This window comes from Acinetobacter entericus (genome assembly GCF_026168575.1).
Classification (GTDB): Bacteria; Pseudomonadota; Gammaproteobacteria; order Pseudomonadales; family Moraxellaceae; genus Acinetobacter; species Acinetobacter bouvetii.
Map to the genome: position 1 here is coordinate 1 of NZ_JAPEQW010000017.1, position 57671 is coordinate 57671.

The 57671-nt window shown below is 39.3% G+C and carries 45 protein-coding genes, 1 other RNA gene and 3 pseudogenes (1 of these 49 running past the window's edge); 12 read left to right on the forward strand and 37 right to left on the reverse strand.

What is annotated here, in order from left to right; genetic code table 11:
• Both OKC24_RS13050 and OKC24_RS13055 read left to right on the forward strand, forming a co-directional pair.
• A pseudogene (locus tag OKC24_RS13050) lies at positions 1-325 on the forward strand (cryptochrome/photolyase family protein); the annotation flags it as partial.
• Between the two features lie 3 nt (positions 326-328).
• A complete protein-coding gene (locus tag OKC24_RS13055; RefSeq protein WP_081408287.1) occupies positions 329-463 on the forward strand; it encodes a DUF2256 domain-containing protein in 135 nt (44 codons plus the stop codon).
• 14 nt (positions 464-477) lie between these two features.
• On the opposite strand, the gene OKC24_RS20060 is transcribed toward OKC24_RS13055, so the two are convergent.
• The 3 genes from OKC24_RS20060 to OKC24_RS13075 form a co-directional block, all read right to left on the reverse strand.
• Complete coding sequence (locus OKC24_RS20060) at positions 478-852, reverse strand: TIGR03643 family protein (RefSeq protein ID WP_368859740.1); 375 nt, start codon at positions 850-852, stop codon at positions 478-480.
• A gap of 134 nt (positions 853-986) precedes the next feature.
• Positions 987-1388 carry a hydroxyisourate hydrolase gene (gene uraH, locus OKC24_RS13070; protein ID WP_130144987.1) on the reverse strand — a complete coding sequence of 134 codons (402 nt, stop codon included), beginning with the start codon at positions 1386-1388 and terminating at the stop codon, positions 987-989.
• Between the two features lie 10 nt (positions 1389-1398).
• The gene (locus tag OKC24_RS13075) at positions 1399-1887 is read right to left on the reverse strand and encodes a GlcG/HbpS family heme-binding protein (RefSeq protein WP_067670080.1); all 489 of its coding nucleotides are present in this window, start codon (positions 1885-1887) and stop codon (positions 1399-1401) included.
• A 105-nt stretch (positions 1888-1992) separates the two neighbouring features.
• On the opposite strand from OKC24_RS13075, the gene OKC24_RS13080 reads away from it, so the two are divergent.
• Together OKC24_RS13080 and OKC24_RS13085 are read left to right on the forward strand one after the other, a co-directional pair.
• Positions 1993-2664: a heavy metal response regulator transcription factor gene (locus OKC24_RS13080; RefSeq protein WP_067670015.1), complete on the forward strand. Its 672-nt coding sequence runs from the start codon at positions 1993-1995 to the stop codon at positions 2662-2664.
• Positions 2664-4040 carry a heavy metal sensor histidine kinase gene (locus tag OKC24_RS13085; RefSeq protein WP_130144989.1) on the forward strand — a complete coding sequence of 459 codons (1377 nt, stop codon included), beginning with the start codon at positions 2664-2666 and terminating at the stop codon, positions 4038-4040. Before OKC24_RS13080 ends, OKC24_RS13085 begins: the two co-directional genes overlap by 1 nt.
• Before the next feature lie 55 nt (positions 4041-4095).
• On the opposite strand, the gene OKC24_RS13090 is transcribed toward OKC24_RS13085, so the two are convergent.
• Positions 4096-5043: a sensor domain-containing diguanylate cyclase gene (locus OKC24_RS13090; protein WP_130144991.1), complete on the reverse strand. Its 948-nt coding sequence runs from the start codon at positions 5041-5043 to the stop codon at positions 4096-4098.
• 246 nt (positions 5044-5289) lie between these two features.
• On the opposite strand from OKC24_RS13090, the gene OKC24_RS13095 reads away from it, so the two are divergent.
• Both OKC24_RS13095 and OKC24_RS13100 read left to right on the forward strand, forming a co-directional pair.
• Positions 5290-7860 carry a bifunctional diguanylate cyclase/phosphodiesterase gene (locus OKC24_RS13095; RefSeq protein ID WP_130144993.1) on the forward strand — a complete coding sequence of 857 codons (2571 nt, stop codon included), beginning with the start codon at positions 5290-5292 and terminating at the stop codon, positions 7858-7860.
• 399 nt (positions 7861-8259) lie between these two features.
• Complete coding sequence (locus tag OKC24_RS13100; protein WP_265465548.1) at positions 8260-8991, forward strand: Fic family protein; 732 nt, start codon at positions 8260-8262, stop codon at positions 8989-8991.
• A 264-nt stretch (positions 8992-9255) separates the two neighbouring features.
• On the opposite strand, the pseudogene OKC24_RS13105 reads toward OKC24_RS13100, so the two are convergent.
• From OKC24_RS13105 to ssrA, 23 genes and pseudogenes are all read right to left on the reverse strand, one after another.
• Positions 9256-9579 (reverse strand): annotated as a pseudogene (locus OKC24_RS13105) (FKBP-type peptidyl-prolyl cis-trans isomerase); the annotation flags it as partial.
• 804 nt (positions 9580-10383) lie between these two features.
• Positions 10384-10725 (reverse strand): annotated as a pseudogene (locus OKC24_RS13110) (DUF805 domain-containing protein); the annotation flags it as partial.
• A 9-nt stretch (positions 10726-10734) separates the two neighbouring features.
• A complete protein-coding gene (locus OKC24_RS13115; RefSeq protein WP_265465550.1) occupies positions 10735-12480 on the reverse strand; it encodes a LeoA/HP0731 family dynamin-like GTPase in 1746 nt (581 codons plus the stop codon).
• On the reverse strand, positions 12467-14464 hold the full coding sequence (locus OKC24_RS13120) for a GTPase (protein WP_265465552.1): 1998 nt from the start codon (positions 14462-14464) through the stop codon (positions 12467-12469). The genes OKC24_RS13115 and OKC24_RS13120 overlap by 14 nt, the downstream gene beginning before the upstream one ends.
• Positions 14465-14478: 14 nt before the next feature.
• Complete coding sequence (locus tag OKC24_RS13125; protein ID WP_265465554.1) at positions 14479-15090, reverse strand: hypothetical protein; 612 nt, start codon at positions 15088-15090, stop codon at positions 14479-14481.
• 136 nt (positions 15091-15226) lie between these two features.
• Complete coding sequence (locus OKC24_RS13130) at positions 15227-16126, reverse strand: helix-turn-helix transcriptional regulator (protein ID WP_180160562.1); 900 nt, start codon at positions 16124-16126, stop codon at positions 15227-15229.
• 568 nt (positions 16127-16694) lie between these two features.
• Positions 16695-18497, reverse strand: coding sequence for a GmrSD restriction endonuclease domain-containing protein (locus OKC24_RS13135; protein WP_265465557.1), 1803 nt, complete (start codon positions 18495-18497; stop codon positions 16695-16697).
• Positions 18498-18654: 157 nt separating this feature from the next.
• Positions 18655-19479: a hypothetical protein gene (locus OKC24_RS13140; RefSeq protein WP_265465559.1), complete on the reverse strand. Its 825-nt coding sequence runs from the start codon at positions 19477-19479 to the stop codon at positions 18655-18657.
• Positions 19480-19488: 9 nt separating this feature from the next.
• The gene (locus OKC24_RS13145) at positions 19489-20115 is read right to left on the reverse strand and encodes a KwaA family protein (RefSeq protein ID WP_265465561.1); all 627 of its coding nucleotides are present in this window, start codon (positions 20113-20115) and stop codon (positions 19489-19491) included.
• Between the two features lie 90 nt (positions 20116-20205).
• Complete coding sequence (locus OKC24_RS13150) at positions 20206-21438, reverse strand: restriction endonuclease subunit S (RefSeq protein ID WP_265465563.1); 1233 nt, start codon at positions 21436-21438, stop codon at positions 20206-20208.
• Positions 21435-23066, reverse strand: coding sequence for an HsdM family class I SAM-dependent methyltransferase (locus OKC24_RS13155; protein ID WP_265465565.1), 1632 nt, complete (start codon positions 23064-23066; stop codon positions 21435-21437). Before OKC24_RS13155 ends, OKC24_RS13150 begins: the two co-directional genes overlap by 4 nt.
• Positions 23060-26119: a type I restriction endonuclease subunit R gene (locus OKC24_RS13160; protein ID WP_265465567.1), complete on the reverse strand. Its 3060-nt coding sequence runs from the start codon at positions 26117-26119 to the stop codon at positions 23060-23062. Before OKC24_RS13160 ends, OKC24_RS13155 begins: the two co-directional genes overlap by 7 nt.
• Positions 26120-26236: 117 nt before the next feature.
• Positions 26237-27244 carry a DUF8808 domain-containing protein gene (locus OKC24_RS13165; protein WP_265465569.1) on the reverse strand — a complete coding sequence of 336 codons (1008 nt, stop codon included), beginning with the start codon at positions 27242-27244 and terminating at the stop codon, positions 26237-26239.
• Complete coding sequence (locus OKC24_RS13170) at positions 27237-27821, reverse strand: class I SAM-dependent DNA methyltransferase (RefSeq protein WP_265465571.1); 585 nt, start codon at positions 27819-27821, stop codon at positions 27237-27239. The genes OKC24_RS13165 and OKC24_RS13170 overlap by 8 nt, the downstream gene beginning before the upstream one ends.
• Before the next feature lie 72 nt (positions 27822-27893).
• Positions 27894-28124 carry a helix-turn-helix transcriptional regulator gene (locus OKC24_RS13175; RefSeq protein WP_265465573.1) on the reverse strand — a complete coding sequence of 77 codons (231 nt, stop codon included), beginning with the start codon at positions 28122-28124 and terminating at the stop codon, positions 27894-27896.
• 76 nt (positions 28125-28200) lie between these two features.
• On the reverse strand, positions 28201-29085 hold the full coding sequence (locus tag OKC24_RS13180; protein WP_265465619.1) for a recombination directionality factor: 885 nt from the start codon (positions 29083-29085) through the stop codon (positions 28201-28203).
• A gap of 229 nt (positions 29086-29314) precedes the next feature.
• Complete coding sequence (locus tag OKC24_RS13185) at positions 29315-30376, reverse strand: YqaJ viral recombinase family nuclease (RefSeq protein WP_265465576.1); 1062 nt, start codon at positions 30374-30376, stop codon at positions 29315-29317.
• Positions 30377-30507: 131 nt separating this feature from the next.
• Complete coding sequence (locus tag OKC24_RS13190; RefSeq protein ID WP_265465578.1) at positions 30508-31542, reverse strand: DUF932 domain-containing protein; 1035 nt, start codon at positions 31540-31542, stop codon at positions 30508-30510.
• A 22-nt stretch (positions 31543-31564) separates the two neighbouring features.
• Positions 31565-31843 carry a hypothetical protein gene (locus OKC24_RS13195; protein WP_265465580.1) on the reverse strand — a complete coding sequence of 93 codons (279 nt, stop codon included), beginning with the start codon at positions 31841-31843 and terminating at the stop codon, positions 31565-31567.
• Between the two features lie 103 nt (positions 31844-31946).
• Entirely contained in the window at positions 31947-32822 is an 876-nt protein-coding gene (locus tag OKC24_RS13200) for a YagK/YfjJ domain-containing protein (RefSeq protein ID WP_307735400.1), read from the reverse strand.
• Positions 32823-33110: 288 nt separating this feature from the next.
• Positions 33111-35708: a hypothetical protein gene (locus OKC24_RS13205; protein WP_265465582.1), complete on the reverse strand. Its 2598-nt coding sequence runs from the start codon at positions 35706-35708 to the stop codon at positions 33111-33113.
• Positions 35709-35943: 235 nt separating this feature from the next.
• On the reverse strand, positions 35944-37080 hold the full coding sequence (locus tag OKC24_RS13210; RefSeq protein WP_265465584.1) for a tyrosine-type recombinase/integrase: 1137 nt from the start codon (positions 37078-37080) through the stop codon (positions 35944-35946).
• Positions 37081-37263: 183 nt separating this feature from the next.
• Positions 37264-37622, reverse strand: a transfer-messenger RNA (tmRNA) gene (ssrA, locus tag OKC24_RS13215).
• Positions 37623-37752: 130 nt separating this feature from the next.
• Here ssrA and glpK point away from each other — a divergent pair.
• A complete protein-coding gene (gene glpK, locus OKC24_RS13220; RefSeq protein ID WP_130147265.1) occupies positions 37753-39237 on the forward strand; it encodes a glycerol kinase GlpK in 1485 nt (494 codons plus the stop codon).
• Positions 39238-39313: 76 nt separating this feature from the next.
• On the opposite strand, the gene OKC24_RS13225 is transcribed toward glpK, so the two are convergent.
• The 3 genes from OKC24_RS13225 to OKC24_RS13235 all read right to left on the reverse strand — a co-directional run bounded on the left by OKC24_RS13225 (position 39314) and on the right by OKC24_RS13235 (position 42756).
• Positions 39314-40840 (reverse strand): DHA2 family efflux MFS transporter permease subunit, encoded by a 1527-nt coding sequence (locus tag OKC24_RS13225; RefSeq protein WP_130147263.1) that lies wholly within the window; start codon positions 40838-40840, stop codon positions 39314-39316.
• A gap of 6 nt (positions 40841-40846) precedes the next feature.
• The gene (locus tag OKC24_RS13230) at positions 40847-41998 is read right to left on the reverse strand and encodes an HlyD family secretion protein (protein ID WP_130147261.1); all 1152 of its coding nucleotides are present in this window, start codon (positions 41996-41998) and stop codon (positions 40847-40849) included.
• Between the two features lie 242 nt (positions 41999-42240).
• Complete coding sequence (locus tag OKC24_RS13235) at positions 42241-42756, reverse strand: thioesterase family protein (protein ID WP_130147259.1); 516 nt, start codon at positions 42754-42756, stop codon at positions 42241-42243.
• A 99-nt stretch (positions 42757-42855) separates the two neighbouring features.
• Between OKC24_RS13235 and hemB the strand changes: the two genes are divergently transcribed.
• Positions 42856-43869 carry a porphobilinogen synthase gene (gene hemB / locus OKC24_RS13240; RefSeq protein WP_130147257.1) on the forward strand — a complete coding sequence of 338 codons (1014 nt, stop codon included), beginning with the start codon at positions 42856-42858 and terminating at the stop codon, positions 43867-43869.
• Positions 43870-43972: 103 nt separating this feature from the next.
• On the opposite strand, the gene OKC24_RS13245 is transcribed toward hemB, so the two are convergent.
• Positions 43973-45232 (reverse strand): OmpP1/FadL family transporter, encoded by a 1260-nt coding sequence (locus OKC24_RS13245; RefSeq protein ID WP_228257620.1) that lies wholly within the window; start codon positions 45230-45232, stop codon positions 43973-43975.
• 192 nt (positions 45233-45424) lie between these two features.
• Between OKC24_RS13245 and thiO the strand changes: the two genes are divergently transcribed.
• Positions 45425-46570, forward strand: a complete 1146-nt coding sequence (gene thiO, locus OKC24_RS13250) for a glycine oxidase ThiO (RefSeq protein ID WP_130147255.1) — start codon at positions 45425-45427, stop codon at positions 46568-46570.
• Positions 46571-46688: 118 nt separating this feature from the next.
• Here the strand turns inward: thiO and OKC24_RS13255 are convergent, their stop codons facing one another.
• From OKC24_RS13255 to OKC24_RS13265, 3 genes are all read right to left on the reverse strand, one after another.
• Entirely contained in the window at positions 46689-47591 is a 903-nt protein-coding gene (locus tag OKC24_RS13255) for a TIGR01777 family oxidoreductase (RefSeq protein WP_130147253.1), read from the reverse strand.
• A 66-nt stretch (positions 47592-47657) separates the two neighbouring features.
• Positions 47658-48107 carry an ABZJ_00895 family protein gene (locus OKC24_RS13260; protein ID WP_005011717.1) on the reverse strand — a complete coding sequence of 150 codons (450 nt, stop codon included), beginning with the start codon at positions 48105-48107 and terminating at the stop codon, positions 47658-47660.
• Between the two features lie 359 nt (positions 48108-48466).
• Positions 48467-49417: a sensor domain-containing diguanylate cyclase gene (locus OKC24_RS13265; protein WP_130147251.1), complete on the reverse strand. Its 951-nt coding sequence runs from the start codon at positions 49415-49417 to the stop codon at positions 48467-48469.
• A gap of 371 nt (positions 49418-49788) precedes the next feature.
• Here OKC24_RS13265 and OKC24_RS13270 point away from each other — a divergent pair, with 371 nt between their 5' ends.
• The 3 genes from OKC24_RS13270 (at position 49789) to OKC24_RS13280 (ending at position 55134) form a co-directional block, all read left to right on the forward strand.
• On the forward strand, positions 49789-50115 hold the full coding sequence (locus tag OKC24_RS13270) for a VOC family protein (protein ID WP_252151923.1): 327 nt from the start codon (positions 49789-49791) through the stop codon (positions 50113-50115).
• Between the two features lie 159 nt (positions 50116-50274).
• Positions 50275-51528 carry an exonuclease SbcCD subunit D gene (locus OKC24_RS13275; RefSeq protein WP_130147249.1) on the forward strand — a complete coding sequence of 418 codons (1254 nt, stop codon included), beginning with the start codon at positions 50275-50277 and terminating at the stop codon, positions 51526-51528.
• Between the two features lie 9 nt (positions 51529-51537).
• A complete protein-coding gene (locus tag OKC24_RS13280) occupies positions 51538-55134 on the forward strand; it encodes an AAA family ATPase (protein WP_131277280.1) in 3597 nt (1198 codons plus the stop codon).
• Positions 55135-55176: 42 nt separating this feature from the next.
• Here the strand turns inward: OKC24_RS13280 and OKC24_RS13285 are convergent, their stop codons facing one another.
• The 3 genes from OKC24_RS13285 to OKC24_RS13295 form a co-directional block, all read right to left on the reverse strand.
• Positions 55177-55983, reverse strand: a complete 807-nt coding sequence (locus OKC24_RS13285; RefSeq protein ID WP_131277283.1) for a hypothetical protein — start codon at positions 55981-55983, stop codon at positions 55177-55179.
• A 166-nt stretch (positions 55984-56149) separates the two neighbouring features.
• Positions 56150-56947, reverse strand: coding sequence for a thioesterase family protein (locus OKC24_RS13290; protein WP_131277286.1), 798 nt, complete (start codon positions 56945-56947; stop codon positions 56150-56152).
• Positions 56948-57230: 283 nt separating this feature from the next.
• On the reverse strand, positions 57231-57671 hold the 3' portion of the coding sequence (locus OKC24_RS13295; protein WP_130147241.1) for a YggS family pyridoxal phosphate-dependent enzyme. 252 nt of this gene lie beyond the right edge of the window; only the last 441 of its 693 coding nucleotides appear in the window; the start codon falls outside the window, past its right edge; it ends in the stop codon at positions 57231-57233.

Sequence of the window (57671 nt, forward strand, 5' to 3'; positions counted from 1 at the left end):
ATGGGTAGAACTACCGAACACGCTGGGTATGGTGATGCATGCCGATAGCGGCTTGATGGCCAGCAAACCCTATGCGGCCTCGGGCAATTACATCCATAAGATGTCCGATTACTGTAAGTACTGTAGCTACAATGTCAAAACTCGGACCGAGCTAGATAGCTGTCCGTTCAATAGCCTGTACTGGTATTTTATGATCCGGAATGAGGCGAAATTTCGTACTCATCCACGTATGGGCATGATCTATCGACAGCTAGATAAACTTAAAGATCGGCATCAGATTATCCGCCATGCCCAGCAACTTCTTAGCCAGATCAATGAGTTATAAACGATGAAAAAACAGCATCTCCCTGAAAAAATCTGTATCCACTGTTTGCGCCCTTTTACTTGGCGCAAGAAATGGCACCGCTGCTGGGAGGAAGTACAATATTGTTCTGAACGATGTAAACGTGAGTCCAGACGGTAATCAAAATCAAACACTTAGAAACGCTTGTATTGGCGTGAACAATAGGCCCGTATCACATCAGGTGAACGCAACTGCAAATGCTTGGTTTTTCGGCCAGTCACGCGTGCACGCCACATTTTAAAGCTACTGGGTTTCATATTTTGCCGCATCAAGCGAATCACCGCCGCTTCATTTAAACCATACTCACATAAAATAGCTTCAAAAGGAGTTCGATCTTCCCAAGCCATTTCTATAATTNGCCGCATCAAGCGAATCACCGCCGCTTCATTTAAACCATACTCACATAAAATAGCTTCAAAAGGAGTTCGATCTTCCCAAGCCATTTCTATAATTCTGGATAAGTCTTCTTCAGAAAATTGATTCATACCATTCTCGTTTTTAATCATCATGAAGCGTCAATAAGCTTTATCGACTTTAATCTGACTAAAAGAATAACAATACAATCATGAATTTTTTGTGATTTTTCTCTAGTTTACGGACTCAGCACAAATAACAGGGCTAGTTAAACTAGCCCTTTTAAATCTTAGTTACCTCTATAAGTCGAATATCCATAAGGACTTAGAAGTAGAGGAATATGATAATGGCTGACACTTCCATCTACCTTAAAAATTACAGGAACTTCAGGAAAGAAAGTATCTTGCTTATTTTTTTTAAACCAGTCCTCGATTTTAAAGGTAACTTTATAAATACCGGCTTCAAGCTTCTGATTTTCAGGAAACAATCCAGTAATACGGCCATTAGGGCCAGTATATTGCTGATTTAACTTCACCCATTTATTCCCAGTACTTTTTTCGAGTACCACCTCGACTTGAGCTGAAGGTAGACCATTTTCTAGATTCAACACATGTACACTTAAGGGGTTAGTTTGTGCAAAAGTCATTGAGGTCAACAATAGTGTTGAAAGTGGCAATAATTTTTTAAACATGATGGATTCCTTAAGGATTGAAAATAGACTTAACAGCTGTTTCAGCGCAGTAATGGTCATTTTTTGCGCCCCCTGCTCCGGCAACGCCAATGGCGCCGACCACTTGACTCTCATAACGCACAGGTACGCCGCCACCTAACAAAAGTAAATTTGATAGGGTGGTTAAATTTTTTGTATCCTTGTTTTCATGGGCATTTTGACTTAACAACATGGTCGCCGTTTTAGTGGATAAAGCGGTATAGGCTTTCTTTTCAGCTGCGCCCAAATTATGCGGTCCGACAGTTTCATGCCTATTTGATATCAAGGTATTTCCTCCCCGATCCACCACTACTACGGCAATGTTATGCTGTATTTTTTGACATGCGATCACAGCAGCATCAATAAGAGTTTGTGCTGCCTGAGAATCAAGTGAATAAACTTGATTCAATTGAACGGATTGTGCAAAAGTACTGCTACTCACCAGCATTACTGTTGCAATAAGCCCTTTGAGTTTGTTCATCATGATTGCCCTGAATTAAGTTTTAAAAATCTTATACAATCTGAATGATTTAGATCATGACAATCACATTACAAAGTTGTCATCTTCAAAATGAGCCTGAACAAAATGTGTATTCTAATTATCGAAGATGAAGTGAAAATCGCCTCATATCTGGTTAAAGGGTTAAATGAATCTGGCTATGAGGCGCAATGTGTCCATTCAGGGCTAGAAGGCTTGGAAAAGTTAAAAATGCATGCATATAGTCTGGTCATATTAGATGTGATGTTGCCCGATATCGATGGCTGGGCAGTCCTGAAAGTATTGCGACAATTTTCTAAGATTCCAGTAATTTTTCTTACCGCAAAAGACCAGGTGATTGATCGGGTCAAAGGTTTGGAACTAGGCGCCGATGATTATCTAGCCAAACCTTTTTCTTATATTGAATTACTGGCCCGAATTAAAAGTCTACTTAGACGTCAGCAGTATGTAGAGGAAAATCAATTAGAAATTGCAAATTTAAAATTGGATTTAATCCATCATAAAGTCTGGCGTAACCAGCAGCCTATAGAGCTCAGTAAAAAAGAATTCAATCTTTTGCACTTCTTACTGCGCCATCCGAATGAAATTATTACGCGCAGGCAAATAGCATCTGAAGTCTGGCAAATCAATTTTGATACCGATACTAATTTTATTGATGTGGCTGTGCGACGTTTACGCAGTAAAATTGATGAGGGACATGAGATAAAGTTAATTCATACTGTTCGCGGTTTGGGCTATAAAATTTCGGCAGACAAATAATGTTTAACCCCATTCGCTCTTTAGAACTACGATTAACACTACTGGCTACCACTTGTGCTGCGATGGTTCTGTGTACTGTGGCGTTGATGACTTATCTTGGCATCAACCAGATTCTAATTGCACAGCAAGATCGGGCTTTGGTTGAACGTATTGAACGTCTGGAAATTTTATTGCAGGACAGTCGCAATATTGAGCAGATTATCGCGCAGCCGAAGCTGTATCAAAATATGCTCGGCAATCAGGACAATCTATTTGTATTGCTTAAAGGGAATCAGGCTCTGATCAATATTAATCCTCTTGGCATTCCACTGCCTGAATTTATCCACCAGCCTCAGATTCAATTCCGTGATTTATCAGCTTATGCTTATCCCACCCGTATTGCATGGAAAACTATTCAAATTAATCGACAACCCTATCTATTAATTGCAGGCAAGCAGTGGTCGGAACGTTTAGCGATTATCTCGCCTTTTAAAAAACGTCTTTTTATCTATGTGTTTAGCGGCATTCTAGCCATTTTCATACTTTGCGCGATTGCCAGCCGTTTCGGATTGAACGCATTAAGAACACTACGCAAACAAACTCATGCTATTAGTATTCACAAACTTGAACAGAGACTTAATCTGAATCATCCTCCTCAAGAGATCGAACAATTAGCTTCCGATATTAACGCCATGCTTGGCCGTATTGAACTAGGATATAGCCAACTGAATCGTTTTTCCGAAGACATTGCTCATGAATTCAGAACACCTTTGAATAATTTAATCGGGCAAACCGAAATTTTACTCATGAGTGAACGTAGTCCCGCACAGTATCAGGAACTCTTGATTTCCAACTTAGAGGACTATCAACGTTTAAAACGGATGATTGACAGCATGTTATTTCTAGCACGCGCAGATGCGCACAAAGTTTGCTTAAACAAACAGAAGATTCAACTTCAATCATTTATAGAAGATATATTCAGTATTTTCGAGTATCAAGCCGAAGAACAACACTGCAATTTTGTTTTAAGTCTTGAAGCGACTGAGTTATCGGCAGATCCTGAACTGTTACAACAAGCGCTGTATAATCTGATATCAAATGCGCTCGTTCACGGCGGCAATCACCGAACTATTTATGTACTTAGCCACCGAAAGATCATTAATAATATGCAGATGATTACATTATCTGTAATCACCAGTGGTTTGGAAGTTGCCCCTGAGCATTTGCCTCATCTCTTTGAGCGTTTTTATCAGTGCAATTCCAGCAGACAAAGTCCTCATCAAACGGGTGGTTTAGGCCTATCGATTGTTGCATCCATTTTAACGCTCCATCAGGGAATGTATCAGGCAGTCAATAGCGCAAAAGGTATATGCTTTGAATTGTGTTTTCCTAAATAGTCTTAAATTTAAATGTATGTATTACGACATCAGTAAATTAAATATTTACGTTATATTAAAAAATTAATTTAGACTTTAATTTTTTCTTATGCATATACATTTTTTTATCAGCTTGTTCTGCTGCAAATAGTAAACCTTTATTTGGAACTCTCATTGAAAAACCAATAGCTATACTAATATCAACCTCACAAAAAGCATCTAGAATTCTTTTTAAAAGAATTTCAGCCCCTACTGAGTTATTTTCCATACTTAAAATTACAAATTCATCTCCACCTAATCTAGCAATAATATCATTACTGCGCACTGTATTCACAAGCACATTTGCAGCACACTGTATTAAATGATCACCAGCCGAATGCCCCAAACTATCATTAACTTGTTTCAAATCATTTATATCAATAAAAAAAATTGCTGCTGGATGACCATACCGTTTACATCGCTCTTCTTCCTTTTCTAAGAATTCTTCCCAAGCTCTTCTATTGTATAAACCAGTCAAATCATCTTTAAATACTTTTTTTCTTAAACTTTTAAACTCATTAATTTGCTTGAATTGACGTAATTCAGCTTGAAGTATTCTACTAAGTAAATCTCCTAATAATTCTATTATAGCTATATCTTGACTTATATTTTCAGATTTTGTTTTAGGATGAATAGCACATAATGTTCCAAATAAGCTACCATCCTCATTGGTTATAGGTTGGCCAATATAAGATTTAATACTTACCTGATTATTAATTGGTGCACTTGCATATAGTTCAATTTTTTCTGAGGCAGGAGCAATTTTTGGACCATTTCCTTTAACCATATGGCAACAAAATGAATCAGCCCATTTGAAAACTTGACCTGGTTTAATATGGTATCCATGGTCTTCTGTTTGCAATACTATCCAATCATCACCTTCTACCCGGGTAATCATACATAAGTCAAATCCAAACCTCTGATGTAAAAAATTTAAAATTTCTCTTCCTGCACCTTCAAAATTTTTAAACTTTTGTTTATTCATTAAAGTAGTCCTTGGTTGTATATTAGCCATCTCTCGGTGAAACTTTTGATCCTAAACATACATTCTTATATCAAAATTAAAAAAAATATAAAAGCAACTAAATCAATATACACAAAAAAAACATATTTTTCATAAAGTTGTTTTTACTTTTCAATGTTTTTCAATATAGACTATTGATACTTAAATTAAATAAAAAATTAATTTAATTTCGCATAAAATGTATTGAAGCCAAGGAGGTTCTGAAAAGTGAAGAGTGATCTTAGAAAGCTAAATATTGAGTATGTTTTAAATTCTATTGATAAAAGTACAGATCTTCAACTTATACTTAACTCGATATGTTCTTGGCTTGAATCAAATATTACAGATGCGTTAGTTACAATTATGCTTTATTCAGAAGCAGAGCAAACATTAACACTTGTAAATGGGGAACATCACTTTTCTTCTAAATATTGTCGTTCAATCAGTCCTTTAAAAGTTAAGGATAAGAATGGATCTTGTGGTACAGCTGCTTTTTCTAGAAAAACTATTATTAGTCGTAATTTGATACTTGATCCTAATTGGAAAAATTATTTAGAGTTTGTTAGAGAAGAAAATATTATTAGTTGTTGGTCTGTGCCTATTATAAGTGCTAAAGGTATCTTATATGGAACTTTTGGCACCTACTATCGTGAAGAGAAGACGCCCAGATCAGAGCACTTTGAATTTATAAATCAAGCGGTATCATTAATTGCGTTAGCAATTGAAAGAGAAAATGAATACAAACAGAGACTAGCTATTAATGAAAAATATAGCTCTTTTTATACGCATCATCCTGATTTAATTATTGAAATTGACCTTAATGGTTATATTTTAAATTCAAATATTACTTGTAATAAAATTCTTGGATTCTCAGAAAAACAGATATTAGGAAAACATTTTTGGACTTTTATACCAACTAAATATCATAAACTTATTAACTTAGCATTTAAAGATGCATTAAAAGGTATTGCTAAACATTATAAAATTCCTGCATATCATTCTTCTGGCAAACTCATTTGGCTTGATCTTACAAATTTACCCATTATTCAAAATCAAAAAGTCACTGGTGTATTTGCCATCGCACGTGATATTTCTACACGTTTAAAAAATGAAGAAAGCCTGCGCTTATTAAAGCGCGGGGTAGATGCGAGTCCAAATGGGATCTTCATAACTGACATCTCTGATAATTTAGAAATAGTTTTTGTTAACCCCTCATTTACATCTATAACTGGATATAGCCCAGAAGAAATTTTAGGCAAAAGTTATAACTTCTTGTCAGGACCTGAAACTGATTTAATTCAGGTAGAAAAAATCAAAACAGGAATAAGGGAACTAAAAGAAACAACAGTTAAATTAAAAAAGTACCGTAGAAATGGAACTTGGTTTTGGTGTCGTTTAATGTTTGGACCTGTATTCGATCAAAATAATATTTGTACTCACTTCTTAGGTAATATTGAAGATATAACTGAGGATGAAAAGAACAGAAGTTATATTAAGTATCAACATACCCGTGACTCAATCACTGGTTTGCCAAATCAGAGAACATTTGATAAATTTTTAGAAAAAGAATTTGAACAACAAAATAAATCTCCAGCTAGTCTGGCATTATTTTACATTGATCTTGATGATTTTAGATCTATGAATGAAAGTCTAGGCTATTTGATCGGTGATAAAATAATTAGAGATATCGGCTCACGTTTACAGGACTTATTAAAAAAAGATGGTTTACTGAGTCGATATATTGAAGATAAGTTTATTTTATTAGTAAAAAATTCTAAAAATCATAACCAATTAGTTACTTTGGCAGAAAGTATACTTGACCTTATTTCTCAAAACTTTCAGATTGAAAATAAAGCTCTACATTTAACAGCTAGCATTGGAATTGCCGTAAGAAACTCTAATACTCGATATGCTTCAGAGCTGTTATATGAATCCATGAATGCCCTGAAAGAAGCAAAAAAACAAGGAAGAAACACGTGGTATTTATATAAAAGAGATCCAAACAAATTTTTCCCAGAGAAAGATTATGCTTTTTTGCGATTAGAACTTATGACTGCACTAAAGGAAAAACAATTTAGATTATTCTATCAACCTTTGGTGGATCCACGAACAGGCAAAGTTCACAGTGTAGAAGCACTGATTCGCTGGCATCATCCTCAAAAAGGCTTTATTTTTCCTGATACTTTCATTCCATTAGCCGAAAGAACTGGTCAAATTGTCGCAATTGGCCAGTGGGTTCTTGAACAAGCGTGCTTTGATATTGCCCATATAAATGAAAAAAATAACACAACAATTTCGGTCTCTGTCAATATTTCTCCCCTACAATTCGGTCGCAGTAATTTCCTTAGTTGCTTGGAAAGTGTACTGATTAAAAGTAAACTACCAGCTAATCTTCTTAAAATCGAAATTACAGAAGGCGTGATTATTAATGGTGCAGATAGAGCAATAGAGATATTAAAGTCAGTTCGTGAGCTAGGAGTAAAAGTTTCAATTGATGATTTTGGAACAGGTTATTCAAGTCTTAGCTATTTACGTCGACTACCAATTAATCAAATTAAATTAGATCGTGAGTTTATAGATAATTTGACAAATAATTCTCAAGATTCATCTATAGTTCAATCTATAATTTATTTAGCTCATCAGCTTAATCTTGAGGTTGTTGCAGAAGGAGTAGAAACACTAGAACAAGCAAAAATACTTCATTATCAAAATTGTGATCTCTTGCAAGGATATTTTTACACGAAGCCAGTTGAACTGAATAACGTAATTTTTAAATACTACTCACTAGAAGAATGTTAAATTGAATAGCCACCACTCTCCTAGACAAATATCGTCTATTCTTTTTGCATAGGAGAGAACCTTATGAGTGGACAACGATATACACCAGAATCTAAAGATGAAGCAGCTTAATCGGTTTTATTTAAAAGATGGAGATGGCGTCAATTTAGCTCAAAACCTAAACATTTAATTTTAATAAAATTTTCTACTATTTAAAAAATTATTTACCCATTTTGTACCCAAATTAGATTTAGTGCATTGAATACGAGAACTAATTTTGTTCAAATCCATATTTAGGATTAGAACTTGTGTACGCATTTTAACATATTTCACAGAAATAAAATGTAATGATATATCATTACATTTTGTGCTATTTCTTTTTCATATATCATTCATTCCAACACACTCAGGGATAAGGTCATGTTTGAAACTATTGACGATTTGAAGACAAAGTTAGATCAGCATCGTCCTCTTTCCCCTACAATTATAAAAAATCTACAAGAAGACCTTATTGTCCGTTGGACATATCACTCGAATGCGATCGAAGGCAATACACTTACCTTGCTTGAAACAAAAGTTGTTCTAGAAGGTATTACCGTTGGTGGCAAAGCATTACGAGAACATTTCGAGGCAATCAACCATAGAAATGCCATTTACTATGTTGAAGATATTATTCGTAAAGAAGAACCATTCTCTGAATGGCAGATTCGAAACATCCACCAACTCATTCTAAAAAATATTGATGATGAAAATGCAGGTCGCTATCGTCAACAAAATGTTTTAATTTCGGGTGCTACAACTACTGCACCCGACTACACACTGCTAAATGACAAAATGGCTCAGCTAATCAATTGGTATAATACAGAAGCACATAAGCTTCATCCAATCGAACGTGCTGCTAAAGTACATGCAGATTTTGTAGGTATCCATCCATTCATTGACGGCAATGGACGTACATCACGTCTATTGATGAATCTCGAATTACTTAAAGCTGGTTACCCGCCATGCGTTATCACTGTTGAAAATCGCTTAGCCTACTACGAAGCTTTAGATCAATGGATGGCTTATGGCAGAACTGAAGCTTTTATTCAATTGGTTACCGAATCTGTTTTGGAAGGGTTTAAACCATATCAAACTGTTCTAGGAATATAAACAGCTTGAGCGGTATCTTGATCGGTGGTATCTAAGCTGAGAATCGCATCTAGAATCATCTGCAAAATAAACTTAATAACAGTGCTGAATGTGACTTGATTTATCCAACTAGTTTCCGATGCTGTACTGGAAGGATTTAAACTATATAGTACTTTTAGCGGTGTAAAAATAAAGGGAACATTATGATGTTATAATATTCCCTAACATTGTTCACAAAATAAAAAATATATAATTTTCAATTAATTAAAACATAAGATCGAAGTATTATTTAACTTTAATCAGCTCGACTTCAAAAATCAATTCACTATTTGGTGGAATCGTCCCTGGTACTCCTTGTTTACCATAAGCTAAATTCGGTGGAATATACAAAGTAGCTTTACCTCCTTCTTTCATTAACTGAAGGCCTTCTGTCCACCCTGGAATAACTTGATTAAGAGGAAATTCTATATATTCACCACGTTGATATGAGCTATCAAACACCGTACCATCAATCAATTTACCCTCGTAATGTACAACCACAGTAGAATGTTCTGTAGGTGACCTACCTGAACCTTCTACAATTAGCTCATATCCTAATCCAGAATCCGTAACTATTTTATCTGTATCTTTATTCATCTCCAAAGATGTACAGATATTTTTCTCTGCAATTTCTTTTAACTCTTGTTTATAGCTATGAGGATAATAAATATCATGAATTTTACATTTTCCATTAACACATTGAATATCAAAATCTCTTTTGATAATTTCATTCTCAATTTTAAAAAGAGCACGGACAAGACCATTACTTAATAAGGAAACTTGAATATCATTGATACTTAAAGTTATATCTCCATTACCAGGTACTAAAACACGACTAACCCAATCACACATATCTCCTTGATTTCTCTCAGAGATAGCATTACGCTGATTGAACAGTTCACGTAACTCTAAAGAGGAATTCTCCTCTATGACATAATCTGAATTCTCTGAAAGTTCCTTTATATATAGCTTTTTAACAAAATTTATTTTTTCTTCTTCTAAATCTATTTCACTTTCTACATTAGACCACTGCAATATACCGTCTAGACTATAATGTTCAATTACACCATTCGCCTTGGTCACAATATAATAAGCATCAACTTTATCTGTAGCTTCAACTTTTTTATATCTGTCACCTGGCTCTAATACAAATGGTAAAATGTTTTCTGCTATATCAGTTTCTTTTGTGGATATCTGAGAATTATTAGTTAAACCTGCTACGACCAAACCTGGAATAGGCAACAACATCATCAAACATAAAACTACTTTACTAACAGGATTATCTAATGGTGGTGGTGGTGGTGGAATATTTTTTCCTTGATTGATAAATAATCTGTCTCTTTCATATTCAACTGAATTAGCTCCATGTTTATTCTCACCCGATTTACCTACTATAAGCCCAACAATCAACCAAAGAATACCAGTTAACATACAAGGAATTGCCAACCAACCAGACCAGTTAATATCATGTAATCGTTTTACTGTAAGTACAAATACTACATACCAATAAAAAACCATTATGATTAATCCACCAAATCCTAGTTGCTCACTAGTTATAACCAAAGCCTGTTCAGCTATAACAAAAATAAGAAATAGAGAAAAATATACTAACAATAATAATAGATTAGCTTTCCAGAACAATCCTCTTGAAATTCGACCTTTGGGTGAGAAAAATAAAGGAATAACCTGCTGCTGAAATAATTTTGTGGACAACATAATTTACTCCTAAACCTCTCTAAAAGTCGTGTCAAGAATCAAACCTTGCTGCTGTACAGATTTAAAGTCTCTACTCACTTGCTCAAGGATTTGTTTATTTTTCTTGAGATTTTCCAGTTCTTGTTTTTGCATTTCCAAAATATCTCGATATTGAATATATTCTGGTGCAAAATTAACGAGTGCTGTTTGATCATCAGATAGACGTTCATAGACAGCACTAAAATGCCCTTGAATTAAATCTTTGAGTTGTCCTCTAATAACAGGAAACTCTTGCTCTGCTTTTTGTCGTTGAGCGTGTTCATTCCACATGCTATATAGGCTCAAGGCTACTCCAGCTACTCCAGCCCATTTGGCAATACCACCTGCTAAATTCGTTGCCCCCCAAGGCTTAAACTTTAGAGATGCACCTGTTAAACCTGAAATCGCATCTCTTGCAGCAATCACCCCCACCTTAATTGTACCTGTGGGTAATTTAGCAACTCTATTCAATGCTGATGTGGAAAATTTAAGTGTCATTTTCTCAAGAGAATTTGCATAGTCTTCAGAAATACTTAATTGATGTTCAATTTTTGAACCAACATTTTTCATAATACCTGTTGTATAACTTAAATGTCTTAAACAGATATTTTCAATCTGTTGTTTTAATTTAGAACCTGTATCATTACCAGAACCACCTATTTGTGATTCAATAAAAGAACCCAAGGTTTCTACACTTAATGTATTCAAATATCCTAATACATCATTTTCAGCAGCTTGTAACTCACTCAACAAATTCTGTTTTGTTGCACTAAACTTTCGCCCCACTTGCTCTAAATCATAAGTGATGGTCTGTATATTATCAGCAGTATCTTTGATATATAGGTCTATACCGTTATACTGTTGTTCAGCCAACGTTAAGTTTTCTAAAATTACATCTCTCACCACATCCAAGCCAGTCTTTCTAATTAGACTATCTCTAGCAGTTGAGCTTAGAATTTGATTCGTTACTGCTTTCAGCTTATTAATTCTGGAACGCTCTCCATAAAGTTCTTTTTTCTCAAGCCAAAAATCCAGTCCTCGACCATTCGGGTTTGAGGCAATACAAACGATATTCAGAGCTTTCTTTTCCTGATCTGTTAGCTGGATAAAGCGGTCTAATTTTCCAAGCAAGTTATCTTTTTTGATCTTCGAGCGTTCTTCAAATTCATCTTCATCCCGTAAGTCAGCAACCTCGTCCATCTTATTAATAATAAAGATCGTTGAAGATAACTTATTCAAATCTCGCAATACCCATTGCACAGTATCTTTATGGCTTTCCTTTAAGGGATTAACTGCATCAACCACGTAAAATATTAAATGAGCTTCTGAGATATATTTACGGGTAATATCACTATATTGGATAGTATTACCCCGATCATCTAACCTTTCTTTATCACCAAATAATCCTGGCGTATCTACAATCTCACATTTCTCGGGTAGATTGTCAGGTTTATAAATTGCCAACTCATTAGAAGATTCATTACTGTCAATAATCATATTATTCATGACTTGACCTAACCAACCTGCAATTACACTGGTCTTACCATCAGAAAATGCACCTAATAATGCGATTCTTAGCGTATCATCATTTACGTTGACAATCGCATTTTCAATTTTCTGTAATACATCTACTGAGTCAATACCAACGTCATTAAGTTTGGAAACAATACCTTTTAACCAATCCAGCTGTTTAATGACATCACTTTTATATACTGTAAATTGATTAAACTGCTCCATATTCTTTTTCCTTAATACGTTGTTTGAGACTAGAGATAGTCTGGATTTCAGAGCTTAAAATACGTTCAATATCCCGCATCTTTTGATATTCTGCCTCTATTACTGGGCTTATTGTTTTTCTAATTTCTGTCTGTAAACCCAACTTCATTGATGCTACTTCTGTATTTAAATCATAAATAACACTGCTTTGCTTTGATCTCAACATATCTCTATAATTACTTTGTCTCCTAGCAATTCTTTTCTCTTTACCACTTATAGAGTTAATGACTTCTACTACTGCACCAATAACTGCACCAGCAATTCCACCTACGATATTACCAACCACAGGAATAAAACTACCCAAAGTAGCACCCAAGGCTACCATTCCACCAATATTAGCTAATGTTCCCATCATCCCTTTTACATCAAAAGAGGAATCAAAAGATACATTTAAATTAGTATTAGAAGCTTTATTAGCAATCCTCATAGAATGAATAACTTTTCCAACATTTTTACTCATCATGGAAAGCTCTCGCTTGAGATTATCCTTATACTTATTTAACTCATTATCAGCAGTATTAGTTAGCTTTCTTTTAAAATCATTACCATTGTTTCTAATAAAAACTCCTACACCACTATTAATCTTTTCATTTTCAGTTTTTCCAAATACTCTGTAATCATTCTGGGTAATTAGTTTATCTGATTCCTCAGCGATTTTAGAAAAGAACTCTCTTGATATATTCTCAAACTCCATTTTCAAACTATACTCGAACTCATTAGTTAGTTCATTAATAGCCGCTAAACCAAAATCCAACTCTTTTTTTACTTTAGATTGTAAAATTTGGTGTTTTTCTAGTTCTGTTTGTAGAATCTCAATCGTTTCTTCCACACGCCGAGAAATTTTATGTTTGTTACTTTCCACAATATCTTGTTTAAAAGTATCAAATTTAGAAACAATATATTCCTGCAACTGACCAATCTTACTAAAATCAGCCATTTTTTCTGTATCTTTAAACAGTTGTAAAAATTTCTTTTGATCTCGACCTAAATCATGATTTCGACCAAAAAATATAGTTGTTTCCTTTTTCTCTGGGTTATAGGCAAGGGCAGAAAATGCCATCAAACCTTGCATATATTGACCACCCTGGATCAGGTCTTCACCAATGCTTTCCTTTAATACATCAAGTGTTTCATCAAACAGTTTACTTGCACCACCATGTGCCTGTTCTAAAGTTGCATACGGTTCATCACTATCTTCATCTGCATAGTACGATGTCGCTGGACCTCGCAAATTTAGAATAGGATAAACTTTTGCATAATCATTAAGATAGCTTTTTATCTTTTGTGCCGTCTTCTTTTCTGGCTTTTTCCCAGCTCCATTGACATAAAACACCAAATGAGCCTTTGCAACTGCCTTATGAACTAAATGCTCATATTTACTCTCATCACCCTCAATACCTGGCACATCGATCAGTTGGAAAGTCTTATCCTTATATGTAAACTCATAGCTCACATTGTCTTTAGTAAAGTCTGCTTCACCTGTACCGATAATCTGTCCATCTACACGGTTAGGGTAAATACGAAGCCCTTCTAGTTTTTTTTGCTCATTTAATACATGAATCAAATCCTGCATTAAATCAATATTATTTTCACGATGTGGTTGAGAAGCCCAGGAAATCGCATAAGGTTCACTATATTTTTTCTTAAAATTTTCTACGGCATTTGCCTGAGTAGACTCAACTTCATCGAAATCAACAGAATCCTGAAAATAATCTTCAGTCTGATATTCATTACTATTTAAATTTCCTGAAATCTGCAAAGTACCTGCTTGCAGTTCAGGTAATAACTTTTGGAATCTTTCCCAATCTTCTAAACCGTTACGCCAAACATAACTCTGCGATTTAATAACCTGGCCATTGTATAAATCTAATAATTCCTTGCTACTAGAAACAATATGCTGCTGATGCTGTTGATCCAAATAAAACCATTTTTGTTCTTGGTTCATTATTATTTTCCTTATTAATTACCTAATAATTTCATCAGAACAGCACCAAAAATGGCTCCAAATACGGCAATAGCAACATAGAAAAAATATATTTTTTTATATTTTTCAATAGTCTGATTACAGACTTTCTGTGCTTCAATAAAATTATCTTTTTCTTTATTATAGTCTGTCACTATTTCAGTAAAGCCTTGAATTTGTCCTTTTAGATCCCTTGTTTCATTTTCAAACTTCTTGGCAGACTCTCCTAATGCTTTTATAAGATTATTAGAGTTCTCCGCAAATGATTTTTCCAAATCTTCTGCGATTGCTTTACCATTTTTTATTTGTTCTTGCCGTTCTTTTTCATTAAAAACAATTCTTAACGCTTCAAGAATGGTGCTTTTCCCTGCCCCTGTTTCACCAAAGAAAGCAATGGTAAATTTATCCCATTCAGAATTATTTTCCAAAAATTTAATATCTTCCCCAAACTTTTCACTAATATCTTGCAATCTAGCTTTGATATTTTTTAAATGTTCCATACCCTGTTCATCTGCCAGTTGAATTGAACTAATATCGGTTAATGCTTGTTGAACATTATTCTTAGCTTCACTATATAAGCCCTGAAAGGCTAATTTTTCATTTGACATTATTAACTCCAGTTAAATTTATTACGTGAGTAGACTTCTTGCACAAGTAGTTATTTAGACATTTGGGTTTTATGTAATACCTTATAAATTAAAATTTATTTTCTCAAATTTTGAATTATGCGAGAGATCTAATAATTTATAGATTTAAATACTCTTTCAATTCCACTTCCATCTCGTGTTGCAACCTTTCAGGGCTGACTATCTTCAAATGAGGAATCCAGAATCGAATCAAAGGCAACAACTGCATATCATGATTAATCGTAGAAGATACGAGTAAACTACCATCCCCCAACTCTCTTACAATTTGCTGTTCAGGTAGTATTGATCTCTGTTTAAAATAAAAAGCAACCTGACTATCAATAGTTAAAATAATTTCCTGTTTATCCTGTCCAAACCAGATGCTTTCATCATTTTCTACAAGTTTTACAATATTCGGATCTGGAACAAATTTTAAATACTCATGTGGAGAGTGTGTAAGCTGAATATGTGAAAACCGATATGTACGCAATTGATTTTTTCTCACTGCAGCCAAATACCAACTACCGTGATGATGAATTAAACGATAAGGTTGAACCAGTCTAGGCTCGCCTTTATATACAAAACTAATTTGACTATATTCTTGAATTGCTTTTCCAAGTGCTTTAAATAATTCTTTAAACTGACTTGCATCTTCGAAAGAGTAACCTTTAACACTATAGATATGATGTGCTCTACTATCTAAAATTTCGCGTAAAAAAGTCATATCCAATGACGGATATAAATGACTAATTCCCGAAAGTTGAGCAAAATTACGGATATCTTTTGGTGCAATTTTCCCTAGATAATTCGATTCTAAGTAATATTTTTTAGTTTCTTCATCTTGTAGCAATGGCAAATAAGTATTCAGACGATCAAAATCTCGCAAAATAGTACGGGTACTTACCCCAAACTCTGATGCAAGCTCTTTTATACTTAACTGATAACCCATATTTAATTTTGTTAAAATATTCGCCAATCGGTCAGCTAAACGCTCATGAGTAGAATCATCACGCTGCATAAATTTTCTCTAATTATTTAAAACATATACCAAACTTTTAAAGCTTAGATATGTTTAAAATATAACACATTAGATAAACAAAAAATTACACTCAATCACAAAAAAATTAATGTAATTTCAATTTAAATAGAATTTAGTCTTTCTAAATAACGTTCGAAGTGTAGCATTGCTAAATAGAATTTCTTTAGTTCAACCCATTTTATTTTCCCAAGTATTAATGCTTTAAAAATACGCGATAAAGCATTCTTCTTATGCTTATTGGTAAATGGATCAGGGCGTATCACCATGCTAGTGTCCTTTCAACGTTCCTTTTAAATTTAAACTTTTGATCAAAATGACTAATCAATCGAATAAAGTGAAGATAGGACATAAAAATGACAGGAGATGTCACCATGGATAAAAAATTATTATTTAAACCTTATTTTTTTCTTTAAGTGTCAGAGGTGGTAGGTGTTTAACCCAGTTGGTAAAACCCTCTCCTACCTATACTTAGTACATCGTCTATTACCTATATTTACCCAAATATAGAAAAAGAGTCTGGGCATAAGCCCAGACTCTTTTTTGAACATTATAATTGCTTATAAAACATTTTAATTTTCTGTGCCATTAGCTTACGGCGTTGAGTTAGAAAATCAATATATCGATCTGAGTCTAATGAACCAATGTTTTCTGGTACACAATGATTGATTAAGTTCTGTTCCAAATCATTTAGATTTCTCAAAGAGGTTATTTCATTATTCTGCGTCTTTATATCTTGAATAACTGTAGCCATATAGACACTTGGAGAAACATTTCTGAGCTTAATATTCACCGACTGCTCAGTGTAAACATAGTTTGCAACCTGATTATATTCACTTTTTTTAAAACCATTTTTCGCCAAATAATCTTTAGGGAATACATGATGTACATCACCTCTTTGCTCAATCAAACTACGTACAGTTAAACTATCGGATAAGAAAGACTGCTCATTCGACTTACATTGAGCTGCTAAGTAGCAGAGGTAGGCATTGTTAACAGTACTAGACGAATCGAGTTCATTGACTAATCTATAATCCCAGAATCCGTCATCCAGATCTGCCTGCTCAATTTGTGCCAAGTATGCTTCTATACCTTTTTCTAAAATTTGCTTACTATCTCGTTCAATCGCAGTTTCTGAAGATCCAGAATATCGACCAGTCAGTAATGAAACCACATACCAACGTTTCACAAGATTCTGTATCTGAGGCTCTGGCATTTTTAAAGCACGTAATTGTAAGTAAAGCGCATATGCGAAATTCAAACTGGTTTGCGAACTAATTAATTTTTTATTGATAAAACCAGCAGACTGAATAATCGTGATAAATCTTTGGTAATTGGTTTGGTTAAAAAAGTCCTCTAAACCTTGTCTTAACTTCTTATAACTTTCTTCAGCAATGCTTTGAACATTCCGTCTATTTTCAAAATCTCGACCTGAAAGTAACGCTACTAAATCACTAAATTTCCCACGATTAAATTGACACGTATACGCCACGCGCAAAACATCTATATAGTTTGGTTGGTACAAGTCATCTTTAATTCCAGCAATCCAACTAATCTTTTTATAATCATCACTGCTTGCAAATACTTTGTCATTTTGTTGAATAGTTTTATTGAAGCTATTGTCTTTAAGCAAGTGACAAAAATAATCAATCATCTTACGTAGTCGATTGCCACCAAAATGCTCATCGGATGCAATCTTCGACATAACAAAGTCAGCATTACTTAGTACAACGCCTTTCTGATTAATTCGAATAAAAATTTCCGTCACCGTATCAATATCAAGAGATGAATCTAGCTCAATGATACCGATCTGACGGTTCTTAATTGCTTTTAATTTTTCGAGTTTATCTTCAATAAAATCTTCATTCGCTTCAGGATTTAATGCCATATAAGCACGTCGTGCCTGAGATATTGAAACATCTCCATTTAATATTGGAGCAATGTTATTGACCCAAATCGGATTACGTTCGATTGCAGTATTGCACACTTCAAACAGAGGCTCATCATCCTGAGCTGTTGGGTTATAGGCAATACGAATATTTGTTTCTTTATAATCTTTATCTAATACAGCCTGCCCTACAACTGCAGCTGTTAAAGCTGTAATTCGTTGCTGACCATCAATAAGGACTTTCTTACCTGCTGATAGCGTACCATCCTTTAAACGTATATCTGGATTACGCCATGTAATGATATAACCCACGGGATAACCTTTATAAAGTGAATCCATCAAATCACGGACTTTACTGCTCGACCAAACAAATGGTCGTTGAATTTCTGGAATTGCTATTTCGCTAGATTTAATCCATGAAAGTAATGTATCAATTGGATGCTGATGTACTGAATACTTAGCCATGAATACCCCTCAATTGTAACAACTATAAATTATCAAAAAGATAAAAATTAATACTAATCAATTATTTTCATTTAAATAACCGTTATTAAATTAATCAAAAAATATTTGAATAATAATGATTTCTTCATTGATCCTTAATTTTAAGCATTAGCAAAAATTAGACTGGTACATAAGCTTGCGCTAATCGCTTTTCTGTAGATGCCTGTGTTGTATAGAAACGCTCTTGAATGGCATACACAAAATTCTTTAAAGACTCTTCATCTTTAATCGTATATTTACCATTTGCATCAGTCGGCAACCCTAGTGTTTGAATATAAGTATGCAAATTTTGCTTTACCTGTGAATCATAAGAGTTATAAGTATCTAATGCTTTAGCAATATTCTTACGATTTGGAATGCCTACTTTATCCACAGTGTACGAAGGATCAACAGCTAATAGACCACCCAATTGAAAGAATTGTTTTACTTCTGCGGTTGTCGCTGCTCTATAAAGGGTATTTAATCCTTTAAAAATACTATTCATGGCACTTAAGCTTTTAAAATACAAATGCCCCGTATTTTTATCAAAAATCGCATCTGGAGAATCAGCCAAAATGACAATAGGATTATCCAACACCTCAGGCTGATTTGAAAAACTTAAAGTCTTTCTATAAATTTTTGCACTAGGTAAAACTTTTTGGATATAGTAAAAATCATCACTCTGACGCTTAAAAATTAAATACTTAATATCTTTATACTGAGCAGCACTGATGGTAGGAAATGAAGTACTTACTTTTTTCTCTAATTCTAGAATAGGATTCGTTACATCAGTCAATGAGCTTAGATCCACTTTAAACCAATCACCATTTTGAGCAATAGCTGTAGGTGTATACGTAATAGTGTTTACAGTAGTCGGTAATAAACCAGCATAAAAATCAGGACAATTCTGCCCTGACAAAACGACATGAAACTTTGCATTATTTCGTGAATACAAAAAATTCATTACCACCCCTTAGTCTAAAATTAAAAATGTATATTCATTCACTTTTGTAAGAGCAATATAACTTTGCATCTCACCATTACCATCTTCAAAAAGCTCATCAATAGTTTTTATTTCTTTCTTAGAAATCACCAAAACTTTTGAATCATCTGTCTGTTTTATAAAATAAAATTTATATCCTAATACTAAAAATATTGGATTAAAGTAAAAAAAGCGGGTTCTAGCTAATACAATTAGCATCAATACAAAGAAAAGAAGGAATGACTTCAATGTAGGTAAACTAATGGCAACAAATGCATAACCTAAATAAATTGGAAGATAAAAGTCATTCGCCTGCTCAAATTCTTTGACTTTTTTTCTCTCTATAACATCCTGATCTAAATACTTAAAACTAAACTTAATAGACAACAAAGAAAGCGCAAATAATGTGATCAGATAAATCACATAAACCGCATACGTGACTGATTCAGTTATAACGTTTTCAGTAGATTTAATATTTTCACTGCTGATTAAAAGTGCGATTAGGTTCTTTACCCAATCCCACTTCAACCAGACAGTCTCTTCATGAGAGATAAGAAAAATTAAGCCTGCTAAGGCGATGGAAATAGCAGTCAAAACTATATGTAATAGATGTTTCATGCTAATTCTCCATCTGCAATCAAAGTCTATTGTGCTTAATTTTCATCCCATTTCATAGCATGAAGAGACATAACTTGACGCATTAACACTTTATTCGTTTTGCTCAAAAGTTTTAGCTAGATGCTCTTCCGCATCTCGAATAGAAATCATACCATTCATTAACATAGGTAATAACCAATTATATAAAGTAGTTAACTGGTTGTTTTCCTCTATAGCATTCCTTATTCTTTCATTTAAAATAAATGCAAAATTAGAAAATTTTTCTAAAATTTCATTAGGTGGAATTAAGATCTTTAGATTATAAAGATCATTAGAATAGACATGTGGCTGAGCTGATCCTCTAGCCTGGCTAAAAATATAATTCTGGACTGTTTTTAGATACTCATAGATGTAAAAGGTTAAAGCATCTGTATTTCCACGAATTGTTATACAATCGCTCGCAAAAATTCTTTCTCTCCAAAAATTAACATATCCAGCACTCGCACCCGACGCACTAACTGTAATAGTATAAACTTCTCTATTAAATTCACTATGCATATAAGAGTTAGATATACCCGCAGATATTACTTTATAACACCCACTTGTATCCGCAGTTTTTTCAGTTATTAAATCTCCTTTCCGAATATCACAGATCTCAGAAAGAGAAAAGACATTCCAACCACTCGGTATATCTCTATTTAAAACATTATTAAAAGTTAATTTTTTATTTTTATCAGAATCAAAACAATTAAAATTAATAAAATAAAAACTATATATAGTAGATACAAAGTTTTCAAATTTTAATTTTAGTGACTTATCTACTTCTATTTTCTCGTAAATAGAATATAAAAAATCACCTATTTTTACTTGATCATTATAACTAGGCAGATTTACATATAGATAGGAAAATATTGCTTCATTAAAACTTGCACGCAATGTCATAACTGCATTATTTGTGATTGTTTTTCTAAAAATAGGTGATCTTAAATAAAATGCAATAAATTTTGGGTAAACTTTCTCACTATCAATAGGTCTTAATCTTTTAACAAATCCACTAAAAGTAGCACATGGATAGTCTTTTAAGGCTACACAAGACATAGCTAGCTCATCTAACGTTTCACTAGTACGAGTTAAAAAAATATCTCCTGCTCTGATAGAAAAAGTTTTTTGTTCTTTTTCATCTGTATTCATTAAATCTGGTAATTCCTGAGGAATAAAAATATTATTAAATACTGTCGAAAAAGATAGAAAAGGATGACCATGTCCTGCTTGGTCAGGAGATGTGTTTATTCCTGAACTCATAGAATACAGCTCATCAAACTTATATTTACGAATTTCAATCATAATTCAAAATCCGTAATCTTGTTTTTAATTTGATTACTTAACATGTTAGATTTCTTAAGCAGCTCTTCAATAGCTTGTGAAAAATCATCCACTCTAAGTTTAAACTCTTCAGGTGTTAGATTTTCGTATTCCATTTTCACCTCGAAATACTGACCAGCACTTAAGCTATAATTTTTATTAGATATATCCTCATAATTAACAACAACAGATAATTCATCTTCAGCAATTTTTTTATTGAAGATATTAATAATTTTCTCTTCTTCTTGAAGAGTTAGCAAGGTCTTCTGATTTTTACCTTCCTTTATTTTCTGCCCTAAATTCGAGGCATCAATTAAAACTACCTTATCTTTGTTTTTTTTATCTATAAATATAATTGAAACACTTGTACCAGTATTGGCAAAAATATTAGACGGCATTGAAATAACACCAGCTAACATTTTATCGTCAATTAATTTTTGTCTAATTTTTTTATCAATACCAGATTGAGCTGTAATAAAGCCCGTTGGTAAAACTACTGCTGCTTTACCATCATCTTTCAATGAATAGATAATATGTTGTAAGAACAATTGGTAAATTTCCATTTTGTCCTTATCTTTTACTTTAATTTTAGGGATTCCAGCAAAGAAGCGCTCTTTATTTGCCTTATTGTCTAAATCATTCCTAAAGTCACTAAAATCCAACTTAAAAGGAGGGTTTGAAACAATATAGTCAAACTTTTTAAGTTCAGTCCCATCCTTATGGTATGGATGAAGCATTGTATTACCTTGTACTACATTGGGAATAGAGTGAACTAAGTTATTTAGAATTAAATTCAAACGTAATAAATTTGAAGACTTTTGAGAAATATCTTGTGTATATATGGCACAACGAGATTCACCAATAACGTGAGCCACGTTCATTAGCAATGTGCCTGAACCTGCTGCTGGGTCATAGCAAGTCACATTTTTTACTTGTCCTTGCTGATCCTTGGGAACAAGAATTTCAGCCATGATACGTGCCACTGCATGTGGCGTATAATATTCTGCATACTTACCACCACTATTCGAGTTATAGTCTTTAATTAAATATTCAAAAATAGAGGCATAGAAATCAAACTTCTGATCGAAGATACGTTCGAAACTGAACTCTACTAATTCATTAATGATCGCTTTACAAAATTCATCACGCTTGGAAGGATCACTAATATACTGACTAAGTTCATCAAATAACTTAACTTTTGCACCACCATCAGTTTGAACCGCAAAAATCTCATTATTCTGAATAGAAATATCTCTTAATGTATCATCAAAAAGTTTTGAAAAATTAGGTTCATTTTGCTGGCTGAATAGGTAGCTAATAAAGTGCTGTGGTTTGAGAGTTGCTGTATCTGCTGGCATTTGTAACGCAAGCATCTCTAACTCATCATCCGACATGTTAGAGAGCACATCTTCCCATTTTTCAGCTTCAGCTAAACTTGGTTCCACTTTTTTTGCTTCATAAGCAAATTTATCATTCAAAAATTTATATAAAAAAGCCTGCGTGATAATTTTAAATTCATTACCATCATTACCAAGTCCATAGTTAGCACAGATAGCTTTTAAACCATCAATAAGCTCTCTAACTTTTTGCTGAAACTGAATTTCTACCATTGCCCTGAACCACCATTGAACTCTTTGAGGTACTCATTTACCACAAGCTGGTTAATATACCGTGTTGTCGTAGGATTTAATGCAATGTTCTGTTCATTTTTAAAGCGTTTGATGATGTTTGGCATCATCACTCGAGCAAAGTATGCTTCGTTATCCAGTACATTTTCACTGTCTAAAACTCGCTCATCTGCATCCTGTTTGAGTCCGATCAAAGCTTCATAAATCTGTCTTTCAGACATTGAAATATCTCCTTGTTCATGCAGTCTTTTATGAACCCGTGTGAACTTAATGTCGCCTTTGTATTTATCACTGAGTTGCTTATTCGCACGATTCAGCTCTTTTATTCGCTCATGAATTTGTTGCAAAGTACCAATATTAGCAACCATTTCTTGCTGGGTGACTTCACTCAATTTTTTCTTTTTGAACAGACGTTCGAGTTCTTCTTTTAAGCTGATAAATTTCTCATCTTGCTGGTCAAAATTACTTGCTAAAGCCTCTCTCGTTTTACGCAATGTATCTTTTAACTGATCTGCTAAGACCAACTCCTCTTCAGCAATTTTCTTAAACTTAAAAATCACATCTTCGAGTGCTAAATTGAGTAAATTGGTAGTGTCTTCACCACTTTCAATACTCTCTTTTAAATTCAGCATATCTAAATGGTTGCTTGTCTCTCGGAACATGATATTGATCTTTTCAAAGTCTAAAGATCGAAGTTGCTCATAGTCCCCCTGTAACCTCATGAGGTTATATAAGCTTTTTGCATCAGCTAAGCTCTTTTTAAGTTCTAATACTTGTTTACGTTCAGCAATTTGTTGGATTTGATCAGCAAAAGATTCCATGTTGTCAGTATCAAAACGGAATAATAAATCTTTTAATTGATTAATTTCCTGATCAATTTCTTCTTTGGATTTGAAGAGATGCGAGTAGCTATCCATCTCATCACCTAACTCTGCTTGCAATTCCTCAAAATAGGCTTTGTTTGTTGCATCAAATTCTTTTCGAATATCTGCAAAGTCAACAACGTAACCATACCTAAAATCCTTGTAAGTACGGTTCACACGAGTTAATGCCTGAAGTAAGTTATGCTCTCGAATCACACGACCAATATAAAGTTTCTTTAATCGAGGGGCATCAAAACCAGTTAACAACATGTTATACACAAAGAGAAAATCAATTTTCCCTGCTTTAAAAGCATCAATCCAATCTTTGCGCTCTTGTTTATCACCCACATCATGTAAAATGAGTGCAGCAGATTTAACCTTGTTTTTTTCTTTTAGATGCTCTGTATAAGATGTATCTGTCTTAATAGCATCATTGTCTTTTTTATATTTTGCATTAAAAATTTCAAACATCTGTTTCGCTTGTTCTGAGCTATCACAGATGACCATTCCACCTATAGTCGAATCATTGCAAGCACCACGACTATTTTCAAAATCTTGAACAATGTAATCCAACATTGGTTCTACAAAAGTTGGATGCGCATAGATAATTTTTTTATCGACATCTCCCTGCTTAACTTCTGCTTGCGCTAATGCCTCTTGTAAAGCAATTTTATAGTTGGTTTGGATATCTTCTCGGATCAAACGTAATGTATAGCCATCAGCAATTGAAGCATTGTAGTAATACTTATGAATGTAATCTCCAAACAGTGATCTTGAATTGTAATCTGTTCCTAATAGCGGAGTTCCTGTCAGACCAATTTTGATTGCATTACGATCAGAAACATCTAAATTTGCTAGAAAGCTACCTTTAGGGTTATAGCTACGATGTACCTCATCTAAGAAGTAAACACGCTGTATCTCAACACTGTAATCCTTTGTAGACACAATCGTTGGATCATCTGCAAACTTCTGGATATTGATGACAGTAATTTCTGGTTTACCACTGTTATTGTGGATGACCTTAGTTGCCTTAATATCTTTAGTAAATTCATCTCTAGAGTTAATCGTATGTACAACTAACCCACGACTTGCAAATTCACTCTGTGCTTGCTGTAATAAATCAAGTCGATCCACAATGAAATAAAACTTAGGAATTACATTCGTTTTTTGATAATAATCCGTCAAAAATTTGACGTTATAGTAAGTTAGTGCTGTCTTGCCACTACCTTGCGTATGCCAAATAATTCCTTTACGGATGCCTTCATCAAGTTTTCTTTCAATTGCTTTAGTTGCAAACAGTTGTGGATAGCGCATGATATGTTTTTGCACACCATTTTCTGTTTCCACATAAGCTATTGAATACCGCAACATAAATGCTAAACGCTCTCGGCTTAGCAACGAAGTACAAATTCGGTTGGTAGGTCTATTAGGATCTTTATTGGTAATAAATTCAGGGCTATTTCTAATCACCTCAAAATTATTGTCTTTAAGAATACGAATTTCTTCTGATTCAGATAAAGGACTCAATAAATGCGTAAGATTAAAAATTTCTTCTTCTCGGAAGTAATTAAAACTTGGCTTGTGATACGACGGAGTAGCATAAAAAGCTCCCATGATTGGCTGAATAGCCTCATCGTCGTATTCCATATTGTTTGAGAAGATCATGAATTGAGTGATGTTAACAAATCTTTTAAATTTAGGATTTTGAAATCTCTTATTTATTCGGTCTCTTTCCGCTAAGACACCATCTTTATTATTTGGTTTCTTCACCTCAATAAAGACTAAAGGCATACCATTGACTAGGATCGTAATATCAGGACGGAATTCATCATCTCCGTTTTGACAAGTAAACTCCGTAACAACATTGAATGTATTGTTATTGATATTTTCAAAATCAATGAGTTTGATACCAGAACGATTGACTAACTTACTGAAGAATACTTTCCCTAAATCATCATTGTCTAAAGTTAGCTTTAAATCTTGTAATTCTCTTTGAATATCATCTTTTTCAAATGAAGGATTAATGCGGCTTACTGATTCCAAGAAAATTTCTGGGAAAATATTAGACTCCATATCCCATGTATGTTCTTTTAAAGAAAGATACTTATAACCAAGCCTTGTTAAATGAAGAATGGTTGGAATTTTTACGCGAGCATCTTCATTAAACTTCATGGAACCCTCAAACTAAAATTTTATTTATCAAATACTAAGCTAACAACAATAAAGATAAAATTCTACTAATGGGTAAAAGAAAATTCTAATATTCTACTCTTTGATTAATTCTTAGATTTATGAGCTCCAAAAGCCGTAGCCATTTTCTTTCCCCTGTGCATACGCCCACTCTGCCACTTTATGCGACCGTTCTTTGTCTGTTAGAAAGCCAAGTACAGAAATTCGGTCGACAATGATGAGATCCTGCTCTTCATTGCGCTCACGCCACTTATGCAAAAACTCATCTGAGGCAAGCAGATTACTTTTTTTAGCGTTACAACTTGAATCTGCCAATACAAAGTTATGCCCTGTATCCGATGGATACATCGACCATGGAATAAAGTGATCCACAGCATAATTACCTTTTCTCATCGGTTTGTTGCAGTAGAAGCACTTACAGTCTTGTAACTCTACCAAAACATTCGCTACTGCATTGAGCTGATTACGGTTTGGCTCAAACATGAATTGCTCAAGGTTCGGGAGCTTATTTAAGATAGGTTCATTGCTACTATTCTTTCGAATGTAATCAATCCAACGCTTTTGACATAACTCTTCAATAATCTCGCTAAACTGCCGTAAGCAAAACATCACTTGTGGTAATAAGGTCAGCTGTTGTTTGGCTTGCGCATGCTTATAAATAAACTCAAAGTTCTGACCATTGATGTTTTGCAAATAGCGGACAGGCATGTCTTTTACGGTACGAGCCACATCTTTAACCAGCTTCGACCAAATAGCGACATCTCGCCTTAATAGTCCAAGAGATGAATAAATCTGCCTTAGCTCAATGATTCGATTTACAATCGCTGCTTGCTTACCGTTGTTCTGATTTAAAATAAGCTGCCCTTCGTCATTAAAGTTATAGGGCACAGCCTGCTTCCAATACAGCTCAATAAACTTCTCAGCAATTCCGCTGTACTCAAGTGCTAATGGCTCACCACTATCTTCGCCCTTTTCAATCGCCAAGCGACTGAGACTAATGAGTAGTGCAAACTTATAGGTACTGCTAAAACTACCTGACTGCAAAATCAGTTGGATATTTTTCAGAAATTTTAGCTGCTCTTTAGCTGTGGGAATGCAATTAATCATTTTTCTTCCAAAGCAGATTTAACCACCGCTCTTCCCGATCCGGTCTCTTATCCACTGTAATCCACTGATCAACCAAACCGAGCTGTTCAAACTGAGCTAATAGTTCTTGTGCTTGGTCTTCATTTAGATCGGTAAATTCTCGACCATCTTTAACTCGATCTGAATCCCCATATTTAAATGACATGTAGATCACACCTTCAGACTTCAACGCTCGAAACATCTTTTCAAGGACTTCAGCTAATCGATCACGCTCACAATGAAGCAAAGATGCACAAGCCCAAATCCCATCGTAAACAGTGGCTTTATCAAGCTCATAGAAGCTTTGATATTTCACTTGAATGCCTGTCAGCTCCTTTGCCTTTTTAACAAGCGCCTCAGAGTAATCGATTGCATCAACCAGATATCCTTTGTTTTTAAAAGCTAGAGTATCGCGACCCGACCCGCAACCAAGATCCAAGATACGAGCATTGGTTGGTAATAAATCTAGAAATGGTTGGTACAAGCTTTCCATATCAACATAGAGCGTTGAGTGGGTAAATTCTTCTGCATGATGGTTGTAATAATCTATTGTTTTCACTCAGAACACTTAGGCTAAATTTTAAGATCAGTCTACAAGAAAACAAAAAATAAGGGAGCCGAAGCTCCCGTTTTATTCACGGCTCGCCAGTTTACTTTCAATCCATTGATGGATTTCCAATGCAGACCAAGCAATACGATTTTGTGATATTTTTACGCTTTTAGGAAAACTTGGGTCGTAGTAAGGGGAATACTGATCCATCATGGCATAAATTGTTGATCGGCTCAGTACAGTTAGCTGAATAACATCCTTAATACCAATTAATTGATTGATCTGAAATGTTTGACCTATTAATGCGTTCATTTTATTTTCCTTATCTCATGGTTACGAGCAAATCACTCATGAGATACGGCCATTCAGTAAGTTTTTACCTGTACACTCAATTCAATGCAGTTACAGACCCTTTCAACCCCTGTTGAATATCAAAAGCTTCGCCCTGCTGCTCAGACTGCGATAAATCTTCCAGCTGATAAAATTCATCAGCCACTTCCCATCCTTCCTCCCTATCCAGTTCAAACTTCGCATTGGCAAAGCCTTGCCTTGCTGTATGGTCTAATGCTTCCTGATAAAATCCGGCAAATTTACTTTGCTCGTCAATCTGTTTGGCAGCAGTAATTGCATCATTCAAACTGATACCCTCCCGTAATGTCAGATCCACGTAATACACTGGCTGGCGGTAACTTTGCACTGTGCTCTTGCCTCTTAATGTTAGCTGTAGCGGCAAACAGGAAAGTAGCCCATTCGATGCAGCATGGTAATAACTGAGTCGTGCAGCCAAAGTACGAATACTATTGAATCCAGTAGTCCTGAAAATGAATGTACCAAACTCATCCGACTCATCGAGATTGACATGCAGTCGAGCATAAGGTTTACAGTTCCCTCCCTGAGCCAATGAGCATAGATCAGGTGAAGGACATGGATGTTGTTCTACCCCTTGTTGAGTCAGTCGCTGACACGTTTCACCATTACCCACACAAACTGGACGCCCTGTTTGACGGTCAAACATACTGTACTCAGCTCGTAAATTTAGATCAGGATCATTAAAAATCAAGCGAACTGGAATAGTACGTAGTTTTAGGTTGGGCGCATTCGCCCGAAGTTGCTCATCTAGCGGATGCTTTACCCAGCCCTCTTTGTTTTGGATTTGAGACGTAATCGTAAATTGATCATCTTTTTCAGGCAGACGCTTACCATTCTTTTCCACAACTCGCCCAATACTAATACGCCCTAGGATTGGTGGTGTAATTGCTAAACCTTTAATCATGTTTTCATTCCTCTTTGCATTTTTATACGAATTGGCCTTTTCTATAGAAGCACCCGCTCCTTCGCCAATTTCTCTTTCATTCATCTAATCAAAAACACATCCATGGCTACAGGAGATCATGTTGTGCATCGGTCAATCGATCTGGCAAAGCTGTCCAATGCCCTATCCTTATTTGAGGATGGGGCGAAGGGGCTGCTTTGCCGATTTTTTTATGCGGGCATGAATGTAATCAGTCATCCAGATAAATATTGAAGCGCCGACTTCCTGTTTTATGCAGCGGATAGAGCTCAAGCAAGTCCGGCTGATGCTTCAACAGTGTCTTGGTATCTAGGCCAACGCTGTCTTTGGCTTTTTTCCACACGACTGAACCACGATTGAATACAGCACGCTCGGCATCTTTCATCATCATTTGAATTTGGTGCTTGAGCTGATCGAAGTGTTCTTGCTTATGCTGAATCTGTTCTTTGAGTTTGATCAGCTTTGCAAAGGTGTGATTGGCGTTTTCATTTTGAGATAGATCTTCCACAGTCAGCGGAATATGATTTGGGTAAAGCTTTTGAATCGCTTCAGCAGCTGATGCACTGGCATCAACCGATGGTGGTGTATCATTTTCCACGCATTCCCAGAAATATCGTTCAGCATTCACAATATGCTGGATGACTGACTCTGAACGCATCACTTTAAAAACTTTAGTTTCATGGCCACAGAGCAACACGCATACATGTGCAGCTTGCTTCCCTGTCACTGCAAGCTGATGCTGAACCTGACACAGCACATAAAGTGGTACACCATCACGCCACAGTTTTGCTCCATGTTCGCCTGCTGTTTTACATTCCAGTATTTGGACCTCTTCGCTACCCACTACCGAATAATCCAAATTTGCCAACATGAAATATTTCTCGGGATCTGGGTGCTGAAGCACTGCATTGACGCGCCGCACTTTGTTATTGGTATGCATGCTATAGAACTCAGCAACCAATGGTTCAAGCTGTTTACCCCAATATAGCGGTGCAACACCTGAACTTTCATCTTCAATCGATTGAGTTTGACGTCCTGTTTTGATCAACCACAGTTCCAGCATGGACATATAGGGATTCAAGCCGCAGGCTGTGGCTGCATCACTACTGCCGATTCCTTGTTTACGAACCTCTAGCCAATCCTGATAGGCCATATCTTTGGTGCTAACCAAACGTCTGGCTGCACTGGAACGTTTAGGTGGACTTAATGGATTCAATACTGATTGCGGCAGTGTTGGCTGAGACTGATGTACGATCGGGTTCATTTGATTCATTGTGTCATCCTTATAAATATCGGTTTTTGTAAAATTTTAACGGCATAAAAAAAGCCGTATCCAGCATCAAGCTGGATACGGCCGTAATAGTGGTGTTAGGTTTAAGGAAATGTGCTTAGGCTAAGTCAAGCTCAGGCCATCAATGACAAGGCTTGTTCTAGTCCACGTTGTTTCAAAGCAGCGCCTGCACCAAACCAAGCAGAATCTAGACGGTGGTCGGTACTCATGGCACGACGTTCATGATCAATAAATTCGGTGATCGAACACAGTAGCCCATAAGCTGTGCCTTTAGCAGAAGAGAGCTCTGCACCTCGACCTTGACCATTAAACATATCCAAGGCTTTGGTCATGGCTTTTCCATTGGGTTCAGCTTTGTTTTGCGCTTCAGCATTTTGTGCTACCTGACGATAGAACTGGATGATGTTCTCTTCAGGATCAGCAATTGACATGGTGCTATTGTTAAACACCGCATCAAAGTAAGCCTTGGCTTCTTGCTGACTAACTTTGCGCTGTGTAAGTTGTTTCATTTCATACATGTGCTCATCCCATGCACGAACTGAAATCCCCAATTGTTGTTTGACCTTCTCTGCATCAAACTTGGTACTGTGTGGGACTTTAACCACACCTGCACTCGCTGATGCTCCTTTAAGTGCAATCGCTAAAGTGTTGTTACACACTACACGGATACTCGTAAACTGCGCTGTAGTTGCAAGCGTACCATCACAAGCTGATGCTAAGAGTACATAGCCATTGCTGACATCCTTGCCCTTTAATGCAGTGGTTTGACCTGTGCGTGCTAAAGCCCAGAACTTCTTACCGCCTTTTAAGACCCCTGCTGTTTCCAACTCAAAGCCTGATTGCTCAGTCAGATCACGGTAAAACTCCAAGATCTCTTTCGGTTGTACTTCCTGATAACGCTGACTGACCACAGATAATGGAGCATGTGTATCTGAGCGATACAACACACGCTGTTCTTCAAACGGTAGGATAATGTTCTGACCACGTTCATTCTGTGCCATGTAGCTAACATTGGATGATTCGATACGCCAATCCATCCCTGCTTGTTGCGCCCACACTTCTATCGGTTGCTGTGGTGAGAGTTGATTGCCTAGACCATGCCAAGGGGTTTCACCAACATAGGCCATTTGTTCGACTTGATGTGCCATCGTTGCAATCTCCTATGTTTTATCAACGAAAGTTCTGCTGACAGTTGTTACAGTGGTAGTAAGTCATGCTGATCGGTTTTTTAGGTTCATCGAATACGCTACTAAACAGACCGCCAATGACAGCACCGGCTATCCCGCCAATCAATGGCGACACAGGTAAAGGTAGACTCTTAGAAATGGATGCACCAATACTTGCAAAGGATGCAGATGCTCCAAAACCTGAAGATTCACTACCAGTTACTTGCTGATTTACTACTTGGATGGTTTGATCGGAAAAACAATAAGGGCAATTGATACTCATAAGATATACCTCAAAAATGAAAAAAGGCTTACCGTATGGCAAGCCTCTGACTTTGAATGAAAGGAAAATATAAACATTCAATCTTCATGTTAATGATGTATATCTATGATTTTTTGGAATCCCTTTTTCTGCGTATAGAACAGCCTTTACTAAATTCCCTCATGCCAGACAATGGTGCTCTCAGGTATTGATTATCTTTTTCAGGATGGGCAAGGTAGCTAATCGCAAGCAATGCATTCTTAACCGCCTTTGCATTACCCCTTTCAATCATTCCAATACCGAGTTTATCTAAAACCTGATATTTTTCTTTATGGCGTACTTGATTACAGTTAAAGAATAAACCATCACCGCCAGTGATTTTATCTTCCCAAAGCTCCCCAATACTTTGAGCTAAGTAAGAATCATGAATGTGCAATGAGCCGTTATAAATAACCAGCAAATGGCAGTGATAACCTTTGCTTTGTCCACCCTGCTCTAAGCGATAAGCGTAGCCAACCTGTCCTTTAAAAATAGTATCCCTATCCTGGACACGGCTGACCATTTTTTTAACATCACGATTGAATCGGCTTATACTCGGCTGTGCTTGAGAACTGTACGAAAGATCGACTCGCACTAATAATAGCTTACGATGATGATCCACTAGCCCATTAAAATAATCCTTCAGGTTTCTTTGATTCCGTTGATTGTTGATAATGAATTTATCTATGAAGTTTTCCTGCAGTTCTGCTAGCTCACGCTGAAAGCATTGAAATACTCTCTTATCCTCAAAGATCTCCTCATCCTCCCAAGAAATATGTTCAGGCAAAAGATCGAAATATGCTTGCACTAAAGGACTGTACTCACATTCCGGTTTGTAAACGGCTTTAGCTTTTCGTTTCAGTTCATCATAGTCCGCTTCGAAATCATTCCAGCGGTATTTGCTTTTCATCACCTTTAGCATGAAGTTTTCAATATCAAGTAAGGTTTGTGTTTCATTCATGAGTGTATTTCCTGTGATTGAGTAAACTCATAGGAATCACTGCTTAGTATTTTTTACACATGACCTGAAATATTTAACTCAATAAAAAAACCTTCATCATTTGGGGATGATGAAGGTTGATTAATAAGATTAAGTATTTAATAAATAATATATTAAATATATATCCTAGCAATTTCCACTTGTCCTGATCCAAGTTCACGGCCAATAATTTCAAAATCTATACTTCTATAGCAAACGTGGAAATTTTTACGATTTCCCCTATTTTTATAGAAATGATGGAAGCGGAAGTTAGGTTTTTGGTTTTTTCAATTTTGCAGTTTTTGCAGGACTAGTTTTTACATTTTTTTTGATCAGCCACTTTGGTAGGACTTGATAGATTTCATCATCCAACAGATCTTGATAGACTGCAATTGGTGCAACATGATGAATAAAAATTTTTGCTAATTTTTTATGTGTTGTTTCAACTATAAGTTGCTGGCAATTTAGCTCTGGTACCGAGTAAGCTAATTTCAATTGCTTAACTGTTCCATCGATGCCATTACTATCTCCCTTTTCTGGGATATAGTTTTGACATGATTTTAGCCAGGCTTCGGTTAAGGTATCCAGCAAATTAGGACACTGAGTTAAAACCTGTGCATTAAAAACAAATAAAACATTTGCGGCAAAGCCAAGGATTTTATTGGAAGCACTTCTCTCTACGCCATCCCAGTAGCCTAAATATCCTGTAATGAATGAAAAAGGTAAACTTTTTTTATTTGTCTGCAACATATTTGAAAAAATTTTAGATAGGTCTTGTTGCGTAATTCTGTCTTTTGATTTCTCGGAGAATAAACATCGAATGATTACAACATCTTGCCGCATCGAAACATTCAACATTTCCTTAACTTTAATTAACCGTGTCTTATGCCTTTGCATGTGAAGTAAATGGCGTGGTTGATCCTCAACGTCATTCGTTATGATCTGCCGATTATTGAGAGGTCTATAAGGGGGAATTTCATCAATGACCAATGAGCTGGTTGAGTCCTTATAACCAATAATTAAGGTTGAACTTCTATTTACATCCGTTTTAATCTCATCTTTCTCAACCTTTTCCTTGGATGCAAAATTTGAAGGTAAAACTGAGTGCTTGGTTTCTATATTTTTTTTAGGATAAAAAAACAACGTCTCTGTAAATTGATATTCTGCCAATAATTTATCTATCTTTTCTTGATTTTTTTCTGATTCCAAATCCAAATATAAAAAATGCTGTAGCAATCCTGAACTATAAGTATCATTAATCTGGTTACGAAAGACTGAAAGAAAGTACCCCAATGTTTTACTGACTATTTTTCCTTCCAGCTTCATTTTAAGCTCAACCAATAATTCAATCTGTTTAAGGATTTCAGCAAACTGAAGCAGATGACGAGATGTTACATGCTCAAAAGATACAGGGGAATGCCATTTTTTAATTCGATAGTCTGTATCAAAAGGATGGAAACCTAAAAGGCTTGACTCCATAAATGTTAAAATAAAAAATTCAATTTTAATAACTAATTCAGTGAATATAGATAAATTCCAAATTGCCATCTGTTCAGCAACAATCATTGAAACCTGAGTCAAGTATTCCTTAGAATTTTCAGACAAATGCTTCTGATCCCAAATCAGCTTAGTTCTAGGGCAATGCAATATATTCCATAAACTTTGATAATTATCCAATGCATTACATTCCAGCCAGATTATTTCTTGCTTCGGCAATGTTCTCCTTTTTGGTTCTTGCTGTCGTGGAGCCCCATTCAATAAGTTCAATACATCTGATAAAAATTTTGAATTATGGTTATTCTCAGGCCTTTGTTTAGAAGCGATGTGAATAGAACTCAATCTCCCAAAATTTAATAAATTTTCAATTAAGCCAAAAACAAGGCGATGTATAAGCTCGCTGCTAGTATTCTCAGTATTGATCACAAAAAGCTTGTCATTACTCATTGATGAGATAAGCAATCTAAATTTATCATTTAGGGATTCAACATGAATGCTTAGACTTTTAGATGATGAGTTCTCTATTTCTTTCCGAACTACATCTTCTAAATCTTCTGCAATGATATTTTCAATAGTAGATGCAGACTTATTTTGTACAAAACAAACAACATAATAGCTTTGCCAATCTTTTGCGAAAGAATAATCGACTGCCATCACATACTTTATTTCGCGCAACCGACCAAAATTTTCAAAAAGATTGATCATATGCTTCAAATCAAAGTCATCGGCCTGATTTGAGTAAACTGTGACTTTAAAAGTAACTACATAGAGAAACCCAACTTGAGCAAGGAGCGATTCAATTTTTGGATAAATTTCTTCCCTAAAAAAGACAGAATGCTGATTAGCCTCTTTTTTTAAATCAAATTGCAAATCCTTTAGCCATGATTGACTTTTAGCCACACGCCGTTCGATATATTTTTTTAAAAAAGCTTCAGCAAAACCATCCACTGAAAACGGAAATAATCTCGTTTCATCTTTGTAATTACTCTGTGAGTTCGGCAAAGTAATCTCCTCACGCCGACTTTGAACTCTCTGAACAAAGTCATTAAATTCATGACACTCAAAAAAATCATCATTTGAATATCTAAATTCCTTTAGATCTGGAAATACTTCGACTTGCTTTAAAGCTGTCAAAAATGCAGTAAGCTCTAAATTTCTTGAATGCTGATCAAACTCATATCTCCCCTCCTTAAAGCTATTTATAAGATAGGGAATCACTTTATCTAATAGCGCATAAACAGCTATCGCTGGACTATAGGAATTTTTTTCACTACCGCTCATTTCTTCTGAAAAATATAATTCCTTATACAAAATATCCAACTGTTTAAAAAATTGATTTTTTTGTTTAATTAATCTAGTCTGAGCACTCATATTTTAGACTTAAGCTTCTGTTTTATAATTAAAGAATAAATTATATCATACAGATTTAGAACTCAATATTTTTTCAAAAATAATCATTTTTAATCATATAAAAATAGATATAAAAATATAAATTTAAGCTATTATATCTAGCCAATAAAATCGATATGATTTTGAGTTTTAAGCTATACACACGCGCAAAAAAACCACGCATTTCGCGTGGTGATTTATTCAAAAATTAGAACAATTAATTAAGCCACTCCCTTACTTTCTCGCCATACCACTCCATGATCTTCACACGCTCTTCCCAGTACTGTGCTCGGTTATAAGCCGAACGAATTCTATTCTGAGGTACATGTGCAAGTTGACGCTCAATAGCATCAGGATTGAATAGATTTGATTCATTAAGCACTGTACTAAAGAGTGATCTAAAACCATGTGTGGTCATTCGCCCTGCATAACCAGATCGCTTGATCACAGCCAAAATAGATTCACTACGCATAGGCTCTTTATTATTTAAACGATGCGGAAATAACAAATCTTGGTTATGTGTCAAACGTAAAGCTTGAAGCTCAGCGATCATCATATTTGTTAAGGGTACACGATGGGGTAAACGGTTTTTCATTCGCTCTTCTGGGATATCCCATTTACGTCCCTCTAAATCAAACTCCTCCCACTTCGCTTGTAATAATTCACTTACACGCACACCTGTCATCATGATCAGCATAATGGCATGATGTGTTTGCGCATCTGCTGGATAGGCTTTAATACATCTTAAGAACTCAGGCATTTCTGATTCAGGTAAGGATGCTAAATTCTTAACGCGTTTATTTTTCAACGCATAAACAAGATCACTCGCGGGGTTATCGTATCGATAGCCATGTGCAATGGCATACTTCATGACCATACCACAACGAGATAGCGTCCTTTTCGCAACCTCAGAAGATCCTCTAGCTTCTATTTTCTTGATAACTTGTAATATCTCAGGCGCTTGAATTTGATTAATTCTTTTATTCGCTAAGCTCAAATTAAGCTCATCAAGCGATGCACGTACATTATTGATGTGTTTAGGGGACCAGGTTTCTCGCTGATTCTCAAACCAATCTTCAGCCACTTCCTTAAAGTAAGGTTTCAAATCTTCATACAGTACAGATTTAGAATGCTTGTATTTAAGTTCAAGTGCTAGCTCTCTTGCTTTCTTTAAACTCAAATCTGGATATGGACCTAAAGATTCAGATTGACGCTGCCCATGTACGGTATAGCGGACATTCCAATATTTTTGACCAGCAGTTGTCACAAGTAGAGATAAACCGTTTTCATCAGAGAGGCGATACCGCTTCTCTTTCGGTTGTGCTTTTCTACATTCTGTATCGGTGAGTTTCATCTGTATTTACCCTATTTAATACTAAAAATAATTGGGTAAATTTTCCCAATAATTACCCACTGAAGGCAAAAATTGGGTCACACAGCTTAGGATTGGATCGGACAATACAGCCAATAAAAAAGCCCTTAAACATTGAGTTTAAAGGCTTTTTCACATTCAGTCGAACATCTCTGAATTAAATTTTGGTGGAGATGGCGGGAGTTGAACCCGCGTCCGCCAGCATTACGCTCGAGAATACTACATGCTTAGATATCGTCTACTGTTTTAACTCTTTGTGACCCGACGAACAGGGTACAAATCGCGATCCTCTTAATTTAGTACAAAGCCCCGAGGCTTGACTTTATACGGACTTGTGTGCGTGCGCTTCTGTCGGACTCTCTAACCACAAGTATTCGGAGAGGCGGACAAGCTGCCCTTAGGCAGCTAGAGCGTATGATTCGTCGTTTGCGACTAAAAAATGCAAATTTGATTTACGAGAGAAAATGCGCTCTCGACATGCATCTATGAGTTTCATCACCAGCGTCGAAGCCAGAAACATCCCCAATTGAGAGCTATCATAGCATAACTGCAAAAAATTGCGATGCAATTTCTAAAACAATTACACATTGATATGCGCTTAATTACATAATTGCGTTAATATTTTGGTTTTCAAGTCCAACAATAAAATAATTTATGAGCTACTTACTTGCACTCGACCAAGGAACCACTTCGAGTCGTGCCATTATTTTCAATGAACAAGGTCAAGTTCAGGCAACGGCGCAACGCGAAACACGTATACATACCCCGCATTCAGGCTGGGTAGAACAGGATGCGCAGGAGATTTGGAGCTCGCAAATTGCTGTTGTACAGCAAGCCTTAGCCACGGCGCACATTCTTGCCAAAGACATCAAAGCCATTGGGCTCACCAATCAGCGCGAAACGACGGTCGTATGGGATAAGCGCACAGGCAAGCCGCTTGCCCCTGCCATTATTTGGCAAGACCGGCGCGCAGCAGAATGGTGCAATCAGCTCATACAGCAAAATCTGCATGATCGCATTCATCAAAAAACGGGGCTAAGAATCGACCCCTATTTCAGTGCGGGCAAATTAGTCTGGCTGCTGGAAAATATTTCTGGACTGCGTCAATTAGCGCAGCAAGGCCATGCTGCTTTTGGCACCATAGACAGCTGGCTGATTTGGAATTTAACTCAAGGCGCAGAACATGTGATTGAAGCCAGCAATGCTTCACGTACCATGCTGATGAATTTGCAAAACCAGCAATGGGATGAGGAGCTGCTGGAGTTATTTAAAATTCCTGTTTCAGTTTTACCTAGAATCATCAGTTCTGACAGCTATGTAGCAGATACGGCGCCAGGCTTGCTTGGCGCTAATATTCCCATCACCGGCATTTTAGGTGATCAGCAGTCAGCGCTATTCGGCCAATCCTGCTTTGAAGCAGGAACCGCGAAAAATACCTACGGCACAGGTTGCTTTATGCTGTTTAACACGGGGCATGAAGTGCAATTCAGCCAAAATAAACTGCTGTCTACTCTCGCTTGGCAAGCACAGAATCAGACCACTTTTGCACTGGAAGGCAGTGTATTTATGGCTGGTGCTATCGTGCAATGGCTGCGTGACGGCCTCGGCATCATTCAAAAAAGCAGTGAAGTGGAAAAGCTTGCCAGCCAAGTTCAATCTACAGATGGCGTTGTTTTAGTGCCTGCATTTACGGGCCTTGGCGCACCGCACTGGGACAGCGAGGCGCGCGCCCTGCTCTGCGGCATGTCGCGCGGCACCAGCAAGGCGCATATCGCTCGGGCTGCTTTAGAGGCCATTGCCTTTCAGGTGTCAGATGTACTGACGGCCATGCAATCTGATATTTGCAAACCGCTGAAAGAGCTTCGAGTCGATGGAGGAGCATGCGCCAATGACATGCTGATGCAGTTTCAGGCCGATATTCTGAATGTTCCAGTACTTCGTCCAAAACTGCTCGAATCCACGGCTTGGGGCGCTGCCGCGATGGCAGGCTTAAAATCTGGAGTATTTTCCAATTTAGACGAGATTGCACAGTCTTGGCAGCTGGAACGCGCTTTTGAACCCCAAATGAATGCAGATCAGCGTGAATATCATCTGCAACAGTGGCGAGCTGCACTAAAACGCGCGAAATCCGATCTGTAATCCATACTTGCTATCATGCTGCTCATCCATAAAATAACCGCTTAATAAAAGCGGTTATTTTATCAACAACTGTCACTCAATGCGCATGGCCGCCGCCCGCTCCAGTTTTCGGCCGCGGGCAAAGCCAAATGATCAAGGCCGCTGTAATAAAGATAAATGACAGCAATAAAAACACATGATTGGCTGACAAGGTCAGCGCCTCTTTATCCACCAGGCTGGAAATATAACCCTGTATGGCTTCGCTGCTCATGCCCTGCTGCTGCAGCGCAGCTTTAGCATCCTCCGTATGCAGACTGCCGACCATCTCACTGCGCGCTAGCTTAGTGTGATCATCCCAAATGGTCACCGCAATGGATGCGCCGATAGCGCCCGCCATGGTTCTTAAGAAATTCATTAAGCCTGCCGCAGATGCCAACTCCTGCGGCTTGACTGCGGACATCGCCATATTGGACAAGGGGATAAAGAAAAACGGCACAGCAAAACCCTGCAGAATTTGCGGCAAAGCCAGTGCAAAGAAATCGGCATCGGTCGTCCAAAAGGCGCGCATTAGCGTCACCCCGCCCAATATGCTTAAGCCAAAACTTGCCAAAGCGCGCTGGTCATATTTGGTCGCCAGTTTTGCTACTAAAGGCGACATGGTCAAACTGCCAAAACCCATGGTTGCCGTGAGATAGCCAGCCCATGTTGCTGTATAGCCCAAATTAATCTGCAGCCACTGCGGAATCAGCACAATACTGCCAAAGAATGCGCCAAAGCCCATGGCTAAAGCCAATACTGAAATCGTGAAACTCTTGTATCTGAAAATTTGAATATTTACCACAGGATGCCGTTCGGTCAGCTCCCATATGGTAAACACGATCAGTCCGATCAATGCCGTTAAAGCCAAGACCACAATAAATGGACTGTTGAACCAATCGTGTTCATGGCCTAAATCCAGCATCAGCTGCAGCGCGCCAATCCATAGCACCAGCAGCATTAAACCGCCCATATCAATCTTCAGTTTTGCGGTTTCTGTTTCCGCTGGTTTCAGCAGGCGCATCGCAGCCATAGCACAGATAATACCCACTGGAATATTGATAAAGAAAATCCAATGCCAAGATAAATTATCGCTGATAGAACCGCCTAAGATTGGCCCTAAAATTGGCCCAACTACAGTGGTCATCGCCCACATGCCCATAGCCTGTGACTGCTTCTCTGGCGGGAAAATCCGCAGCAGCAGCATTTGGCTGAGCGGCATAATTGGCCCGCCAAACAGGCCCTGCCCAATTCGGCAAAACACCAGCATTTCCAAACTGGTCGACAAGCCGCAAAGCACTGAAAAGACTGTAAATCCAATCAAGCTGAAGGTAAATACTTTTACCCCGCCAAAACGCCCCGCCAGCCAGCCAGTCAGCGGCACACAGATGGCTTCCGCCACGGCATAAGAGGTAATGACCCACGTACCCTGCGAGCTGGAAACCGCCAGACTGCCTGTAATATGGGTGACTGAAACGTTGGCGATGGTCATGTCCAGCACGACCATAAAGTTCGCCAGCGCCAGCACAAAAGCCGCCAGTATCAGCCGGCTGCCTTTTAGGTCGCCATAGGGAACATAAGTATTCATAGGCGATTACTTCGATGTCAGGTCAATTTTCACTTCCATCGATAGGCCGACACGCAAAGGATGCTCAGCCAATTCTTTGGGGTCTAACTGAATACGCACCGGTAAACGCTGTACGACTTTAATCCAGTTGCCCGTCGCATTCTGTGCAGGAATTAAAGCAAAGGCCGAACCCGTACCGCCAGAAAAGCCAACCACAGTCCCTTGATATTCAACCGAATCGCCGTATAAATCTGAGGTCAGCGTAACTTTTTGACCCGGCTGCACGTTTTCCAGCTGGCTTTCTTTAAAATTGGCATCCACATACAGCTGCGATAAAGGCACAACCATCAGCAGCACGCTGCCCGGCGCTACGCGCTGCCCCACTTGAATTTTACGGCTGGTGACCACTCCGTCAAACGGCGCCTTGATTTGCGTACGCTCTAAATCCAGCTGCGCCTGCTCAACACGCGTTTGAGCCACTAAAACATCAGGGGCTGAGTTCTCATTGCTACCTTGAATCAAGGCATCATTCGCGGCTTTATTGCTTTGCGCCGCTTTTTGGCTAGACTTTGCCTGATTCAAGCCTGCTTGCGCAACATCTAAACTGGCTTTTGCCGTATTCACAGCGCTTTGCGCCGTACTGAGCTCTTCTTTGGAAATCGCGCCGGAAGCTGCTAATTGGCTGCGCCGCTGCAATTCATCCTGCGCTTTTCCGGCATCTGCTTGCGCTTTTTCCACTTGCGCTTCTGCGCTGTGAATCACATCATCGCTGACATAAATCTGCGAGTTTAAAGAATTGCTGTTCGCGGAGGTCTGCTTATACTGGCGCTTCGCTTTGGCCAATTCGGCTTGAGCCTGCGCAAGCGCAATTTTGGCATCGCGGTTATCCACAACCACCAGCAGGTCGCCTTTTTTCACTTGATGCGTATCGCTGACCAAGACTTCTGCCACCTGCCCAGTCACCATGGACGTTACTGTGGCTGTTTCCGCACCGACATAGGCATTGTCCGTTGAAACTGAATGATTAAAAAATACTTTCCAAATCAAATATAAAATGACCGCAAGAATTACAATCAGCGCGACAAAACTTAAGCTTTTCTTGCGCTTGGCTTTTAATTCCTGATCGCTTGGCTGATCAGCAGTTTGAGAATCTGGCAGTGTGTTTGGAGCATCTGTCATTGATTTTTCCTAAATCCAACAGACTTGGTCAGACGGCATCACTCTTGCCTCACGCAAGAAAACGGACATTTTTGTCCTCAATGGTGTCGATGAGAAAGTCATTTCTTTTTAAATTTGACGCATTTTATAGCGAGATCGTCATCTGTTGAGAATATAAATGTAACTGGTCAGTCTTTTTCTGCCAACAGCATCCAATTTTCATTGAATGCTGTAAATTATGATTGATTTAGCTGAGTTCAAAATTAATATGCATAAGATGCGATGGCCGTAGCGATCGCTTTGCCTTCATCATTCACCATGGTCATGCGCATCGTGCATCCTTTACGCCCTAAACGCAGTGTTTCCGCCCGAGCGCAGAAATGCTCGCCGCGGCCTGGTGCTAAATAATCCACCCGCATATCCACTGTGGCTAAGCGCGAAACTTTTTTGCTGGTTTCAGCCAAATCTTCTGGCGCAGACTTGCGGTACAGCTCCGCCATGGCGGAAATGCCTCCAATGCTGTCCAAAAGGGTCGCCGCTACGCCGCCATGCAAAATCTGAAACGCCACATTGCCGATCAGATTTGCGCCCATTTCCACATGCGCTTCGACCTGGCCATCCACCACCCGCATCTGCATGCCGTTATGCAGGTAAAAAGGAGAACTGTTGAACGCTTGGCAAATTTTTTCCAAGATCATATTGATATCAATATCCGAGCCAGAACCAATATTGCCTGTCCAACTTTTTTCTGTACTGTTTGTTTCCGTACTGCCTGTCATCTGCTCGAATTCCTAAAACAAAAATCTATTACATTTCACCCAAAAGGCGATTCTGGGGCTACAATACCTGAAAGTTTAATACTGATCATTGAGATTGTTATGACCTATACGTTCAATCGTCCAGCATTTCCCGCCACCCGCATGCGCCGCATCCGCAAAAATGGCCAACTTCGCACCATGGTTCGTGAAACACAGCTGACGACCGACCATCTCATATACCCAGTATTTGTCCTGCCGGGGCAAAATCAAATCCAAGATATTCCAAGCATGCCCAATGTTCAGCGCTTATCTGCAGATCTGCTGCTGAAAAAAGCCGAACGGCTCATGGAATTAGGCGTCTCCAAACTGGCGCTGTTCCCTGTGACGCCGCAGGAAGATAAAAGCCTAACGGCTGAAGCTGCTTGGCATGAAGATGGCCTGGTGCAGAATACGGTACGGCTGCTGAAAAAAGAATTGCCGGAAATGGTGCTGATTACTGACGGCGCGCTGGACCCTTATACTACACATGGCCAAGACGGCATTGTTGATGATACCGGCTATGTGCTGAATGATGAAACTGTCGAATGCCTGATTAAACAGGCGCTGAGCCATGCCGAAGCAGGCGCGGATGTTGTTGCGCCAAGCGACATGATGGATGGCCGCATCGGCGCAATCCGTCAGGCTTTAGAAGCCAATGGCCACATTTATACCAATATCATGGCCTATTCCGCGAAGTACGCATCCAGTTTCTATGGCCCGTTCCGTGATGCAGTCGGTTCATCCAGCAACCTGAAAGGCGGCAATAAATACAATTACCAAATGGATATCGGCAACCGTGCCGAAGCCCTGCATGAAATTGCGCTGGATATTCAGGAAGGCGCAGACATGGTGATTGTTAAACCAGGCATGCCGTATTTAGACATCGTGCGTGAAGTTAAAGATACATTTGGCATTCCAACGTTTGTATATCAAGTGAGCGGTGAATATGCCATGCTCGCTGGCGCCATTCAAAACGGCTGGCTGTCTGACAATGTGATCATCGAATCGCTGATGAGCTGCCGCCGTGCAGGCGCTGACGGTATTTGGACTTATTTTGCAGAAGAAGCGGCGCTTAAACTGAAAGAGATGAAATAAGCAAACCGCTTAATTTCGTCCTAAAAAGGCATCCGGTGAGATGCCTTTTTTATTGCTAAGAATCTAAGCTTTTCAGTCTGTATTTTAGCGTTAATGCAAGCGTTTAAAACTTGTGGCTGTAGGCTAAACCTAGGATATTTTGGCTCATTTTCAGATTCGCTTCGCCGCCGCCGAGCATTGCTGGAATTGAATTTTCACCCTTCACTTCTTTTTCCAGCGCATGCGTATAGGCAATGCTGACATCCTGACGCTCATCCAGCTGCCATGTGGCGCCCGCGCTTAAATGATCCTGCACCACCCCTGGCGCCAAAATATTCAAGAAAGTCTGATCTTTTTTAATGGGCTGATCATTGTGGCTATACCCAGCGCGCAAGGTCAATTTAGGCGCTGCTTGGTAAGTCAGGCCTAACTTGTAGATATTGATATCCTGCCAGCCAAAACCGGAACCTTTTGCAGAGCCCAGAGGCTGAGACAAATCTAAAGGATTCCCCACCGATGCCACATCTGAATAATTGATGCGCTCTACATCTGCTGCAACCGCAAATGCAGGGGTTACCTGTACTGCCGCCCCAATGCCATAACTTTCAGGTATATCAAAGCCGCCATTTTCGGCAAATAAGCCGCGGTATTGGTCAAATTTATCCGCTCTAATCTTGGAAGAATATTTCGCGCCCAGCGTCAATTTTTCATCCAGAAACTTGCCCGACCAGCCAGCACGGAAACCGATGCCCGTCGAAGAGTCTTTACCATTGTTGCTTAAATTGCCGCCATCCTGAGACAGCATCGCAAATCCTTGAATCCCTTTGCCTTCAAACTGCTGATATAAAATATTGGCCGCAATGCCTAACGATTGCGTTTCACTGTATTTCCACGCAACCGATGGCGAGAAAAACACTTGAGCCAAGTTGACGCCTGCTGTACCCGTATTGCCGAATTTTTCATAAGGATTCTGCTTATAGATGGTGTTCATGCCGCCATTGCCATATATAGCAAAACCTAAAGCCACCTGATAATTCACCTGATGGCTGTAAGCGATTTCTGGGAGTACAAAATATTCACGGCCATTGCCGCTGTATTCGCCATTGGCTGCCGGACTGCCGGTAATTTCTGCAGACCGGTTTGGGGCAAATAGCGTTGCGCCAACATCAATACGCTGTCCTGCCCAGCTTAAGCCAGCAGGGTTGCTGGCAATGCTCAAAGCATCATTAAAATTGGCAATAGAGGTTCCCGCATTGCCCTGCGCTTTTACACCATAGCCATGCATGAAATATCCCGTTGTTGCGTTCGCTGCCGTACTGGCCAAGACGGCAAAAATGCCCGATGCTAAAGTGCGGTTCAACGTTTTATAAGCTGGTTTCATCATCAAGTTCTGTTAGTCAATTAAGAAAATCATATTTTGTTAGCCATATTTTGTAATCGATTTTTTCGTGGCTTAATTATCTATTAAACTCATAAGAAAGCTTTCAATTTCTCGGCATGTTTATCAGCCAAAGCAGTCGCCATAACTATTTTGATATGCTCTAATAAGCGCAAATTTTTAAAACAGCAACACAGAATGCATATTGCCATTATTGGTGCAGGCATTAGCGGCTTATTGTCTGCATTGGAACTGACCGAACAAGGCTGTTCCGTCGCAATTTTTGATCAGCAGTCTGCTGGTAAAGCAGCCTCATGGGCTGGCGGCGGCATTCTCTCCCCGATGTACCCCTGGCGCTATCCGCAAGCGGTCAATGACCTTGCCAAACACGGCAAAAGCCTATACCAAGCATGGAATGCCAAATTAAAGCCTATTTCAGCTATTGATTTTGAAATTCATGAAACGGGCATGCTGATTTTCGATGAAGATGATTTTGAAATTGGCTTGAATTATGCCGCTAAATATCAGGAACCCATGCAGCGCTGTGAATATCTGCAGCACGAGCAGCTGGAACAGATTAATCCCAGAGTTTCTGAACAGCTGAAGCAGGCCATTTATTTTCCGCAGATTGCCAATGTGCGCAATCCGCGCCTGCTGAAGTCCATTATTGCGTACTTAAAACAGCATCCCAATGTGCAGTTTTTTGAAAATACCTGGATTGACCATTTCCAGATCCAAGCGCATAAAATTCAGTCGGTCCGCACACCTTGCGGCCAAAGCTTTGAAGCCGATCAATTTGTGATTGCGACCGGTGCATGGTCGGAGCATTGGTCAAATCAGCTGCATCTTTCTATTCCCGTGGAGCCTGTGCAAGGGCAAATGCTACTGTTTAAAACGCCTGAAAACTGGCTGCCCACCATGTGCATGAATGAGGTGATGTACCTCATTCCGCGCGCAGACGGCCATATTGTCTGCGGTTCCAGCATGAATCATTTGGGATTTGATAAGCGCCCGTCAACGCAAACACAGCAGAACATTTACAAAGCCAGTCTGGCCATGGTGCCAGAACTGTCCGATTTTCCTGTCGTCAAACAATGGGCGGGGCTGCGTCCGAGCTCCCCAACGGGAATCCCCTATATTGGCAAAATGCCCAATTTAGAGAACCTCTGGGCCAATTTTGGCCATTACCGCAATGGCTTGTGCATGGGGCCTGCGTCTGCGCAATTGCTGCGCCAGCTGATGCTGCAGCAGCCGTTAATTGTTGAGCCGGCAGCCTATGATCCAGTTCGGCTGATGCAAACTGGGCACGCAAACGGTGGCATCAATCCCTCTTCAATTCCTTAGATGAATCTCTTCATCAAATGACGAAACATCCCGCACATCATTTTCAATGTTAGCGGGATGTTTGGTTCATATGGCAAAATTTTGGAGATCCGTTCTAAACACCAGCATGTATTTGCGATCAGCCCAGCAAATCCGCCAACGCTTCTTTTAGCGTTGGAAACTTAAATTCAAATCCGGCATTTTGCAGCGCACGCGGTTTGACATACTGCCCATTCAGCACCAGCTGAGACTGCTCTCCCAGCATCAGTTTCATGACCCAAGCCGGAACTGACAGCAACGGCTGTTTTTTCAGCTGATGCGCCGCCAATGCGGCAAACTCTGACTGACTGTCCCGTTCTGGCGCAGTTAAATTAAATACTTTAGCTTCAAGCGGCTGGGTCATTAAAAATTCAATCGCCCGAAGCACATCCTGAATATGCACCCAAACCAAAGGCTGCCTGCCATGGCCAATTTTGCCTGCTAAATTCAGGCGGATCGGACGCAGCATTTGCGGCAATATCCCGCCTTTAGCCGACAGTACAATGCCCAAGCGGATAATCTTGGTGTTTTGATCCGTAAATTGCTGCGCCGCTTTTTCCCATTGCTGGCACAATTCAGACTGAAAGATCGTCTGCGGGTTCGACTCTTCTGTACAGGCGTTTTGCCATTTTTCATCGGCATCAATACCGTAATAGCCGACCGCTGAACCCGAAATAATACACTTGGGCACAATACGGCGCTGCGCTAAATACCGGTATAAGTTTTCAGTCATTTTGACCCTGCTTTGGATCAGCTGCTGTTTCCGCGCATCGGTCCAGCGCGCCTTGCCTATACTTTCGCCCGCCAAATTAATCACATAGTCAATTTGATCGCTTTTCAGTTCATCCAGCTGGCTGATCCACTGCATATCGGGATGGCGCGAAACTAAATTCTTTTGCCGGCTTAAACCAATCACGGCATAATCTTGCGACAGCAAATATTCAATCAGCCGCGTGCCGATAAACCCGCTTGCGCCTGTAATCAGTACCCGCTCTTTAAGCATGACGCCATCTCATTGTTATAAATACCTATCCTAGATATAAAATAAGATTTATTTGCATTCAAGTGCTTATTCGTGTCCAAACATCTTCACTGACATGCGTTTCGCCTGTGGCCCATAAAACCAGTATGTCAATACATATAGCGGGATAGCCAGCAGCAGCGCCATAATCAGCACAATGCTGAGAAATTGAGCCTGCTGCAGATAAAGCAGAAAATTCTGCCAAATTTCAGGATCTTGCATTGCAAATACAGCAACACCTATAATTTGAAAAGCAATGTTGTAGCCCCAAAAAATCAAGGTATAGCCCATAGTCAGGCGCTTGCGTTCCGCTTGCGTAGGCGCGCGCTGATTCCGTTTTAAAAAGTGGAACAGCACCCAAATCATGGCCGCAAGATACGGAACAGCGGTTAAAATACCGCCGACACCGGCAGGCATTAACGCCGCCAGCACGCCGCAAATGCAGGTCAGCACCAAACAAATCAGAAAAAATATAATGAAATAGCGTTTTAAAGACATCTGAACGATGACCAGAGAAAAAAGATTAACAGCAGTATAAAAAAAAATGACTTTTTTTTCATTTTATTGTCAACCGATCTGCAGCCCTATGCGTTATATAGGTTACAAGGTCTGTAGCAACCGATGATTTGTACTGGCATCCACAATGTTTCGGTGACCTTTCTTAAAGCAATAAGCTTCATTTCAGATTTAAGTTTTGAACAGCAGCCACAGCTTAAATTTGAAATAATTTTTTTGACCAGCGATTTATTATCACTCGAATCGCTGGTCTTTTATTTTGTGCATGGGAAAATTTTGCATCGCGCACGGGTTCCTCCTCTCCCCAAACTGTCCCAAACATTGAAGTTCTGTGCAGCCGCTTATGCCAGATCGGCGACATAACGGTTGCGCCCCAGACTTTTCGCTTTGTACAAATTGGCATCCGCCAAACTTAAAAAGTTCATTTGACCGCTTTCTTCGCTCGGCAAAATGCATTTCACGCCTAAACTTAAGGTCAGCTGATCCGAAACGGGCGATGCCTTATGCGGTAAAGCCGCGGCTTTGACTGCCCGCTGAATATTTTCCGCCACTTCTATCGCATTTTTTAAATTTGTTTCAGGCAAAACGATAACGAACTCTTCACCGCCATACCGGGCTACCAAATCCCGCGGACGCATGCAGCTGCTTTCCAGCAGCTGCGCAATCTGCTGAATGCAGGCATCCCCCACAATATGGCCATTCACATCGTTATATTGTTTAAAATAGTCAATGTCCGCAATAATTAAAGACAGCGGCTTTTGCACTCGGAGTGAATTCAGCCATTCGCGCGAATAATATTCATCAAATAAGCGGCGGTTCGCAACACCCGTTAAGCCATCCTTATAAGAATACTCTTCAAGTTTTCGCTGCATGGCTTTCAGCCGGTCCTCCTGACGCTTGCGCGCAGAAATATCAAACATAAATCCGACTAGGCTGTCTACCTCTCCGTTTGGCTTGCGCACCACATGCACGACATCGCGGATCCAGGTATATTCGCCATTGGTTTTCAAAGCCCGGTAATCGGCCTCATGATCCAGCCCTGCAATTGACTGAGAAACGCAGTAATTAAAAACATGATCGCGGTCATCTTCATGCATGCGGTCAACCCAATCTTGAACGGACTGCCATGAATGCTGCGGCCAGCCCAGCAGTTTTTCAATCTGCGGCCCAATATAGCTAAACGTTTTAGTCTCCCAATCAATGCTCCATGGAATCGCTAAAGTCGACTCAATGAGGGTTTTATAAATCATGTCATTCGACATTTTTTCTGAATCAAAAGGATAGTTCATCATATTTCGGCCTGGCGCTGATTTGCACTTTTTGTAAATAAGTTAAATTCTTATGATATTTACAGAAAAAAATTGCTTTTTTCTTTACTCATGATCAACTCACTGAGCATCTGGCTTTAGCTTATATTAATACAATGCCTTGAATAACAATGCATGTTTCTCACACAATAAAGCAACATTGCTTCATATGTCAAAATTCAAAAAAATGCTTTAATTTTTTAATGATAAACCACGTTATTTCAGCGCAGCCGTGCTGAACAGCAGAAGAATGGATCTAATTATTTTATGCATATGCAGCGGCAAAACCATAATGAGGGTCTAGGATGAATCAGCTCTGTTATTTCGAAATCCAGTCATCTAATCCATCTCGCTAAATAAAATTTTATCACGGGGTATTTGGCTGGAATTTCACGAAAGTTGAAGGCTTGCCCATTGAATACTATCAAATTGAAACGGCGGCAATGCATGGCGGATTATTAGCGCGTTCAGCGCCAGTTCCGCCAACCCATTGCGGAACGAATACCTTTACCTGCTCCTTTGAAGTAGAAGATTTTGATGCGGCGGCAGAAAAAATCTTGGCTTTAAAGGGAAAAATTGCGATGGAAAAATTCGCCATTCCCAGCAAATGCTGGCAAGGCTATTTTCTTGATCCTGATAACAAGACATTTGGACTGGTTCAAGTGGATGCAAATGCAAAATAAAAAAACCGGCAGCAGCAGCCCAGCTGATGCTGCCTATCCTTCACATATTGAGATGGAAATCATTTTGCAGACACAGCATGCCGCGCAGCAATGTTCTTGCATCTCGAATCAATGAAATTATGCTAAGTTATACAGGGCATTTTAAACACTTGAGTTCACATGACTGTACGCTTTTTTCATACATCCGACTGGCATTTGGGGCAATTCTTTTATAACCATTCCCGTCAGTATGAACATGAACAGTTTTTGGCATGGTTAATTAAACAAATACAGCAAAAACAGCCGCATGCCCTGCTCATTGCCGGTGACATTTTTGACGTCATCAACCCTGCATCCGCTGCGCAAAAACAGCTCTATCAATTCTTAGCAGACGCGCATGACATTGCCCCCAATATGCAAACCTTAATGATTGCAGGCAATCATGACTCAGGGTACCGCATTGAACAAGTTGAACCCTTGCTTGAAAAATACAATGCCAAAACAGTCGGAGTCATTCATAAAAATGCAGAGGGTCAGATCGACTTAGACCGATTGCTGGTGCCCATTTATGATGAACATAAAAAGATTGCTGCCTGGTGTTTAACCCTGCCGTTTCTTCGCCCCGCTGAAATTACAGGATTTAATGAACAAACCGCCAGCAGCCAAAATGCCATCGCCTACCTGCATCAGCAGCTGATCACGGAAGCGAAAAAGCGCAAAACAGCGGATCAGGCGCTGATTTTAATGTCACATGCCCATATGCAGGGCGGCGAAACATCTGACTCGGAACGCCCGATTATTATTGGCAATGAAGAAGCCCTTTCGACAGCGCTTTTTGATGATGCCATTGATTATGTGGCGCTGGGCCATCTGCACAAGCCTCAGAAAGTTGGACAAGAGCATATCCGATATAGCGGCTCACCGATTCCGCTGTCTTTTAGTGAAATCAACTATAAGCATCAAATAGTTGAAGCAGCCATTGATCCAACTCAGACAGATGAATCACGCCTTCAATTTGAAGCCGCTGTCATTCCGCGCAGTGTGCAACTGCATAAAATTAAAGGTGAATTGAATGATGTCTTTACTCAATTAAAAGCCTTGCCGCATGGTGAAATTGACAATATTGACCATCGTGAATATGTCGATATTGAATATCATACGGCTGTACCGCCGCAGCCCAATTTGCGTCAGCAATTTGAGGATGCCCTGCCGAAAAGCCGTTACCGTCTGGTGCGGATTTCACGGCAATATTTAGCTTCAGAAAAAAGTGGCGATGAAAATACTCAAATCAGTTTAGAGCCGCCAACCCCTGCAAAGCTCTTTCAGCAAATTTGGGAGAAACAAGGCTATTCAAATGATGATGAAGTGTTAAAAGACTTTCTCTGCCTGGTGCAGGAAGCTGAAAAAACACTTGAAAATGAGCATGAGGCTTAAGGATTTGCCATGAAAATTTTATCAATCCGCATAAAAAACTTGGCATCGCTTTCCGGTGAACATTTTATCGACTTTGAATCTGAACCTTTGGCTTCAGCAGGCTTGGTGGCGATTGTCGGCAAAACAGGGGCAGGCAAATCGACCATTTTAGACGCCATGTGCCTCGCGCTCTTTAATAAAATTCCACGTTTAAAAGACAGTGACGGCAAACTGCAGGATGTGGATGGTTCAGAGCTTTTAACCAATTCGCCCCTCACCGTTTTACGCCGCGGCACGGCGCATGGCTTTGCAGAATTGACCTTTATTGCACAAGATCAAAAACAGTATTTAGCCCGCTGGGAAATTAAACGTTCGCGTGAAAAAGCCGATGGCAAATTACAGAGTGTGCAGCGCTATTTAAAATGCCTGACCGATGGCGTAGTCGTAGCGGATAAAGCCAAAGCCGTTGATGCCGGTATTTTTAAAATTACCCAATTGAGCTTTGAGCAATTCACCCGGGCGGTACTGCTAGCGCAGTCTGAAGTCACGGCTTTTTTAAAAGCCCGTGACAATGAACGCGGTGAATTATTGGAATATCTGACCAACTCTTCAATTTTTGGGAGAATTGGTGAGTTGGCCTTTCGAAAAACAGCCGATATTGCAAAGCAGCGCAAAGATTTAGAAAACTTGTTAGGGCATATTGAATTATTGTCAGAGGAGCAAGTCGCTGAATTCACAGCTCAGTTTCAAAAAGCGGATGCTGAACATCAGAAATTGAATACGGATAAATCACAGCTTGAAAAACAGCAGCAATGGTTTGACCGAAAGCAAAAATTGGATCGTGAGATCCTTCTCAAACAGCAGCTTGTCAATATTCAGCTCAAAACGCAACAGGATTTAGCCCCGGAACGTGAAAGTTTAAGCCGCCTGGAAATATTTTCAAGCATTCGCCCCACTGTGTTTCAACAGCAGCAATTGCTTAAAACAGAACAGCAACTTGCCCCGCAAATTCAGAAACAGCAACAGCTTTTTGACAGCATTCAAAGCCAATTTGAAACTGAAAAATCACGTTTTACCCAAGCTGAAACAGCATTCACTGAACAGCAAAACTTTGAAAACATTCACCGTGAATCGCTAAGCGAAGTTCGCAAATGTGTTCAGGAACGTGATTTTTTTGCAGGTGAATATAAAAAAATCAGTGCAAAACTCACCGAATTAGAAACAGCCAAAGCCCCCTTGTTAACGCAGCAACAAGCGCTGGAACAGCAGATTCAGCATGCAAATCAACAGCAAAACACCTTGCATCAACAGCTTGCAGAAACTCAACAATTTTCCAGTTTGGATAAGGGCTTAACTGCCCACATACAACAGTTAGAGCAATTTATTCAGCAATATCAGAATATTGAAAATCAATTAGGCAATGTGGCGCAGGCTGAGAATCGTTTAGCAGAGCAAAAACATCAGCTCGCACAATCTATTCAGCAATTTGGCAATATTGAACAGCTTGAAGGCCTGCTTGAGCAGGCCCGTCAGCAGCGTGATTTTAAAATCAGTCAGCGCAATCAGCAGGATGTGATTCGGCAAAATTTGACGCATTTTTTTGATTTACAGATGGATATTCAACTGCTTCAAGATAAATTAGCGGCTTCATCTGTCAAATTTCAACAGCTTGAAAAAAGCACATTGGATGCTGAACATGATTTTCAATCCGCCAAAAATGCACGTTTAAAACTGCAAGAAATCTTGCAGCAGCAGCGCTTACTGCATGCTGAAAATGTTGAACATTTACGTGCAGAACTGAAAGATGATGAACCTTGTCTGGTCTGCGGGAGCACTTCACATCCGTACAAAGTGGATGATTCTGCTGTGTCTAAAGCGCTGTTTGAATTACAGCAGCAGCAAGAACAGCAAGCAGCATTCAAAGAGCAAGAATGTTTAAACATCTGGCAGCAGAATCAACAGCATTTAACCAAGCTGACCAGCGAATTGGAACAATTCAAAGTTTCGATTCAAAGCGCTGCGGATAAAATTTCCACCGCACAAAAAGCATTACTTGAACAAACTCAAACTGCCCATATCCACATTGATTTTGCTCTCACTCAAGCTGAAATTACAGCGCAATTGAATCATCTCACTGCGCAATTTCAGACTGATCTTCAACAGATTGAAATGCAGTCAAATCAGTGGATGCAAAGCATTAAGCATCAGCAGCAACTGGATAAAGCAATTCAACAGACTGAACACCTGATTCAAACCGCACAGCATTGGCAGAACCAAGTTCAACATATTGTCGCTTGTTTCAATGATAGCGAAAAAACGGCTTGGCAACAGCAGAGCATTGCGGCTCCTCAACAGGTTTTGAAGCAACTCAAACAGCGTCTTCATCAGCTTGATCAATCAGAACGGCAGTCCAAACAGCTCGACCTTCAAAATCAGCAGCTTAAAACACTGCTGCTGAATATTGAAAATACGGCACAGCACATTGCCGATACTGTGCAAGGCCTGAATGAAATCAAAGCCCAAGGGCAGCAAAATACAGAAACAGCCATTCAATTGATTCAGCGAATGACGGGATTGGCAGATGTAAAACCCAGTGACTGGCTGGCTCAATATGATAGCAATCGTCAGCAGGCTCAAAACCTTTATCAGCAACTGAAGCAAAGCTTTGAGCAGCTGCGGCAGCAATTTGAACAAGAAAAGAGCCAGCTTGAACAGCTTAAAGCGCAGCAGCAGCAGAATCAAAATCATGCGCAGCACGCCAGCCAAGAGATCCAACTCTGGCTGGCTCAGCATACTGATTTTAACCTTGATGATTTAACGCAATTGACACAGATCAGCCCGGCTCAGGAACAGCAAATCCGCCAGCAACTGCAAAATGCTGAACGCTTATTGAATGAGGCAAGTTCTGCATTAAGAACCATGCAAGAGCAGCAGACAGAACATGCGGCGCATCAGCCTGAAATTGATTTAGCGCAATTGCTGCAGCTGATTTCAGACAATGCTGCAATGCTAAGTGCGCAACTGGAAATTCGGGATCAGCTCAAACTTAAACTTGAGCTGCATCAGCAGAATGTGACAAAGCAACAGCAATTTGCCGATCAGATTCAGAAAATCCAGCAGGAAGAACACCGCTGGGGCAAAATCTCTGGATTAATGGGAGATGCCACAGGTAAAAAATTCCGTGATTATGCGCAGCAATATAATTTGGATATTTTACTGGAACATGCCAACCAGCAATTGGCGCTGCTGTCACAGCGCTATACTTTAAAGCGTTTAGAGAATTCGCTCAGTTTAGCGATTATTGACCATGATATGGATGGAGAAACCCGTTCCGTGGCCTCACTGTCCGGCGGCGAATCCTTCCTCACCGCCCTTGCCCTGTCTTTGGCAATTGCCAATATGGCGTCGGGTTCAATGAAAATTGAATCACTGTTTATCGATGAAGGTTTTGGCACCTTAGATGCCTCATCCCTGCATATGGTGATGAATGCACTCGATCAATTGCAGAATCAAGGCCGTAAAGTGGTGCTGATTTCCCATATTCAGGAGATGCACGAAAGGATACCTGTGCAGATTCAGGTGCAGCCACTAGGCGCAGGCGCCAGCACCATTGCGGTGGTGTGCTGATCTGGCGCGGCCAAATCCGCACTGGCCATGACAATTAAGCGCTTAATCTGCAGGAAATGCATTCGGCGCAGGCGCATATTGCCCTTCAGGCTGCGCCACCCCGCGCGGTGCATTCAATTCATATACCACTGTGCCAATCACGCCAGTGTTATAAATAGAACCATTGGCCGAATTGGCAGCATAAGCATCTTTAGGCTTGCTGAAAGTAAAAGAAGCCACTGCGGCATTGCTTTTACGGAAGCCTTCTATTGCCAAACTGCTGTAGGGCCGAAGCACATAACCGCTGTTGTAGCGTGACGCCCTTTGACCGTTAATCACATCCAGCCCATCCACACTGGCAACAATTTCATAGGTTTGCGCACTGCTGTTGCTGTATTTCAGTACGTAGCTTTGCCCCTCGCGGGCTGACAGAAAATACTGCTGGCCATCGCGGTACAGCGGCAAGGTACGCCCGCGGTCATCTACCACAGAAAAACTGATTTTTCCGGAAGCTAAAGAAATACCGTTAATGCCGCGCCCTGAAAATGGCTTGTCCGCATAGCGGATTTGCGTCTCAGCAATTGGCGCAGCGCTAAGCCGCTTCAAATTCACTTGAGTAATGGGTGAATTAATATCATCGCCCCATTTCGTCCCCAAGCGCTGTTCAGTCAAAATACGGCTGTTGCCTGAAGATAGCGACGCACGGCTGGCTGCAGGCTGTGCCAAATCCGCACTGGCCATTTCTGATGCAGCTTGCATGTTCTGTGATGCATCACTTGGAGAGTGTACCGCTGTGGAACTGCAGGCCGTTAAAATAAGCATAAAAATACTGGAGATAATGCTCCATAGTCTCATTTGAATCCGTGTCATTGCGCTGGCCTTTATTAGAATATTTATAAGCACCAGTATACGGGTATCAAAAACTCAATGACGCAGCAAATTGTTGATTTATGCAAAGCCCCTGTAAAGCAGCAGGCAATAAAACCTTGCCTGCTGCTGCCGTTCTGCGGCAGCGCTATTGAAACCGATGGCGGCGTTAAGCCAATTTCCGCAGCGTTAAAATCTGCTCACTGCGGCCAAAAGGGCCATTCACATCATGTAAAACCGAACTGCTTAAGCCGATGCCATCATCGCCATATTGCTGTACAGTTTCCAGCCCAAGCCATTGCCCCTTTGGCATGCGGTGCAAATGAATCTGCAAATCCAGATTCGGAAAGCCCCATTTAAACGGCCAATCCTGCCTTGGCACAATACCGTTGGCCGTATCCACCATGCCCATCAAGCGCACAAAATCAGAACTGCTTTCACCTTCAATCATTTCATGCTGGGTGCGGATCCAAACAATGCCCTTGCCTGCACGCCGCTCATGGCTGCGCGCTTCTATCGATTGTATATAGCCGCCTGGCCACTGGTGAATTCCTTCCCAAATTGGCGCATGCTCAGGCCCTTCCACAAACATATCTTCCAGCCCTTGGACACTTTGACTATCCTGCATCATCATGCGCCAAGTCCGCGCCGCAATGCAGACTTTCCCTTGCGCACTCATCTCAGATTCAATCAATTCAATTGTTTTTCCCGGACGGATCACTTTTGTTCGAATGCTGAACTCCCCCGCTGGAATCAAGCCGAAAATATCCAGGCTGATGCGGCCGATACGCATGTCATTGCGCGGGAAAAAACGATCCAGTTCAGCACAGATAATTCCGGTTGCAGGCGCCATATGCTGCTCGTGTTCATTCCACGCGCCCTGCGCAGAGAGGGTCGAACAGTATAATGCTGCGACAGTTCCATCGCTTTCCGTTTCTCTTTGAATTAATTGATAATAAGCGGCCATGAATCTTCCTTTTGTTCTGTAAATTTAGTCATTTCATCTTCAGAAGATCAAGCAATCTAACGCCAGATCCTGCCTGTTTTGTACGCAATTTTCATGGAAAGTTCAACTTTTAAAGCCGAAATTGAACCCGCAGGTTCTATTCGTTGATAAATATATCCTGCTGCGCGTGACGCATTTTCAATCTGTGCTGCAAAAAAATTGCTGAATCATCTCCTCATCAGCAATTTTTGGGTCAATGGTTATCAAATGAGGATCAATTGCGGCAGCCTGTTCTTATCAAAAATCAGGCCTGCTTGGAATAATCGCGGACGCCAAACAGCGCGGTGCCGACACGCACCATGGTTGAACCGGCGGTGATCGCCTCAGCCATATCGCCTGACATCCCCATGCTTAAGGTATCCCAGTCTTCAGGATGCGCATGCTGGTCTTTCACGAGGTCGAATAATTGACGCGCATCGGCAAAGGCTTGCGGATTATTTGGCGCCGGAATCAACATCAAGCCGCGTAAGCACAAATGCGGCAGCTGGCTGATCTGGGCAACCAGTTCTGCAGCGTCAGCGGGCTGGCAGCCATCTTTGCTGTCTTGATCATCAATGTTCACCTGCAGACAAATATTTAAAGGCTCCTGCGAAACATCACGCTGGCTAGATAGGCGCTCAGCAATAATTAAGCGGTCAACGCCATGCACCCAGGCAAATTTTTCGGCCAGCTGCTTGGTTTTGTT

Excerpts from the sequence above, each read along its gene's own strand:
- OKC24_RS13055 (WP_081408287.1), top strand. The coding sequence starts at position 329 with ATGAAAAAACAGCATCTCCCTGAAAAAATCTGTATCCACTGTTTGCGC.
- uraH (WP_130144987.1), bottom strand. The coding sequence starts at position 1,388 with ATGTTTAAAAAATTATTGCCACTTTCAACACTATTGTTGACCTCAATG.
- OKC24_RS13075 (WP_067670080.1), bottom strand. The coding sequence starts at position 1,887 with ATGAACAAACTCAAAGGGCTTATTGCAACAGTAATGCTGGTGAGTAGC.
- OKC24_RS13080 (WP_067670015.1), top strand. The coding sequence starts at position 1,993 with ATGTGTATTCTAATTATCGAAGATGAAGTGAAAATCGCCTCATATCTG.
- OKC24_RS13085 (WP_130144989.1), top strand. The coding sequence starts at position 2,664 with ATGTTTAACCCCATTCGCTCTTTAGAACTACGATTAACACTACTGGCT.
- OKC24_RS13090 (WP_130144991.1), bottom strand. The coding sequence starts at position 5,043 with ATGAATAAACAAAAGTTTAAAAATTTTGAAGGTGCAGGAAGAGAAATT.
- OKC24_RS13100 (WP_265465548.1), top strand. The coding sequence starts at position 8,260 with ATGTTTGAAACTATTGACGATTTGAAGACAAAGTTAGATCAGCATCGT.
- OKC24_RS13115 (WP_265465550.1), bottom strand. The coding sequence starts at position 12,480 with ATGGAGCAGTTTAATCAATTTACAGTATATAAAAGTGATGTCATTAAA.
- OKC24_RS13120 (WP_265465552.1), bottom strand. The coding sequence starts at position 14,464 with ATGAACCAAGAACAAAAATGGTTTTATTTGGATCAACAGCATCAGCAG.
- OKC24_RS13125 (WP_265465554.1), bottom strand. The coding sequence starts at position 15,090 with ATGTCAAATGAAAAATTAGCCTTTCAGGGCTTATATAGTGAAGCTAAG.
- OKC24_RS13130 (WP_180160562.1), bottom strand. The coding sequence starts at position 16,126 with ATGCAGCGTGATGATTCTACTCATGAGCGTTTAGCTGACCGATTGGCG.
- OKC24_RS13135 (WP_265465557.1), bottom strand. The coding sequence starts at position 18,497 with ATGGCTAAGTATTCAGTACATCAGCATCCAATTGATACATTACTTTCA.
- OKC24_RS13140 (WP_265465559.1), bottom strand. The coding sequence starts at position 19,479 with ATGAATTTTTTGTATTCACGAAATAATGCAAAGTTTCATGTCGTTTTG.
- OKC24_RS13145 (WP_265465561.1), bottom strand. The coding sequence starts at position 20,115 with ATGAAACATCTATTACATATAGTTTTGACTGCTATTTCCATCGCCTTA.
- OKC24_RS13150 (WP_265465563.1), bottom strand. The coding sequence starts at position 21,438 with ATGATTGAAATTCGTAAATATAAGTTTGATGAGCTGTATTCTATGAGT.
- OKC24_RS13155 (WP_265465565.1), bottom strand. The coding sequence starts at position 23,066 with ATGGTAGAAATTCAGTTTCAGCAAAAAGTTAGAGAGCTTATTGATGGT.
- OKC24_RS13160 (WP_265465567.1), bottom strand. The coding sequence starts at position 26,119 with ATGAAGTTTAATGAAGATGCTCGCGTAAAAATTCCAACCATTCTTCAT.
- OKC24_RS13165 (WP_265465569.1), bottom strand. The coding sequence starts at position 27,244 with ATGATTAATTGCATTCCCACAGCTAAAGAGCAGCTAAAATTTCTGAAA.
- OKC24_RS13175 (WP_265465573.1), bottom strand. The coding sequence starts at position 28,124 with ATGAACGCATTAATAGGTCAAACATTTCAGATCAATCAATTAATTGGT.
- OKC24_RS13180 (WP_265465619.1), bottom strand. The coding sequence starts at position 29,085 with ATGATTAAAGGTTTAGCAATTACACCACCAATCCTAGGGCGTATTAGT.
- OKC24_RS13185 (WP_265465576.1), bottom strand. The coding sequence starts at position 30,376 with ATGAATCAAATGAACCCGATCGTACATCAGTCTCAGCCAACACTGCCG.
- OKC24_RS13190 (WP_265465578.1), bottom strand. The coding sequence starts at position 31,542 with ATGGCACATCAAGTCGAACAAATGGCCTATGTTGGTGAAACCCCTTGG.
- OKC24_RS13195 (WP_265465580.1), bottom strand. The coding sequence starts at position 31,843 with ATGAGTATCAATTGCCCTTATTGTTTTTCCGATCAAACCATCCAAGTA.
- OKC24_RS13200 (WP_307735400.1), bottom strand. The coding sequence starts at position 32,822 with ATGAATGAAACACAAACCTTACTTGATATTGAAAACTTCATGCTAAAG.
- OKC24_RS13205 (WP_265465582.1), bottom strand. The coding sequence starts at position 35,708 with ATGAGTGCTCAGACTAGATTAATTAAACAAAAAAATCAATTTTTTAAA.
- OKC24_RS13210 (WP_265465584.1), bottom strand. The coding sequence starts at position 37,080 with ATGAAACTCACCGATACAGAATGTAGAAAAGCACAACCGAAAGAGAAG.
- glpK (WP_130147265.1), top strand. The coding sequence starts at position 37,753 with ATGAGCTACTTACTTGCACTCGACCAAGGAACCACTTCGAGTCGTGCC.
- OKC24_RS13225 (WP_130147263.1), bottom strand. The coding sequence starts at position 40,840 with ATGAATACTTATGTTCCCTATGGCGACCTAAAAGGCAGCCGGCTGATA.
- OKC24_RS13230 (WP_130147261.1), bottom strand. The coding sequence starts at position 41,998 with ATGACAGATGCTCCAAACACACTGCCAGATTCTCAAACTGCTGATCAG.
- OKC24_RS13235 (WP_130147259.1), bottom strand. The coding sequence starts at position 42,756 with ATGACAGGCAGTACGGAAACAAACAGTACAGAAAAAAGTTGGACAGGC.
- hemB (WP_130147257.1), top strand. The coding sequence starts at position 42,856 with ATGACCTATACGTTCAATCGTCCAGCATTTCCCGCCACCCGCATGCGC.
- OKC24_RS13245 (WP_228257620.1), bottom strand. The coding sequence starts at position 45,232 with ATGATGAAACCAGCTTATAAAACGTTGAACCGCACTTTAGCATCGGGC.
- thiO (WP_130147255.1), top strand. The coding sequence starts at position 45,425 with ATGCATATTGCCATTATTGGTGCAGGCATTAGCGGCTTATTGTCTGCA.
- OKC24_RS13255 (WP_130147253.1), bottom strand. The coding sequence starts at position 47,591 with ATGCTTAAAGAGCGGGTACTGATTACAGGCGCAAGCGGGTTTATCGGC.
- OKC24_RS13260 (WP_005011717.1), bottom strand. The coding sequence starts at position 48,107 with ATGTCTTTAAAACGCTATTTCATTATATTTTTTCTGATTTGTTTGGTG.
- OKC24_RS13265 (WP_130147251.1), bottom strand. The coding sequence starts at position 49,417 with ATGATGAACTATCCTTTTGATTCAGAAAAAATGTCGAATGACATGATT.
- OKC24_RS13275 (WP_130147249.1), top strand. The coding sequence starts at position 50,275 with ATGACTGTACGCTTTTTTCATACATCCGACTGGCATTTGGGGCAATTC.
- OKC24_RS13280 (WP_131277280.1), top strand. The coding sequence starts at position 51,538 with ATGAAAATTTTATCAATCCGCATAAAAAACTTGGCATCGCTTTCCGGT.
- OKC24_RS13285 (WP_131277283.1), bottom strand. The coding sequence starts at position 55,983 with ATGACACGGATTCAAATGAGACTATGGAGCATTATCTCCAGTATTTTT.
- OKC24_RS13290 (WP_131277286.1), bottom strand. The coding sequence starts at position 56,947 with ATGGCCGCTTATTATCAATTAATTCAAAGAGAAACGGAAAGCGATGGA.